At 74.7% G+C, this 57,671-nt stretch carries 41 protein-coding genes and 2 pseudogenes (2 of these 43 running past the window's edge); 23 read left to right on the forward strand and 20 right to left on the reverse strand.

Going from position 1 to position 57,671, the window contains the following annotated elements:
• The 6 genes from AB0910_RS18280 to AB0910_RS18305 form a co-directional block, all read left to right on the forward strand.
• Nucleotides 1-75 carry the final stretch of an amino acid synthesis family protein gene (locus AB0910_RS18280; protein ID WP_366745624.1) on the forward strand. Its footprint begins 477 nt before the window's first position, so only the last 75 of its 552 coding nucleotides appear in the window; its start codon lies beyond the left edge, outside the window; its stop codon occupies nucleotides 73-75.
• A 6-nt stretch (nucleotides 76-81) separates the two neighbouring features.
• Nucleotides 82-813, forward strand: a complete 732-nt coding sequence (locus AB0910_RS18285) for an alpha/beta fold hydrolase (protein ID WP_366745625.1) — start codon at nucleotides 82-84, stop codon at nucleotides 811-813.
• Nucleotides 806-2,302, forward strand: coding sequence for an aldehyde dehydrogenase (locus AB0910_RS18290; RefSeq protein WP_366745626.1), 1,497 nt, complete (start codon nucleotides 806-808; stop codon nucleotides 2,300-2,302). Before AB0910_RS18285 ends, AB0910_RS18290 begins: the two co-directional genes overlap by 8 nt.
• A 1-nt stretch (nucleotide 2,303) precedes the next feature.
• Complete coding sequence (locus AB0910_RS18295; RefSeq protein WP_366745627.1) at nucleotides 2,304-2,579, forward strand: tautomerase family protein; 276 nt, start codon at nucleotides 2,304-2,306, stop codon at nucleotides 2,577-2,579.
• Entirely contained in the window at nucleotides 2,576-3,619 is a 1,044-nt protein-coding gene (locus AB0910_RS18300) for an LLM class flavin-dependent oxidoreductase (protein ID WP_366745628.1), read from the forward strand. The genes AB0910_RS18295 and AB0910_RS18300 overlap by 4 nt, the downstream gene beginning before the upstream one ends.
• A 159-nt stretch (nucleotides 3,620-3,778) precedes the next feature.
• On the forward strand, nucleotides 3,779-4,453 hold the full coding sequence (locus AB0910_RS18305) for a GntR family transcriptional regulator (protein WP_366745629.1): 675 nt from the start codon (nucleotides 3,779-3,781) through the stop codon (nucleotides 4,451-4,453).
• Nucleotides 4,454-4,511: 58 nt separating this feature from the next.
• Here AB0910_RS18305 and AB0910_RS18310 read toward each other — a convergent pair whose 3' ends face one another.
• From AB0910_RS18310 to AB0910_RS18355, 10 genes are all read right to left on the reverse strand, one after another.
• On the reverse strand, nucleotides 4,512-6,137 hold the full coding sequence (locus AB0910_RS18310; RefSeq protein WP_366745630.1) for an AMP-binding protein: 1,626 nt from the start codon (nucleotides 6,135-6,137) through the stop codon (nucleotides 4,512-4,514).
• Between the two features lie 2 nt (nucleotides 6,138-6,139).
• On the reverse strand, nucleotides 6,140-7,429 hold the full coding sequence (locus tag AB0910_RS18315) for a salicylate synthase (protein WP_366745631.1): 1,290 nt from the start codon (nucleotides 7,427-7,429) through the stop codon (nucleotides 6,140-6,142).
• A gap of 14 nt (nucleotides 7,430-7,443) precedes the next feature.
• The gene (locus tag AB0910_RS18320) at nucleotides 7,444-12,885 is read right to left on the reverse strand and encodes an amino acid adenylation domain-containing protein (RefSeq protein ID WP_366745632.1); all 5,442 of its coding nucleotides are present in this window, start codon (nucleotides 12,883-12,885) and stop codon (nucleotides 7,444-7,446) included.
• Complete coding sequence (locus AB0910_RS18325) at nucleotides 12,882-14,261, reverse strand: FAD-binding oxidoreductase (RefSeq protein WP_366745633.1); 1,380 nt, start codon at nucleotides 14,259-14,261, stop codon at nucleotides 12,882-12,884. The genes AB0910_RS18320 and AB0910_RS18325 overlap by 4 nt, the downstream gene beginning before the upstream one ends.
• A complete protein-coding gene (locus AB0910_RS18330; RefSeq protein WP_366745634.1) occupies nucleotides 14,258-14,971 on the reverse strand; it encodes a VOC family protein in 714 nt (237 codons plus the stop codon). Before AB0910_RS18330 ends, AB0910_RS18325 begins: the two co-directional genes overlap by 4 nt.
• 27 nt (nucleotides 14,972-14,998) lie before the next feature.
• On the reverse strand, nucleotides 14,999-17,191 hold the full coding sequence (locus AB0910_RS18335) for a Gfo/Idh/MocA family oxidoreductase (RefSeq protein WP_366745635.1): 2,193 nt from the start codon (nucleotides 17,189-17,191) through the stop codon (nucleotides 14,999-15,001).
• Complete coding sequence (locus AB0910_RS18340; protein WP_366745636.1) at nucleotides 17,188-18,288, reverse strand: saccharopine dehydrogenase NADP-binding domain-containing protein; 1,101 nt, start codon at nucleotides 18,286-18,288, stop codon at nucleotides 17,188-17,190. Before AB0910_RS18340 ends, AB0910_RS18335 begins: the two co-directional genes overlap by 4 nt.
• Complete coding sequence (locus tag AB0910_RS18345) at nucleotides 18,285-25,847, reverse strand: amino acid adenylation domain-containing protein (protein WP_366745637.1); 7,563 nt, start codon at nucleotides 25,845-25,847, stop codon at nucleotides 18,285-18,287. Before AB0910_RS18345 ends, AB0910_RS18340 begins: the two co-directional genes overlap by 4 nt.
• 45 nt (nucleotides 25,848-25,892) lie before the next feature.
• Complete coding sequence (locus tag AB0910_RS18350; RefSeq protein ID WP_366745638.1) at nucleotides 25,893-27,152, reverse strand: hypothetical protein; 1,260 nt, start codon at nucleotides 27,150-27,152, stop codon at nucleotides 25,893-25,895.
• Between the two features lie 73 nt (nucleotides 27,153-27,225).
• On the reverse strand, nucleotides 27,226-28,590 hold the full coding sequence (locus tag AB0910_RS18355) for a cytochrome P450 (RefSeq protein WP_366745639.1): 1,365 nt from the start codon (nucleotides 28,588-28,590) through the stop codon (nucleotides 27,226-27,228).
• Between the two features lie 245 nt (nucleotides 28,591-28,835).
• On the opposite strand from AB0910_RS18355, the gene AB0910_RS18360 reads away from it, so the two are divergent.
• From AB0910_RS18360 to AB0910_RS18395, 8 genes are all read left to right on the forward strand, one after another.
• Complete coding sequence (locus AB0910_RS18360; RefSeq protein ID WP_366745640.1) at nucleotides 28,836-30,614, forward strand: ABC transporter ATP-binding protein; 1,779 nt, start codon at nucleotides 28,836-28,838, stop codon at nucleotides 30,612-30,614.
• Nucleotides 30,611-32,350 carry an ABC transporter ATP-binding protein gene (locus AB0910_RS18365; RefSeq protein ID WP_366745641.1) on the forward strand — a complete coding sequence of 580 codons (1,740 nt, stop codon included), beginning with the start codon at nucleotides 30,611-30,613 and terminating at the stop codon, nucleotides 32,348-32,350. The genes AB0910_RS18360 and AB0910_RS18365 overlap by 4 nt, the downstream gene beginning before the upstream one ends.
• Entirely contained in the window at nucleotides 32,347-33,114 is a 768-nt protein-coding gene (locus AB0910_RS18370) for an alpha/beta fold hydrolase (protein ID WP_366745642.1), read from the forward strand. The genes AB0910_RS18365 and AB0910_RS18370 overlap by 4 nt, the downstream gene beginning before the upstream one ends.
• A 121-nt stretch (nucleotides 33,115-33,235) precedes the next feature.
• Nucleotides 33,236-34,444 (forward strand): cytochrome P450, encoded by a 1,209-nt coding sequence (locus AB0910_RS18375; protein WP_366745643.1) that lies wholly within the window; start codon nucleotides 33,236-33,238, stop codon nucleotides 34,442-34,444.
• A gap of 55 nt (nucleotides 34,445-34,499) precedes the next feature.
• Nucleotides 34,500-36,341: an asparagine synthase (glutamine-hydrolyzing) gene (gene asnB, locus AB0910_RS18380; protein ID WP_366745644.1), complete on the forward strand. Its 1,842-nt coding sequence runs from the start codon at nucleotides 34,500-34,502 to the stop codon at nucleotides 36,339-36,341.
• Between the two features lie 59 nt (nucleotides 36,342-36,400).
• A complete protein-coding gene (locus AB0910_RS18385; protein ID WP_366745645.1) occupies nucleotides 36,401-37,981 on the forward strand; it encodes an ABC transporter substrate-binding protein in 1,581 nt (526 codons plus the stop codon).
• Nucleotides 37,978-39,009 carry an ABC transporter permease gene (locus AB0910_RS18390; protein ID WP_366745646.1) on the forward strand — a complete coding sequence of 344 codons (1,032 nt, stop codon included), beginning with the start codon at nucleotides 37,978-37,980 and terminating at the stop codon, nucleotides 39,007-39,009. The genes AB0910_RS18385 and AB0910_RS18390 overlap by 4 nt, the downstream gene beginning before the upstream one ends.
• Complete coding sequence (locus tag AB0910_RS18395; protein WP_366745647.1) at nucleotides 39,006-41,531, forward strand: ATP-binding cassette domain-containing protein; 2,526 nt, start codon at nucleotides 39,006-39,008, stop codon at nucleotides 41,529-41,531. Before AB0910_RS18390 ends, AB0910_RS18395 begins: the two co-directional genes overlap by 4 nt.
• Nucleotides 41,532-41,588: 57 nt before the next feature.
• On the opposite strand, the gene AB0910_RS18400 is transcribed toward AB0910_RS18395, so the two are convergent.
• Nucleotides 41,589-42,263 (reverse strand): class I SAM-dependent methyltransferase, encoded by a 675-nt coding sequence (locus tag AB0910_RS18400; protein ID WP_366745648.1) that lies wholly within the window; start codon nucleotides 42,261-42,263, stop codon nucleotides 41,589-41,591.
• Between the two features lie 137 nt (nucleotides 42,264-42,400).
• Nucleotides 42,401-43,117 carry a GntR family transcriptional regulator gene (locus AB0910_RS18405; protein WP_366745649.1) on the reverse strand — a complete coding sequence of 239 codons (717 nt, stop codon included), beginning with the start codon at nucleotides 43,115-43,117 and terminating at the stop codon, nucleotides 42,401-42,403.
• Nucleotides 43,118-43,213: 96 nt separating this feature from the next.
• Here AB0910_RS18405 and AB0910_RS18410 point away from each other — a divergent pair, with 96 nt between their 5' ends.
• Together AB0910_RS18410 and AB0910_RS18415 are read left to right on the forward strand one after the other, a co-directional pair.
• A complete protein-coding gene (locus tag AB0910_RS18410) occupies nucleotides 43,214-44,380 on the forward strand; it encodes an enolase C-terminal domain-like protein (RefSeq protein WP_366745650.1) in 1,167 nt (388 codons plus the stop codon).
• Nucleotides 44,381-44,472: 92 nt separating this feature from the next.
• Complete coding sequence (locus tag AB0910_RS18415) at nucleotides 44,473-45,789, forward strand: cation:dicarboxylase symporter family transporter (protein WP_366745651.1); 1,317 nt, start codon at nucleotides 44,473-44,475, stop codon at nucleotides 45,787-45,789.
• A gap of 206 nt (nucleotides 45,790-45,995) precedes the next feature.
• Here AB0910_RS18415 and AB0910_RS18420 read toward each other — a convergent pair whose 3' ends face one another.
• On the reverse strand, nucleotides 45,996-47,468 hold the full coding sequence (locus AB0910_RS18420; RefSeq protein WP_366745652.1) for a nucleobase:cation symporter-2 family protein: 1,473 nt from the start codon (nucleotides 47,466-47,468) through the stop codon (nucleotides 45,996-45,998).
• Between the two features lie 333 nt (nucleotides 47,469-47,801).
• On the opposite strand from AB0910_RS18420, the gene AB0910_RS18425 reads away from it, so the two are divergent.
• Nucleotides 47,802-48,272 (forward strand): Rieske (2Fe-2S) protein, encoded by a 471-nt coding sequence (locus tag AB0910_RS18425; protein WP_366745653.1) that lies wholly within the window; start codon nucleotides 47,802-47,804, stop codon nucleotides 48,270-48,272.
• A gap of 93 nt (nucleotides 48,273-48,365) precedes the next feature.
• On the opposite strand, the gene AB0910_RS18430 is transcribed toward AB0910_RS18425, so the two are convergent.
• Nucleotides 48,366-49,700, reverse strand: a complete 1,335-nt coding sequence (locus AB0910_RS18430; RefSeq protein ID WP_366745654.1) for an aminotransferase class I/II-fold pyridoxal phosphate-dependent enzyme — start codon at nucleotides 49,698-49,700, stop codon at nucleotides 48,366-48,368.
• A gap of 34 nt (nucleotides 49,701-49,734) precedes the next feature.
• Here AB0910_RS18430 and AB0910_RS18435 point away from each other — a divergent pair, with 34 nt between their 5' ends.
• Together AB0910_RS18435 and AB0910_RS18440 are read left to right on the forward strand one after the other, a co-directional pair.
• Nucleotides 49,735-50,442 carry a pyridoxamine 5'-phosphate oxidase family protein gene (locus AB0910_RS18435; RefSeq protein WP_366745655.1) on the forward strand — a complete coding sequence of 236 codons (708 nt, stop codon included), beginning with the start codon at nucleotides 49,735-49,737 and terminating at the stop codon, nucleotides 50,440-50,442.
• On the forward strand, nucleotides 50,442-51,086 hold the full coding sequence (locus AB0910_RS18440; RefSeq protein WP_366745656.1) for an FMN-binding negative transcriptional regulator: 645 nt from the start codon (nucleotides 50,442-50,444) through the stop codon (nucleotides 51,084-51,086). The genes AB0910_RS18435 and AB0910_RS18440 overlap by 1 nt, the downstream gene beginning before the upstream one ends.
• Nucleotides 51,087-51,150: 64 nt before the next feature.
• On the opposite strand, the gene AB0910_RS18445 is transcribed toward AB0910_RS18440, so the two are convergent.
• The 6 genes and pseudogenes from AB0910_RS18445 to AB0910_RS18470 all read right to left on the reverse strand — a co-directional run.
• Nucleotides 51,151-52,146 carry an EamA family transporter gene (locus tag AB0910_RS18445; protein WP_366745657.1) on the reverse strand — a complete coding sequence of 332 codons (996 nt, stop codon included), beginning with the start codon at nucleotides 52,144-52,146 and terminating at the stop codon, nucleotides 51,151-51,153.
• Between the two features lie 362 nt (nucleotides 52,147-52,508).
• Nucleotides 52,509-53,552 carry a DMT family transporter gene (locus tag AB0910_RS18450; protein WP_366745658.1) on the reverse strand — a complete coding sequence of 348 codons (1,044 nt, stop codon included), beginning with the start codon at nucleotides 53,550-53,552 and terminating at the stop codon, nucleotides 52,509-52,511.
• Between the two features lie 140 nt (nucleotides 53,553-53,692).
• Nucleotides 53,693-54,211 carry a Clp protease N-terminal domain-containing protein gene (locus tag AB0910_RS18455; protein WP_366745659.1) on the reverse strand — a complete coding sequence of 173 codons (519 nt, stop codon included), beginning with the start codon at nucleotides 54,209-54,211 and terminating at the stop codon, nucleotides 53,693-53,695.
• 292 nt (nucleotides 54,212-54,503) lie between these two features.
• Entirely contained in the window at nucleotides 54,504-55,169 is a 666-nt protein-coding gene (locus AB0910_RS18460; RefSeq protein WP_366745660.1) for an O-methyltransferase, read from the reverse strand.
• Nucleotides 55,170-55,395: 226 nt separating this feature from the next.
• Nucleotides 55,396-56,046, reverse strand: a complete 651-nt coding sequence (locus AB0910_RS18465; protein WP_366745661.1) for a PadR family transcriptional regulator — start codon at nucleotides 56,044-56,046, stop codon at nucleotides 55,396-55,398.
• Nucleotides 56,047-56,136: 90 nt separating this feature from the next.
• A pseudogene (locus AB0910_RS18470) lies at nucleotides 56,137-56,313 on the reverse strand (DUF3291 domain-containing protein); the annotation flags it as partial.
• A gap of 2 nt (nucleotides 56,314-56,315) precedes the next feature.
• Between AB0910_RS18470 and AB0910_RS18475 the strand changes: the two are divergent.
• The 4 genes and pseudogenes from AB0910_RS18475 to AB0910_RS18490 form a co-directional block, all read left to right on the forward strand.
• Nucleotides 56,316-56,423 (forward strand): annotated as a pseudogene (locus tag AB0910_RS18475) (VOC family protein); the annotation flags it as partial.
• Nucleotides 56,424-56,513: 90 nt separating this feature from the next.
• Complete coding sequence (locus tag AB0910_RS18480) at nucleotides 56,514-56,933, forward strand: helix-turn-helix transcriptional regulator (RefSeq protein WP_366745662.1); 420 nt, start codon at nucleotides 56,514-56,516, stop codon at nucleotides 56,931-56,933.
• Nucleotides 56,934-56,943: 10 nt separating this feature from the next.
• Nucleotides 56,944-57,360 (forward strand): VOC family protein, encoded by a 417-nt coding sequence (locus tag AB0910_RS18485; protein ID WP_366745663.1) that lies wholly within the window; start codon nucleotides 56,944-56,946, stop codon nucleotides 57,358-57,360.
• 55 nt (nucleotides 57,361-57,415) lie between these two features.
• Nucleotides 57,416-57,671 carry the start of an excinuclease ABC subunit UvrA gene (locus AB0910_RS18490; RefSeq protein WP_366745664.1) on the forward strand. The gene runs 2,147 nt beyond the window's last position, so only the first 256 of its 2,403 coding nucleotides appear in the window; its start codon is at nucleotides 57,416-57,418; its stop codon lies beyond the right edge, outside the window.

A 57,671-nucleotide genomic window follows, 5' to 3' on the forward strand; every position in this document is an offset into this window, starting at 1 on the left:
ATCGTGATCGGCCTGGCCGCGGCGTCGCAGGGGCGCCCGCAGGCCCGGCTCGCGCCGCTGGCGAGCGAGCGGTAGCCGGCCGTGGGGAAGCCGACCCTGGTCCTGCTGCACGGCGTCGGACTCGACCGCACCATGTGGGAGCCCGTCGCGGCGCTGCTCGCCGACCGCTTCACCGTACGCGCCCTCGACCTGCCGGGGCATGGCGCGCGGCCCCCGGTGGGCGCCCGGGCCACCCTCGCCGAGCTGGCCGAAGGGGTGGCCGCCGGAGTGCCGGCCGGCGCCCACCTGGTCGGGTTCTCGCTCGGTGCGCTGGTGGCCCAGCACCTCGCCCTGCACCGCCCGGAATTGGCCGCGACCCTGACCTCCGTCAGCTCGGTCTGCAAGCGGACCGAGGACGAACGCGCGGCCGTGCGGACGCGGTTGCACCTCGCCGAGACCGACTTCGCCGCGAGCACGGCCGCCTCGCTCGAACGGTGGTACGCGGGTACGGACGTCCCGCCCGGCACCGTCAGGCGGACGGAGGCGACGCTGCGCGCCAACGACCCCGGCTCCTTCCTCGCCTGCTACCGGGTGTTCGCCACCGCGGACGCCGAACTCGGCCCCCGCCTGGGCGAGATCGCTTCCCCGGCCCTCGCGGTGACAGGGGCGGACGACCCCGGGTCGACGCCCGCGATGGCCCGCAGGCTGGCCGCGGCGCTGCCCTCGTGCCGCGCCGTCGTCGTCCCCGGAGCCCGCCACATGCTGCCCGTCGAGCGCCCGGCTGCGCTCGTCGAGGCCCTCACCTCGTTCATCGGAGAGAGCGCACATGCCTGACCCCACAGGAACCACCACCTGGCAGCACTTCATCGGCGGCGCGTGGGTGGAACCCGCGGACGGGGCGTACTTCGACAGCACGGACCCGGCCACCCGCCGCACGCTCTACCGTGCGGCGCGCGGCACCGCACCGGACGTCGCCCGCGCCGTGGCTGCCGCGCAGGACGCCTTCGAGCGCCCCGGCTGGCGCGATCTGAGCCAGACCCGGCGCGGCCATCTCCTGCGCCGCCTCGGTGAGTTGATCGGGGAGCACGCGGAGGAACTCGCGGTGGCCGAGTCGCGGGACAACGGCAAGCTGCTGCGCGAGATGCGCGGCCAGCTGGCCGCGCTGCCCGAGTACTACCACTACTACGCGGGGCTCGCGGACAAGATCCACGGCTCCACCGTCCCCGCCTCGGACCGCCGGGTGCTCAACTACACGGCCCGCGAACCGCTCGGCGTGGTGGGCGCGATCACCCCCTGGAACTCCCCCCTCACGCTGACCACCAGCAAGCTCGCCCCCGCCCTGTGCGCGGGCAACACCGTCGTGGTCAAGCCGTCCGAGCACACCTCGGCCTCCGGCCTCCGCCTCGCCGAGCTGGCGCTCGAAGCCGGCTTCCCGCCCGGTGCGGTGAACGTGGTCACCGGCTTCGGGCCTGAGGCCGGGCAGGCCCTGGTCGACCACCCGGGCCTCGCCAAGATCTCCTTCACCGGCTCGACCGCCACCGGGTCCCGCATCGCCGCCGCGGCCGCACGCCGCTTCGTCGGCTCGACGCTCGAACTCGGCGGCAAGTCACCGCAGATCGTCTTCGAGGACGCGGACGTCGCCAACGCCGCCATGGGGGTGGTCGCAGGCATCTTCGCGGCGGCGGGGCAGACCTGCATCGCGGGCAGCCGGGTCCTCGTCCACCGCTCGGTCCACGACGAGCTGGTCGAGCGGGTCTGCGAGCGCGCGCGCACCATCCGCATCGGCGACCCGCTGGCCGAGGAGACCGAACTCGGCCCGCTGGCCTTCGAGGCGCAGCGCGAGAAGGTGGCCTCCTACGTCGATCTCGGGCGGAGCGAGGGCGCCCGCGTGCTGACCGGGGGCGCCGCGACCGACGGCGGCCTCGGCGGCTTCTTCTACGAGCCCACCGTCCTGGTGGACGTCGACAACACCATGCGCGTCATGCGCGAGGAGATCTTCGGCCCGGTGGTCGCGGTGCTGCCCTTCGACACCGAGGAGGAGGCCGTACGCCTCGCCAACGACAGCGACTACGGGCTGGCTGCGGGCGTCTGGACCACCCGGCTGGCGCGCGCCCACCGGGTCGCGGCGCGCCTCGACGCGGGCACCGTCTGGGTCAACACCTACCGCGCGATGTCGCCGATGTCGCCGCGCCAAGGCTTCAAGAGCAGTGGCGTCGGTGTCGAACACGGCACCGAGGCGGTCAAGGAGTACACCCGGCTCAAGAGCGTCTGGATCAACACGAGCGAGGAGCCGCTCGCCGACCCGTTCACGATGCGGAGCTGACATGCCACAGGTCACCATCACGCTCGGCCGGGGCCGCACACCGCGGCAGCTGCGCACCCTGCTGCACGAGGTGCACGCGGCGGTGCTGCGCTCCGTGGACACCAGGCCGGAGCACATACGCGTCGTCGTCCACGAGGTGCCCGCCACGCACTGGGCCACCGGCGACGCGACCCTCGCCGAGCTGCGCGCCGCCGCAGCGCCCCCCGCAGGGGCGGGCACCGGGCCCGCCCTCGGGTCCCCCGCAGGACCCGCCACCGAGGAGAAGGAGCCGTCATGAGGTTTTCACTGTTCGCGCACATGGAGCGCTGGGACGAGTCGACCAGCCACAGGCAGCTGTTCGAGAACCTCACAGAACTGGCCCTGATGGCCGAGGCCGGCGGATTCAGCACGGTGTGGGTGGGCGAGCACCATGCCATGGAGTACACGATCTCCCCCAGCCCCCTGCCGATCCTGGCGCACCTCGCGGCGCGTACGTCGACCGTCCGCCTGGGCGCGGGCACGATCATCGCCCCCTTCTGGCACCCGGTCAGGGCCGCGGGCGAGACGGCCCTGCTGGACGTCATCAGCAACGGGCGGATGGAGGTGGGCATCGCCCGCGGTGCCTACCAGATCGAGTTCGACCGCCTCGCCGACGGCCTCAAGGCCACGGACGGCGGCCGCCATCTGCGTGAACTCGTTCCCGCCGTGAGGGCGTTGTGGCAGGGGGACTATGCACACGACGGCGAGATCTGGCAGTTCCCGACGGCCACCAGTGTGCCCAAGCCGGTGCAGCGGCCCGCCCCGCCGATGTGGATCGCCGCCCGGGACCCCGCCTCCCACGACTTCGCCGTCTCCCAGGGCTGCAACGTGATGGTGACCCCGCTGATGAAGGGCGACGAGGAAGTCGCCGACCTCAAGGCCAAGTTCGACACCGCCGTCGCCGACCACCCCGAAGTGCCCCGCCCTGACCTGATGGTGCTGCGGCACACCCATGTCCACCCGGCCGACGACCCGGACGGCTGGCGTCCCGCCGCCGAGGGCATCAACCGCTTCTACCGCACCTTCGACGCGTGGTTCGGCAACAGGACGGCGCCCGTCAACGGCTTCCTCGAACCGAGCCCGCCCGAGAAGTTCGAGGGCCGCCCCGAGTTCACCCCCGAGTCGCTGCACAGGACGGCCGTGATCGGCACCCCCGCCGAGGTCGTGGAGCGCCTGCGGGGCTACGAGGAACTCGGCGTCGACGAGTACAGCTTCTGGATCGACAACAGCCTCTCGCACGAGGAGAAGCGGGCCTCGCTCGAACTGTTCGTCAAGGAGGTCGTCCCCGCGTTCCAGTAGCGCCACCGCCCCGCACGGCAATACGGTACTTGTATGGCACAAGGCTCCACCGTACCCACGGATTGACCTGCGACTTCCGGGTCACTACCGTCTTGTGCCATGCAAGACTCCACGGGGCGACCGAGCAGGCGGCTGCCGAAGGCCAGTATGCAGTCACAGGTGGCCGACGAACTCCGCCAGATGATCATCAGCGGTGAGCTGCCGCCCCGCTCCAGCCTCTCCGAGATGGCCCTCTCGGAGACCTTCGGGGTCAGCCGCACCCCGATCCGCGAGGCCCTCAAACAGCTCCAGACCGAGGGCCTGGTCGAGATCAGGCCCCGGGTGGGCACCTTCGTCGCGGTCCCCTCGCACCGGGACGTCGCCGAGCTCTTCCAGATGAAGGAACTGCTCGAAGGGGCCGCGGCCCGCCTGCTCGCGCTGCGCGGCCGGGTTCCGGAGACGGAGCGGCTCCAGAGCATGATGGCCGAGGCCGACGAGGCGACCAGGGCGGGCGAGGTCGAGCGGTACGGCCGGCTCGTGCACGAGTTCCACGACCTGATCGTGGTGGGCGCGGACAACGGCAAGCTGGAGGCCCACTACCGCACGCTGATGAACCAGCTCGCCTACGCCCGCCTGGTCCGCACCTCGCTCGCCCAGCCGGGCCGGCTCGACGAGTCGGACTACGAGCACCACCAGGTGCTCGACCTCATCCTGGCCAAGGACGGCAACGGCGCGGAACGCACGATGCGCGAACACGTGCGCCGCAGCCACCAGGCGCTCCTCGCCGGCTGGGACGCGGCGGAGGACGCCGGGGCCGGGGCCGGACGGGAGAGGCCGGGCCCGGGGCGCCGCTGAGCGGCCCGCCCCGGCGTGCCGCGCCCGGCCCCTCCCGAAGCGGGGCCCGCCCCGGTGCTCACCCGCCCGCGCCCGGCGGCGGGGGCGCGGGTGCCGAGGCAAGCCTCGCCAGCTCCGCCCTGTCGGTCTTGCCGAGCGCAGTGCGGGGCAGGGCCGCCAGGACGCGGACCTCGTCGGGGAGCTTGTACGGCGCGAGGCCGTGGGCCGTGAGGTGCGCAGCGAGGTCGGAGCGGGTGGGCGGGGCGCCGCGGGCGACGACACAGGCGCAGACACGCTCGCCGAGCCGGTCGTCGGGCAGGCCGACCAGCGCGGCGTCCTGGACGGCGGGATGGGCCACGAGATGGTTCTCCACCTCCTCGACGGGGACCTTCTCGCCCGCCCGGTTGATGACTTCTTTGACGCGGCCCTCGACGACGAGGTGCCCTGAGGACAGGCGGCGCACCAGGTCCCCGGAGCGGAAGAAGCCGTCCGCGGTGAACGCGGCGCGGTTGTGCCCGGGCGCCCGGTAGTAGCCACGGAGGGTGTACGGGCCGCGGACCAGGAGTTCGCCTGTCCCGCCCGCGGGCACCTGGAGGCCGTCGGGGCCGACCACCCGGATCTCGTCGTCCGCGCTCAGGGGCCGGCCCTGGGAGCCCCACACCAGCTCGTCCGGGTCGTCGAGGCGGGTGAGGCACAGCAGGCCCTCCCCCATGCCGAACACCTGCTGGAGCGCGCAGCCGAGCTCCGCGCGGACCCTGCGGGCCGTCTCGTCCTTGAGCCGGGACCCGCCGACCTGGAGGAGCCGCAGGCTCGACAGGTCGTCGCCCGACCAGCCCGCGGCTTCGAGCCACAGCAGGACGAGGGAGGGCACGAGCGCGGTGTGCGTGACCCGCTCCGTCGCGATCAGCGGGAAGGCGGTGTCCGGGCTGGGGTCGGGGCAGAGCACGGCGGTGCCGCCCGCATGGAGTGTTCCGAGGAGGCCGGGGCAGGCGAGGGGGAAGTTGTGGGCTGCAGGCAGCGCGACGAGGTAGCGGGTGGTCCGGGTGAGGCCGGCCACCTCGGCGGACGCAACGGCGTTGTAGACGTAGTCGTCGTGGGTGCGCGGGATCAGCTTGGGCGCGCCGGTGGTGCCGCCCGAGCACAGCAGGAGCGCCACCTCGCCGGGGTCGCGCGCCGGCAGCGCGCGGGGCGGCGCGGGCAGGGATGCGTACGGGGTGAACTCGGCGGCGTCGCCGACGACCACAACGTGCCGCAGCCGCGGCGCCCGGGCCCCTACCGCCCGCGCCAGGGGGCGGTAATCGAAGCCGAGATGGGTGTCGGGGACGACGTACGCCACCGCCTGCGAGAGGTTGAGCAGGTGCACGATCTCCGCCTCGCGGTGGGCGGGCAGCGCCATCACCGGGATGGCGCCGAGCCGGAACAGGGCGAAGGCGAGCTCCACGAACTCGGCGGTGTTCGGCAGGTGCACAAGCACCCGGTCGCCGGAGGCGATGCCGAGGCCGTACAGTCCCGCCGCCAACCCGTCGGCGCGCGCGTCCAGTTCGCGGTAGGTCAGGCGGCGGGCCCCGGCCACCACTGCGATGTCGTCGGGCGCGGCCGCCGCGCGCCCGCGGAGCAGCGACCCGAGCGCACGGCCCCGCCAGTGGCCGCGGGCGCGATAGCGGTCGGCGAACTCCCGCGGCCAGCCGGTGCATCCGTCCAGCACGGTCAGTCCTCCCTCGGTACGACGTGGGGGGCGACGCTGCGGAGCTTCTCGCAGGTCTCCTCGTACTCGCGCTCCGGCCGGGACGCCCCGACGATGCCGGCGCCCGCCCTCAGCCAGGCGCGGCCGTCTCGCTGGTAGACGGCGCGCAGAACGAGTGCGGCGTCGAGCGAGCCGTCCGCGCCCGCGCGCAGGACCGCGCCCGCGTACAGTCCGCGCGGCTCGTCCTCCAGCTCCCCGATCAGCCGGTACGCGGCCCGCTTGGGGATGCCGGACGCGGTGACGGGCGGGAAGACCGCGCCGAGCGCGTCCCAGGCGGTGCGGTCCGCGGCCAGGTCGGTGGTGACCCGGGAGGCGAGGTGCTGCACGCTGCCACGGCGCTTGACGGTGAGGAACTCCCCCACGCGGGTGGTGTGGAGTGCGCCGACCGAGGTGAGTTCCTCGACGGCAAGTCTGACCGAAGTGGCGTGCTCGTAGACCTCCTTGGGGTCGCGGTGGAGTTCGGCGCACAGGGCAGCGTCGGTGTCCTCGTCGCCTGTGAGGGCGCGGGTGCCGGCCAGGGGCTGGGTGGTCGCGGTGCCGTCGCCCGGCGCCTCGACGACGGTCTCCGGACTGAACCCGGCGGCCTGGGTGCCGCCGAGGTCGAGCAGGAAGGAGCGCGCGGGGGTGTTGGCGAGGCGCCCCGCCGCGTAGGTGGCGGGCATGTCGACGGGGTACGGCACGTCGACGGTGCGCGACAGGATGACCTTGTCGAGCGCGCCCTTGCGGATCTCGGCGACCGCGTGGGCCACTCGGGTGCGGTAGGTGTCGTCGGGCGCCTCCACGTCGACGGGTTTCGGCGCCGGCGCGGCCGGGGCGGGCCCGGCGAGCGCCGCACGCAGGCGGCCGGGCAGGGCGGGATCGGTGGTGCGGATGCCGATGCCCCGCCGGGTGATGGTCAACTCGGTCGCGGGGACGATGAGGTGGGCCAGGACGGTGTCGTCGTCAGGCGCCGCGCCGCCCGCCAGTTCGAAGGACAGCCAGCCGTACGCGTGCGCGTCGGCGACCGGACTCACCCGCACTGCGGCGCTCAGTGCCGCCCAGGGCGCGCCCCGCCACGGCACGGGCCCGGTCGCGGTGTGCACGGCGCGGGCGTCGACCCGCAGATGGGCCAGCGGGTCGCCCGCGACGTGACAGCACCCTTCGCGCTCGTAGACGACGTACTGGGCGAAGAGGCCGGAGGCGGCGAGGCGCGCGGCGGTGGCCGGCGGATCGAAGAGACCCGCCACGGTGTCCTGCCGGTACTGCTCTGGCATGGTTCTCCTCCTGGTCAGCGGCGGTGGGCCGGGCGCAGCGGTGCGGCCACCAGGTCGGCCACATGGGCGACGTGGGGCTCCTCGATGCAGCTGAAGTGGTTGCCGTCGATCTCGGTGACCGGCAGGTCGCCGAGGCACACCTCGCGCCAGAAGGCGAGGGTGGTGTCGTCCATGCCGGGGGCGAACCCGGAGGCGGCGCGGGGCAGCAGGAAGCGGATGTCTCCTGCGTACGGTTCGGGGCTGAGGCGGGCGGAGAGGAAGCTCTGCCGGAAGACCCGGAACATGCCGGCGACCATCTCGGGCGGGACGTCGGCACCGCCCGCCTCCGTCGCGGTGCGCGCGTACACCGCGAACCGCTCCTCGCGGGTGAAGGAGGCGAGGTGGCGGAAGAAGGCGCCCGCGCGGTCGAGTTCGGGGTCCCCGCCCACGCCGCCGAGCGAGCCGGGCGGCACCTTGCCGCCGTTCTCCTCGATGACCTGCATGAAGCCGCGGACGAGCGTGTCGGCGTCGAGGTCCCCGAGGCCCGTCCGGGCGAGGGAGATGTGCAGGTTGGGGACGAACAGCACCTCGATCATGAGGTCGTCCTCGACGTCGAAGACGACCGGGTGGCTGCTGATGAGGACCAGGTCCTCGACGGTGATGCCGCGCTCGTCGAGGCGGCGGGCCACCTCGGTGGCGTAGAGGCCGCCCAGGCAGTAGCCGATGAGCTGGACGCGGTCGTGGCCCTCGGCGGCCAGCCGGTCGGCGTAGTCGTCGGCGGCGCGTTCGACGACGCTCGCGGGGTCCTGGGCGAGGTAGCGGTCGGTGTCGTCGATGACGACGCCGAGTACCGGGCCGAGGTCCTGTGCGACGAGGCGGGCGGCGAGGGGCCGGTAGCAGTCCATGGTGCCGAGACCGGCGTGGAACATCACGCGCAGCGGCCCCTCGCCCGTGCTGGAGAACGGCATCAGGGCGGCGTTGCCCGTGGCGGCCCTGCGCAGGGCGGGGGTGGCGTCCTGGCTCTCGCACACGGTGAGGAACGCGGCGAGTTCCGCGAGCGTGGGGTGGTTGAGCAGGTGCCGCAGCAGGGTGTCGAAGGGGACGGGGGACGCCTCGGGGACCTCCTCGCGCAGCCGCCCTGCGAGCCTGGCCATGATCAGGGAGTCGGCGCCGTGGTCGTAGAAGCTGTCGGTACGGCCGGGGAGGCCGCCGGGGAGTGCCTCGGCGACGAGTGCGGCGAGCCTGGCCTCGAAGGGGTCGGCGGGCTGTTCGCCGCCCCGCCGCGGCTCGGCGCCGGTGGCCGCCGGGCGCCAGGTGGCCAGGGTGCGGCGGTCGACCTTTCCGTTGGTGGTCAGCGGCAGCGCGTCGGCGATCTGTACGTGGGTCGGGACCATCGGGGCGGGCAGCCGCTCCCGCAGGAAGGCGGTCAGCTCGGCCTCGGTGACGCGGGCCCTGCCGGTCTTGAACCTGGCCGTGAGGAGGTGGATGTGCTGCGGCGCCAGGGCGTGGCCGGCCTCGGGCAGGCTGAGCACGTCGTCGGCGCCGGCCTCGGCGAGCAGCCGGGACCACTGGTCGAGGCCGAGATAAGAGGTGCCGTGGGCGCGCTCGTCCTCGGGCTCGGTCATCATGAACGCCTGCGACACCAGGATCCAGGGGTGTTCGCGGGTGGGCTCGGTGAGGATCAACCGCCCGCCGGGGGCGACGAGTTCGGTGAGCCGGTGCAGCGAGGACCGGATGTCGCGGGCGTTTTCGAGCACGCCCGCGGCGAGCACCACGTCGTAGCTGTTGGGCGTGAGGCCCTGGGCCCGGTGCCCGGCGTCGACGTCGAAGACGCCGAAGCTCATACGTGGGTTCTCCCGGTCGCCGAAGCGGCGGCGGGCCTCGGGCAGGAAGAACGCGGCGACGTCGGTGACGTGGTAGGTGGCGTCGCGGCCCGCGAGCGCCGCGACGGCGTCCTCGGTGGTGCCACCGGTGCCCGCGCCGACTTCGAGGACCCGCAGCGGCCGGTCGGCGGGGTGGGCGGCGGCGGTGTGCGCCAGCAGTTCGGCGACGGCACTGTTGTGGTAGCGGGCGGTGGCGTTGCGGCGGTAGAGGGCGTGCGCGGTCTCGAAGCCGCCGTCGGGGAAGAGCAGGTCGACGGGGTCCTGCTCGCCGGAGAGCAGGGCGGGCAGCCGGTCGGTGTGCGCCCTGACGTAGGCGAGGAAGTCGCGCGACGCGACCCGGTCGTCCCAGGCCGCGGCCGCTTCCCGCCACAGCCGGGCGGCGTCCCGCCCGTCCGGCTCCACGGCGGCGCCGTGCCCGTCGAGCACGGCGAGCCAGCGGCGCGCCAGCCAGTGGTGGCGCGGGGCGATGCCCGCCCGCGTGAGGGCGTCGGCCGAGGGGGGTTCGCCGGTGCCGGGGAGGAGGCCGAGCCGGTGCAGAGCGGCGGCCATGGAGGCCAGGACGGCGGCGTCGAGGGCGTCGGTGTGCGCAGCCACCGCCGCGTGCCCGAGGCCGGCCGCGGTGGCGTCCGCCGCGGCGCTCACCGCCGCGGCGAGGCCCTTGTCTGCGGGGGCCCCGGGCACGGGGGCAGGCTCGACGGCGGCGAGGAGCGCCCGGTCGTCGCCGCTGCCGTCGACGACCGCCGCGGCCGCCGCGACGGCGGGGTGCTCCTGGAGGGCGGCCTCGATCTCCCCCAGTTCGATGCGGTGGCCGCGGATCTTGACCTGGGTGTCGGCGCGGCCGAGGAACTCCAGCTCGCCGCCGGGGAGGTAGCGGCCGAGGTCGCCCGTGCGGTAGAGACGCTCGCCGTCCTCGGGGTGGACGACGAAGCGCTGCGCGGTGGTCTCCGGGTCCCCCAGGTAGCCGGTCGCCAGTCCGTGCCCGCCGATGTACAGCTCGCCCGGCACCCGTACGGGGCGGTCGCGGAGGTCGGCGTCGAGCACCCGGAAGGTCTGGTTCGCCAGCGGCCGACCGTAGGGGATGCTGCGTCGCTGCGCGTAACTTCCCTGGCAACGGTGGTAGTTGGACCAGATGGATGCCTCGGTCGCGCCGCCGAGCGCCACCAGTTCGAGTGCGGGGAGCAGGTCGGCGAGCGTGTCGGGCAGGGTCACGGGTATCCAGTCGCCCGACAGCAGCGCGAGGCGCAGTGTGGGCAGCGCGCGGCCTGGCTCGTTCTCCAGGTAGGTGGCGAGCATCTGGAGGAGCGCGGGGACGGAGTTCCAGAGGGTGACGCCGTGCCGTGCGATCAGTTCGGCCCAGTGGGAGGGGTCGGTGGAGCGGTCGGGGTCGGGCAGGACGAGGGCGCCGCCGGCCGCGAGCGGACCGAAGAGGTCGTAGACGGAGAGGTCGAAGCCGAGCGACGCGAGGGCGAGCACCCGGTCGTCGGCGGTGACGCCGAAGCGCCGGTTGACGTCCTCGACGGTGTTGAGGGCGGCGCGGTGGCTGATGACCACACCCTTGGGGCGGCCGGTGGAGCCGGAGGTGTGGATGACGTAGGCCGGGGCGTCGGGGTCCGCGCCGCCGGTGGCGGCGGTGGCGGTTCCCTCGGCGGGCGCCAGGGTGTCGACCGCCACCGCGCGGACGCCTTCGTACTCCTCCGCGGGCAGCCAGGACTGGGTCAGCACGTGCCGTACGCCGGCGTCGCGCAGGATCGCCGCGCGGCGCAGCGGCGGCTGCGCGGCGTCGACCGGCAGGTAGACGCCGCCCGCGAGGAGGGTGCCGAGAACGGCGACGGACTGTTCGGGGCCCTTCTCCGTCACGACCGCCACGAGGTCGCCCCCGGCGCAGCCGCCCGCGCGCAGCTCCGCGGCGACCGCGGCGGCGCGGCGGGCGAGTTCGCCGTAGCTCAGGGTGCCGCCCGACCAGATCACTGCGGTACGTTCCGGGTCCTGTTCGGCCCGCGCGAGGACGGCGCGGTGCAGGGGTGCGTCGGGGAGCGGGGCCGCGGTGTCGTTGGCCCGCCGGCGCTCCTCGGCCTGCCGGGCGGGCAGCGCCACCGGGTGGGCGCTGTCCCACGGCCCGTCGTCGTCGGCGAGGTCCCGCAGCAGTGCCTCGAAGGCGCCGAACATGTCGTCGGCGAGGCCCTCGGGGAAGACGCCCTCGCGTATGTCCCAGTTGACCTGGAGTCCTTCGGCGTCGTCCATGGCCTGGCAGTCGATGAACACCTGCGGGGTCTGGGTGATCCCGGACCCGTCGAGCCGGCCCTCGGCCCTGCCGCCCGTGCCGTCGTCGCCGAGGCCGATGGCGCTGGTGAAGACCACCGGCATCAGGGCGGCCTCACGGCCGCGGCGGCGGGCGAGTTCGCGCAGCACCTCGACGCCCGAGCAGAGCCGGTGGTCGAGGTCGTCGAAGAGCCGGTCGGAGAGGACGCGCACCTGTTCCGTGAAGGGCGCGCCTGCCTCAGGCTCGACAGCCAGGAGGCTGACGCTGGTGAAGTCGCCGACGACCCGGCCGATCTCCGCGTGCAGCGGCAACCGGTTGAGCACGGTCAGGTTGAGGGTGAACCGGGGGGTGGCGCTCCAGCGGCCGAGCACGGTCGCGTAGGCGCCCATGACCACGGCGGACGGGGTGAGGCCGCGGCTCTGCGCCCGCTTCTTGAGACGGGCCCAGGCCGCCTCGTCCAGCCGCAGGAAGCGGCGCGCGAAGCGCGGTGCGCCGTGGTCCGCCTCGGCGAGCGGCAGGTCGGGGGCGGGCGGCAGGGTGTCGAGCCGGGCGTGCCAGTAGTCACGGTCCCGCTGGTAGGCGGGCGACTCGCGCAGGGCCCGCTCGGCGAGCAGGTAGTCGCGGAACTCCACGCCGACGGGCCGCAGTTCTGCGTTTGGTTCGCTGTGCAGCGCCTCGAACTCCCCCAGCAGCAGCCAGATGCTCGCCCAGTCGGCGATGAGGAAGTCCATCGACAGGTGCAGGACCGCGCGTTCGGGGGTGCGGGTGACGCGCAGGTCGAACAGGGGCCAGGAGGCGGTGTCGTGGACCCGGTGGCCCATCTCCTCGCGGGCGCGCTCCAGGGTCTCCTGGGCGGCCTCGCCCGCCGCGGTGGTGGCGGGCACGCACAGCCGCGGCACCTCGGGCAGGATCCGCTGGTGGCCCGCGGGGTCGATGACGGCACGCAGCATGGCGTGCCGCTGCACGAGCCGGTTCCAGGCGTCCTCGGTGCGGGCCGGGTCGAGGTCGGGGTAGCCGACCTCCAGATAGACATGGCAGGCGACACCGCCGTAGCCGAAGGCGTCGTTGCGGCCGAGCAGGTAGGCCGACTGGACGTCGGTGAGCGGGAAGGGCTCGTGGCGGGCCGCGGGGTCGGGGACGAGGGCGGTCGATCTCGCCTCGTCGCGCAGGTGGTCGAGCACGCGGGCCTTGTGGCGGCCCAGGCGCGCCAACTGCCCTTCGCGCAGTGCTCCCTTGGGGGCACGGTAGCGGAGCGTGCCGTCCTCCTCCCACAGGTGGACGCCCGCCTGCCGGAGTTCCGCGATCAGCTCTGCCGGGGTGGTCTCGGGGGTCATCGGTGGATCTCCTTGGCCGTGGACGGCGCGATGTTGGCGTTGTGGCGGAAGAGGTTGCCGGGGTCCCAGTCGTCCTTGGTCCGGGCGAGGCGCGCGTAGGCCGCGTCCCCGTAGGCGGCCCGTACCCAGTGGGGTTCGGGGTCGGGCAGCAGGTTGACGTACGGGCCGCGTGTGACGTCCCCGAGCGCCTGCCGGGCGGCGCGTGCGGGCCGCATGTGCTCGGGGCTGTCGGGGTCGCCGTACCACTGGGCGCACAGCTCGACGAACCAGCGGGCGTCGCGGTGCGTGAAGGCGGTGGGTCCCGCGGGGGCCCGTGCGATGGCTCCGCCGAGCGCGCCGATGACGACGGAGAACGCGGGGCCGCCGGTCTCCCAGTGGGCGAGGAGGAGGTCGAGGGTGTCGTCGGTGAGGTCGGTGAGGAGTTCGCCGCGGTTGTAGACCTGCTGTCGCGTGGCGTCCGGCGGGGAGGGCAGCAGCCGCTGATAGGCGGCGTACGGGCGGCGGGTGACGCCGTCGTGCACCGGCCGCACGGGGCCGCGGCGCAGCGGGGCGAGGACGGCGTCGGCGTCCTCGGGCGCCCCGAACCAGCTGGGGATGAGCACGGCGCAGCGCTCGTAGTGCAGGTGCCCGGGGACGAACGGCAGCGGCGGCGCGGTCCAGACGACGGCGACGAGGGAGGCGGCGTCGGGGGCGCCCGCCAGCCAGTCGCGGGCCGCACGCAGGGCGTCCCTGGCCTGGCCCGCGGGGTGGACGAGGGGACCCGCGACGACACCGTCGACGGGGTGCAGCCGGTAGCCGAAGCGGGTGACGACGCCGAAGTTGCCGCCGCCTCCGCGCAGGGCCCAGAAGAGGTCCTCGTGGGTGTCGGCGTCGGCGCGCAGGTGCCGGCCGTCGGCGGTGACGACGTCGAAGAACGTGACGTTGTCGCTGGTGAGCCCGTACTGGCGGGAGAGGTCTCCGACGCCGCCGCCCAGGGTGTGTCCTGCGATGCCCACGTCGGGGTTGCGGGGGCCCGGCACGGCGAGGCCGTGCTCCTGGGTGGCCGCGTCGAACTCGCCCCAGGTCAGGCCGGGCCCGGCCACGGCGGTACGGCCCAGCGGGTCGATCTGCAGGTTTTTCATGCCGCCGAGGTCGAGGACGACGCCGCCGTCGCAGGTGCCCCAGCCCGCCACATGGGCGCCGCCGCCGCGCACCGCGACAGCGAGCCCCCGGGTGCGGGCGTGGGCGAGGACGGCGATCACGTCGTCCGCGTCGGTGCAGCGGGCGATCAGCGCGGGGCGGCTGTCGGCCCGCGCGTTGCGTACGCGCCGGGCGCGCTCGTATCCGGGGTCGCCGGGGGCGAGGAGGCGGCCGCGGAACCCGGGCAGTGCGGTCATCGCGCGGCCGCCCTGCCGCCGGGGCCCGCGAGGGCGGCGCCGTGCAGCCTGCCGGGCGCCAACGGCGCGTTGAGCCCGTCGAGTTCGACGCCGAGCACCCCGGTGGCCGCTGCGGGCTCCACGGTCAGCGGGCCGCCGGGGCCGAGGTGGGCGGCGAGGCTGTCGAAGGCTGCGCGGTCGGCGTCGGCGACGCCCAGGCGCACCCGGCCGACACGCCGGGCGCCGTTGGCATGGCGCACGTCGGTGGGCCGCTGCGGGGGGCTGTACGCGGAGACGACGAAGGGCAGCGCGGCGGGGCGGGTGGCGAGGAACTGGTAGCGCACGGCGGCCCCGTCGGGGCGGGTCCTGCGGCCGTCCATGACGCGCGAGACGCGCACACCGGACGTCCGCAGGGTGGTGTGGACCCGGCCGAGGGCGGTGTCGTCGGTCTCCAGGGCCAGATCGCGCCAGCCCTCGTCCGGGCGGGCCCAGCGCGCGAGGCGCTCACCGGCGGCGACACCGTTGCGTGCGGCCATGGGCCACTTCAGCAGGCGGAAGACGGACGGCAGTTGGAAGAACTCGATGAACGGTCCCTCGGGGAACCAGAGCAGCGCGTTGTGGGCGCGCTCGGGGGCGCTGCCGTACTCCAGGGTGAAGCCGAGTTCTCGGTAGTCGTCGACGACGGAGCGTATGTCGTCGACCTTGCACAGGACGTGGCTGCAACGCAACACGGTGGTGTTCTCTCCCGGAGGTGGTGGTCAGGTCAGGCGGGCGGCGAACAGCCGCTGGCCCAGGGGCGCCAGCGGGTGGTCCTCGCCGGGGGCCGCGGTGACGTCGGCGAGTCCCGCGCGGGTGAGCGCGGCGAGCCACTGGCCGCGGGAGAGGAACGTGCTGTCGCTCTCCCGACGCGCGTCCTCGGGGGGCGTCATCATGAACGCCTGCGAGGCGAGGATCTCCAGGTGCTCCCTGGTCGGCTCGGTGACGAGCAGTCGCCCGCCGGGCGCGAGCAGCCGCACGAGGTGGCGCAGGGTGGCGTCGGTGTCGCGGGCGTTGTTGAGGACTCCGGCGGCGATCACCACGTCAGCGGTGCCGGTCGGGACGCCCTGCGCGTCGGGTGCGCGGTCGATGTCGTACCGCGCGTGCCGTATCCATGGCCGCGCGGCGTGGCGCTGCTCCGCCGTGGTGACGAAGAACGGCGACACGTCGGTGAACAGGTAGTCCACGGGCGGCCGTTCGCATCCGTCCGCGGTGAGTGCGGCGGTCACGGCTGCCGTGGTCGCGCCGGTGCCCGCGCCGACCTCGGTGACGCGCAGCGGTCTTCGGGGGTCGCGGTCGGCGGCGAGTGAGTGTACGGCCGTGGCGACGGCGGTGTTGAGCCAGCGGGCGGTGACGGTCTCGCGGTACACGGCGTCCGCCAGGTCCGTGCGCCCCTCGGGGAACAGCAGCAGGGTGGCCTGCTGCTCGTCGCGCAGCAGGCGGGTGAGACAGTCCGCGTTGCGGCGCAGGTAGGCGATGAACCCAGGGCTGCCGAGGCCCTGTTGCCAGAGCCGCGCGGCAGCGTCCCAGGCGCGGTCGACGGCGGCCTGCTCGACGGGGGCGGCCCCGCGCAGCGCCTCGCCCTCCCTCTCCAGCACCCCGCGTTCGGCGAGGACGCGCAGCCAGCGGCGGGCCACGGCGTGGTGGCGCGGCGCGACGCCCGCGGTGGTGAGGACGGCGTCGGGCGTGACGGAGCGGCCCGGCTCGCGGAGGGCGCCGAGGCGCTGGAGGGCCCCGAGCATGGAGCCGGTGACCGCCTCGTCGAGCTGCCGCACGAAGGCGTCGGTGTGGGCGCGTTCGACGGGCCCCACGGCGCGGTCGGCCGCGGCGGCGGCATGCCCGATCAGGTCGGCGGGGCCCGCGAGGTCGGCCACGGTGAGCGGCTGGTGGGACTGGCCCGGGCGCAGGGCGGGGTAGCCGGCCGCCTTGGTCAGGTCCTGCCACATGCGGGCGAGTGTCAGGTGGTACTGGTCGGGGCCGCGCGCCCCGCCGGGCAGTGCCGACTCGCGGGCGGCGAGCAGGTCGGCGCCGATGGCGGCGGGCCACTGGTCGCGCAGCAGCGTGCGCAGCTCCGGCACGAGTGTGGGGCCGAGCGCGGTGGTGGCAGGTTCGCCGAGGTGTGCGGTGCCGTCCGCCTCGAAGTCGAAGCGGTTCCTGACGGACGCGGGGATGTGCAGGCGCGGACTCCACAGCACTGGCCCGTGCGGGTCGGTGAGGGTGAGGCTGCCGCCGGCGGTGCCGAGGGTGACGCGGTGCAGCAGCGGCAGGTGGTTGTCGGGGTCGTCGGGGTCGACCTCGTTGTGCACGCGCAGGGTGAGCGGGACGCCGCCGATGGTGCCGGTGAGCACGGCGAACGGCGCGTCCGGCGCGTGGGAGGCGGGGTCGAGGGCCCAGGGCCGGGTGGTCCCGAGGGCGTCGCCGAGTATGTGCAGCAGCGGGAAGGCGACCTGGGAGGCACAGGCCGCGTCGACGTACGTCACGGGCTGCCGCCGCGCGGCCACGCGTGCGGCCTCGGTGAAGCGCCGTACCTCAGGCAGCCGCGCGTACAGGTCGCCGATCCGGTAGCGCACGCCGTGCGCGCGTGCCTCGCGCAGGCAGGCGGCCATGTCCTCGTGGTGCACGGGCTGTTCCTGGACGACGTGGATGCCGCGCCGCAGCAGCCTCAGGGCGAGGTCCGTGCCGGGGCCGCCGAGGACGCCCGACCTGACCACCACGCAGGCGAGGTCGATGTCCTCGGGAAGCTCGTCCGTGTCCCGGTAGAGCGGCACGCCGTGACGGGCGGCGCACTCCGCCGAACGCGCGCTGCCCGCGGCGAGCACCCCGGCGATCTCGAACTCCTCGGGCATCCCGGCGAGCGCGGCCAGGTAGAACTGTCCGAAGGTGGTGCCGCACACCACGGTCCTCAGGGTCTTCACAGGGCTCCTTCCTCGACGGCGGCCGGTTCGTCGGCCGCGGCCTCGTGCACGTCGAGCCGGCACACGGCGGGGTCGGCGGTCAGCCGGGCGAGCACGGCCGCGGGATCGAGCGCGGCGGCCGCGGGGTGCGCGCCGGGGGGCGTCTCGCCGCGCAGCACCGCGAGCGCGGCGACCGCCGCGACGGCACCGGTGAGCGCGGAGACGCCGGGGGCGCGCAGCACGGCCGTACGGGTGCGGGGCGTGCCCCGCGCGGCGCCGTCCAACTGCACCAGCAGGGTGGCGTGGGGGGCGCGTCCCGCGGTGTCGAGCGCGGCGGCGGCGCACACGGCGCGCACCGCCTCTGCTCGGTCCCGGGTGCGGGCGGCGGCGAGCGCGGCCGCCAGGTGGTCGCCGTCGAACGCGGTGTACCAGGTGCCCTCGGTGAGGGACAGGTCGCGGGCGAGGCGTTCTGCTTCCCCGTCCAGATAGGGGTGGAGGGCCACGGGGCGCGGGAAGGCGGGCAGGTCCTGGCCGGTGCGGGAGCGCGCCGCGCCGCTCCTGCGGGCGCCGCCGCGCCACGCGGCGAGCGGCTCGCTCAGGGGTCCGAGCACGCCGTCGAGGTAGTCGTCCGCGCCGGTCGCGGTGAAGCGGTCGAGCACACCGGCGTACGCGGTGAGGCGGTGCACCGTGTCGAAGTGTGCGGCGGCGAGCGCGCGCGGCAGCAGCCCAGAGAGCCCCGGCAGGGCGCCCGCGTCCCAGAGCACGGTGCGCTCGCCCACGTCTCCCACGGTGCCGGCGGCGCGCTCGCCGCCGCCCGCGTCCACGACCGAGGCCCCGGCCCGCAGCGCGGCGAGCGCCGTCGTCCCGGAGGTGCGGCGGGACGGCCCGGCGCAGTGCACGACGAGCTCACAGCCGTCGACGAACGCGGCGAGTGACACCGGGTCCTCGATGTCGGCGCGCACCGGCTGCGCGTCGGCGCCGGGTAGCGACGCGTCGGTGAAGCGGCGCACCCGGTCGAGGTCGCGGCCGCCGATCCGCAGGGGGCCGGCGCCCTGGCGGGCGAGCAACCGGGCGGCGTGGGCGCCGACGGAGCCGTGCCCGCCGAGTACGCCGATCACAGGGCGCCCTCCTCGGTGTCGCCCTCGGTGGGGAGGCGGTCGGCCAGGGCCAGGGCGAGCTGCGCGAGGGTGGGGCCCGCGAACAGCTGCCGCAGGGGCAATTCGGTACCGAATCGGGTCGCCATTCGGGCGAGCAGCCGGGTGGCGAGCAGGCTGTCGCCGCCGAGCGAGAAGAAGCTCTGGTGCCGGCCCACGGCCGACACACCGAGCAACTCGACCCACAGGGAGGCGAGTTCGCTTTCGAGTCCGTCGTGCGGCGGCTCCTCGGCCGCGGTGTCTTCCGCGGTCGCGAGCAGCGCGGCGAGCCGGGGCCTGTCGAGCTTGCCGTTGGCGCCGAGCGGCAGCCGCGGCAGGACCGCGACGCGTTCCGGCACCATGTGCGCGGGCAGGTCGCGTGCGGCGCGTGCGCGCAGTTCGGCGGGGTCGGGCGCGGGCGCGTCCGCGGGGCGGTGGGCCACGAGGAGTTCGAGGAAGGAGCCGGGGACGGGGGTGTGGTCGAGGGAGGCGAACCCCGCGGCGCCCAGCACCTCCGCCCAGCGCTCGGGTGCGAGGACGGGGCTGCCGGCCGCCCTGCGCTCCCGGTCGAAGTCCGCGTAGCCGCCGTCGAGGAGGGCCGCGGTGAGCAGGGCCACGGGGGTGAGCTCGCTGCGCTCCACGGCGATCAGGTCGCCGCCGCCCCGCAGCAGCAGGCCCGCGAGGGCCGGCCCCTGGGCGGGGTCGGGGCCGCGGTGCAGCGTCTGGTCGGCGAGCACGAGGTCGAACCGGTGCTGGAGTTCGTCGGGGACGAGGAGGTCGGCCACGCGACGGCACGCGACGTGGTGCGGAAGGCCGTCGAGACGCTGTGCCGCGGCCGCGACGAGCGCGGGATCGGTGTCGGTGAGGGTGTGACGGACCTGGTCCGGGGTGAGGCGGGACAGCAGTCCGGCCGCGCGTACGCCGTCGCCGCCACCGAGTTCCACCAGGTCGACGGGGCGGCCGAGCCGGTCGGCCAGCGCGCGTACCCGGGCGGCGACCGCCTCGGTGGCACTGTCGGCGCCGGGATCGGCGGCGGCGAGCCTGGCGGGCGCGAGGACCGGGTCGTCGAGCAGCAGGGCGGCGTCCCGGCTTCCCGCGAGGATGTCGCGGTAGTCGCCGAGCCGCTCGGCCAGCCGGCCGCGCGCCCGCTCGACGAGGGCGTCGTAGGGGTCGGCCCGCTGCCCGCGCGCGGTGGGCGGGGCGGGCGGCACGGCCCGTGTGAGCGTGTAGGCGGCGCCGTCCCGCGCCAGGACGCCGCGTCCTGCCAGCCAGCCGAGCCACAGGCGCAGGACGGGCAGGTGGCGCTCGGCGAGGCCGAGCCCGGCCGCCCACCGCGCGGGGGTGAGGGGGGTGCCTGCGCCGGGCGGGTCGAGGAGCGCGAGCAGGAAGGACTCCGCGACCTGTGCCTCGTGTTCGCGGGCGCGGTCCCTGAAGCGCAGGGTGGTGGCGTCGGGTTGCGCAGTGTGCAGCCGCGCGGGGCCGGAGCCGCCGGCGGGGACGACCGCGGCGACCAGGCGGCGCGCGGCCGACTCGCCCGCCACGGCGGCGACGGCGCGGCCCACGCCGGGGGCGGTGCGCAGCGCGGCCTCGATCTCGCCGAGTTCGACGCGGTGGCCGCGCACCTTCACCTGGTGGTCGGCGCGGCCGAGGAACTCCAGGGTCCCGTCGGGCTGGTAGCGTCCCAGGTCGCCGGTGCGGTACCAGCGCACGCCCGCGGCCCGGCAGAACCGGTCGGCGGTACGGGCGGCGTCGCCGCGGTAGCCGCGGGCCACGCCTGCGCCGCCGATCCACAGTTCGCCCTGCACCCAGTCGGGGCAGTCACGACCCAGGGCGTCCACGACGCGGAACACCTGTCCGCGCAGGGGGCGGCCGTAGGGGATCGACCGCCAGGCGGGATCGACGGCGGTGACCTCGTGGGCGTTGGACCAGATCGCCGCCTCGGTGGCGCCGCCGAGTGCGACGAAGCGGCACCACGGGTTCTGCTCCGCGAGCCGGACCGGCAGGTCGAGCCCGATCCAGTCGCCCGAGACGAGGGCGAGGCGCAGCGGGTCGGGCGGCCGGGTGCTCTCCGCCGCGGTCAGCAGCATGTCGAGCAGGGTGGGCACGGTGTTCCACACGGTGACGCGGTGGCGGCGCACCAGGTCGAGCCAGTCGCGTGCGTCGCGGCGGGCGTCCTCGTCGATCAGGACGGCGGCGCCGCCCGCGGACAGGGGCCCGAAGATGTCGTAGACGGAGAGGTCGAAGTCGAGCGCGGACACGGCCAGCGTCCGGTCCGAAGGCCCCACGCCGAAGCGGTCGTTGACGTCCGTAATGGTGTTGGAGGCGCTGGCGTGGGTGATCTCGACGCCCTTCGGCTCACCGGTGGAGCCCGAGGTGAAGATGACGTACGCGAGTGCGGCGGGCGGCGTGTCGAGGGGCGCCGCGGGTACGTCGAGGGCCGGGGCGGCGTCCACGGGCAGCACCGGCACTCCCGCCACGGCGGGCGCCTCGGGCGCGGTGACGGCGAGCCGGACGCCGGCGGTCCTGAGGATCCGCTCGCGGCGGGCGGCCGGCTGGTCGGGGCCCACGGGCACGTAGGCGGCGCCGGCGGCGAGCACGGCGAGGACGGCGACGACCTGGTCGGGGCCCTTGGGCAGGCTGACGGCCACGGTCTCGCCGCGCCGCACGCCGTGCTCGGCGAGGGCGCCCGCGAGCCGCAGGGCGCGGTCGGCGAGTTCGCCGTAGGTCATGCGGCCCTCGTCGCCCCAGAGCAGGGCGGTGCGCTGCGGCTGTTGCGCCGCGTGGCGGAAGAAGGCGGCGTGCAGGGGTGCGGTGACGGCCGGGCCGGTGGCGTTGGCGGCGGTCCTGGTGGCGCGCTGGGCGGCGGGGAGCAGGTCGGGGGCCGGCCGGGTCCAGTCGGCGTCCGCGAGCCGGTCGACCAGGTCGAGGTAGGCGTCGAACATCGCGTCGAGAAGGCCGTCGGGGAAGAGTTCGGCCACGGCGTCCCAGGTGAGGCGCACCCCGTCGCCGTCCTCGGTGACCTGGTGGTCGAGCCAGACCTGCGGGGTCTGGGAGACGCCCCAGACGTGCCGGTCGAAGGGCGCGGCCGGGGGTGTCCCGCCGACCCCGAGGGCGCTGGTGAAGACGACGGGCATGGTGGTCTCCGGGTCGCCGGTGTGCCGCGCGAGGTCCCGCAGCACCTCGACGGCCGACACCTCCCGGTGGTCGAGACAGCGCCACAGCTCCCGCTGGACGCGCCGGGCCCGCGCGAGCCAGCTCTCCCCCGCCTCGGGGCGGAAGGGGACGAGCATCAGGGAGGTGAAGTCGCCCAGGACGCGCCCGATGTGGGGGTGGACGTCGCGCCGGTCGAAGAGGGTGAGGTTGAGCGTGAGGTCGGGGCGCGCGCTCCACCGGCTCAGGGTCTCGGCGAAGGCGCTCAGCAGCAGCCCCGAGGGGGTGATGCCGTGGTCGCGGGCGCGCTCGGTGAGCGCCTTCCAGCGGTGCGGTTCGATACGGGCCTCCCGCCGGGTGAAGCGGGGACGGCCGACGGCGGCGGGGTCCTTGGCGAGCGGCAGGGCGGGCGCGGGCGGCAGGTCGGGCAGGAGGGAGGCCCAGTGCTCGCGGGCGGCCGCCACGGCGTCGGGGTCGGGGGTCACGGAGGTGAGGTAGTCACGGAACGACACGTCGACCGGGGGGAGTTGCACCTCGGGGTCCGTGTAGAGGGTGGCGAGCTCGGAGTAGAAGAGGAGGATGCTGAGGGCGTCGAGGGCGATGTTGTCGATGCCGACGGCGAGCCGGGTGCGGCGGCCGGCCCGCACCCCGCGCACCGCGAACAGGGGCCAGGTGCCGGGGTCGAAGACCTGGTGGGAGGCGCTCTCCCGCAGCGCGGCGAAGGCGGCCTCCGGGTCGGGCCCCGCGTCGGCCACGTCGACCCGGAGCGGGGGCACGTCGGGCAGGACGCGCTGCTCCCCGGTGGCGTCGACGACGGCGCGCAGCATCGGGTGGCGCCGCACGAGCCGGTCGAGCGCGGCTTCGAGCCTGGCGGTGTCCAGGTCCTCGATGTCGTACTCGCGGTAGAAGTGGCAGCCGGTGCCGCCGAGGGTGAAGTCGTCGCCGCGGCCGAGCCAGTAGGCGCGCTGGACGTCGGTGAGGGGGAAGGGGTCGTGGCGGTGGTCCGGGTCGGCGGTGACGCCCCTGGTGTGCGGGGCCCGGCCGCCGCCGGTCAGGCGCTCCGCCAGGTCGGCGAGCACGGGGTGGGCGAAGAGGTCGGAGAGCCGCAGGTCGCCGCAGCCCTCGGCGCGCAGCCGCGCGACGAGGCGGGTGGCGAGGAGCGAGTCGCCGCCGCGGAGGAAGAAGTCGTCCTCGCGGCCGATGCCGGTGGTCGCGAGGATGTCCTCCCAGGCGCGGGCGAGTTGGCCTTCGCGCGGGGTGCGGGGCGGGGTGGTGCTCCGCGTGCCCGGCGCCGTGGTGCGCGCGACCAGGGCGGCGACGGCGCGCCGGTCCGTCTTCCCGTTGGGGGTCAGCGGCAGGGCGTCGAGGACGGCGACGCGTTCGGGGACCATCGCGGCGGGCAGCCGCTCGGCGGCGTGGGCGCGTACGGCCGCCGGGTTGCACGCGCCGAGGACGGCGGCCGCCGGCTGCCCGTCGGTGCCGAGGACGGCGACGGCCGCCCGTACGCCCGGGACAGAGGCCAACGCGGCTTCGATCTCGCCGAGTTCGACGCGCTGCCCGCGTACCTTGACCTGGTGGTCGGCGCGGCCGAGGAACTCCAGGGTTCCGTCGGGCCAGTAGCGCGCCCTGTCCCCCGTCCGGTACCACCGCACGCCGTGGGCGTGCGGGAAGCGCTCTGCGGTGCGCGCGGGGTCGCCCCGGTAGCCGCGGGCCACACCGGCGCCGCCGATCCACAGTTCGCCCGGCACCCGGTCGGGCCGGTCGCGGCCGAGTGGGTCGACGACCCGGCAGCGCACACCGCGCAGCGGCGTCCCGTACGGCACCGAGGGCCAGGTGTCCGGGACGTCGGCGACCTCCTGGAGGGTGGAGTGGATGGCGGTCTCGGTGGTGCCGCCGAGCGCGGCGACGCGGCAGCCGGGTGCGAGGGCGCGGAGCCTGCCGGGCAGGTCGAGCGGTATCCGGTCACCGCCGAGCAGCACAAGCCGCAGTGTGGCGAGGTCTTCGGGGCCTGTGGCCGTGACGAGCATGTCGAGCAGCGCGGGCGCGCAGTTGACGAGGGTGACGCCGTGGTCCCTGACCAGCTGGGCCCAGGCTGCGGCGTCCCTGCGCTCGTCCTCTTCGACGCAGACCAGGGCGCCGCCCGCGGCGAGGGTGCCGAAGACGTCGTAGACGGAGAGGTCGAAGTCGAGCGCGGACACGGCCAGGGCCCGGTCCGAAGGCCCCACGCCGAAGCGGTCGTTGAGGTCGGCGATCGTGTTGAGGGCGGCCGCGTGGGTGATCTCGACGCCCTTCGGCTCGCCGGTGGAGCCCGAGGTGTGGATGACGTAGGCGAGCGCGGCCGGGTCGCCGTGGACGGGTGCGGCCAGCGGACTGGTGCCCTCGGGTACGGCGAGGTCGTCGAGGACGAGGCGCACACCGGCCGAGCGGTGGATGCGCTCGCGCCTTGCGGGCGGCTGGTCGGTGCCGACGGGGGCGTAGGCCGCGCCCGCGGCGAGCACGGCGAGGGCGGCCACGACCTGGCCCGGCCCCTTGGGCAGGGTGACGGCGACCAGGTCGCCGGGGCCGACGCCCCGTCTGCGCAGGTCGGCGGCGAGCGTCAGGGCGCGGTCGGCGAGGCGGCCGTACGAGAGGGCGGTGTTGCGGCCGAGCAGCGCGGGCGCGTCGGGCGTGGCGGCGGCGCGGGCGAAGAAGCCGTCGTGCAGGCACGCGGAGGCCGGCCGCCAGTCGGGCTCCTCGGTGGCGGCGCGTACCGCGAGCCGGTCGGCGGGCAGCAGCGGCGGTACGGGGCGCTGCCAGGCACCGGTGTCGGCGAGCAGTTGCTCAAGCAGTCCGCGGTAGGCGGCGAACATGGCGTCGAGCACGCCGGGTTCGAATGCGTCCTCGCGGGCGTCCCAGTTGACCAGCAGTCCGCCCGCGACCTCGGTGACCTGTGCGTCGAGCCACACCTGGGGGCCCTGGGAGATGATCCAGGAGGGCTCGCCGAACTGCTCGGTGACGGCGTCGGCGAAGAGTTCACCGAGGCCGAGGGCGCTGGTGTGGACGACGGGCGCGAGGACGCGTTCGCCGTGCAGTCTGGAGGCGTCGCGCAGGACCTCGACGCCGGAGTACCCGGCGTGGGCCGCGTCCTCGTGGAAGCGGCGCTGGAGGCGGGCGGCCCGCTCGGCGAAGGTCCCGGCCTCGGCGCCGTGCCAGGCGAGCAGGACGGAGGAGGTGAAGTCGCCGACGAGGGCGCCGACGTCGTCGTGGAGGGGCTCCCGGTCGAAGAGCGGAAGGTTGAGGAGGAAGTCGGGCTCCTCGCAGAACGCCTGGAGGGTTTCGGCGAACACCGCGGTCATGGCCATGGCGGTGGTGAGCCCGTGGCAGCGCGCGTGGTCGCCGAGACGCCGCGCATCGGCGGCGTCGAGGTGCAGGTGGCGGCGGACGACGGTGGCCGCGTCCGCGCCGTGTGCGCGGGCGGGCAGCCCGGGCGCGCCCGGCAGGCCGGGGAGGCGGCGCCGCCAGTGGTCGCGGTCGGCTTCGAGCCGGGCCCTGCGCTCGGGGGTGTCACGGGCCGCGGCGCGGTCGGCCAGGTAGCGGGGGAAGCTGTAGCCGAGGACGGGCAGCGGCGCGCCGGGGTCCGCATAGGCACGGGCCAGGTCGGCGAGCAGGACACGCAGGCTCAGCGCGTCGGCCGCCACCATGTCGAGGTTGACGTGGACGCGGGTCGCTCCGTCCGCGAGCAGGGAGAGCTGGAGGTCGAGGACTTCACCCGAGGCGATGTCCATGCGGCGGTGCGAGAGGCCGGCGCGCAGTTCCGCGAGCCGGTCCCCGACCGCGGCCCCGGAGAGGTCCCGCAGGTCGTGGACGCGCAGACCTGGCCAGGGGCTTTCCGGCAGGATGCGCTGCCTGCCGTCGTCCAGCACGGCGACGCGCAGCATGCCGTGGCGGGCGAGTACGGCCCGTACGGCGTTCTCCAAGCGGCCCGGGTCCACGTCCCTGCCGTCGAACTCGTGGTAGAAGTGCGCGGCGACGCCGCCGAGTTCCTGGCCCTCCGAGCGGCCCACCCAGTAGGCGTGCTGCATCAGGGCGAGGTCGAAGGGCGCCGACTCGTCGACCGGGGCGGGCGCGGCGGCCGGTGCCGCGGCACCCGCGGTGCACCGTTCGTGCAGCAGCCGCCGCCAGGCGCCCAGGGTCGGCTCCGCGATGAGGTCGGCGAATCTGATGTCCGCGCCCGCGCGGCGACATCGGCCGGCCAGCCGCATCATCGCCAGTGAGTCGAGGCCGAGGCCGATGAGGTGGGCCTCCTCGTCGATCTCCTCGGGCGCCAGGCCGAGCAGTTCGCCGACGGCCGCCGACAAGTCCGGCCATGCGTCCGCGTGTTCCTTGGCCACCTGCGTCCATCCCCTCGAAGACATGCGTTCCCCCTTGTCACGACAAACTAATAGAAATGATTATCGTTTTCAATAGGTGTTCTCGCCTCGCGGCACCGGGACGCTCCGCAGCTCGGCGTGCAGCCGGTCGAGCAGCGCCTGCGCCGCGCCGTCCGGCAGGGCGAGGCGCCAGAGCACCAGCTCCACGCTCAGGCGCCCCGCGTAGGTGTGCGCGACGAAGACCGGGACGGGCAGCGGCTGCGGGACATAGCCCCGCAGGTCCGTCACGTCGGTGCCCTCCGGCATCGGAAGGTCCGGCGTACGGCCCCAGTTGGTGAGCAGGAAGCGCGGCGGATCCTCAGCGGTGAACGCCGCGCCCACCACCTCGCCGAGCCGCAGGGCGAGCCGCTGGGGGACGCGGGCCGCGAGGTCGGCGTCGAGCTGGGCCTTCACCGCACGGGCGACGCGCAGCACGTCGGCATCCGGGCCCACCCGGACCGAACACCGGGCTCCGCTAGTGAAGTTGGTGGCACCGAGTGCATCCACGGGAGGGGCGACGCGCGGGCGCAGGTCGACCACCGACCAGCCCGTCATCGGCACGGAACGGCCCGCCGCGTCCTGCGACCGGGTGCCGTGGCTCGCCCTCAGGAGGGCGGCGCACAGCACCGCGTGCACGGACGTGCCCGCGGCCCTGGCGCTCTCCGCGATCCGCCGGGTGGCCCCCCTGTCCAGCAGCAGCCGCCGCACTGCGATGCCACCCGGCTCCCCCGGCTCCCCCGGCTCCCGCGGCGGGCCCGCGGGGAACCCCCTCTCCCTCCCCCGGTAGGAGCGGACCGCCTCGTCGATCTCGTCGGGGTTGAACGCCCCGGCCAGCAGCGACTCGGCGGCAGGACGCAGGCCGGCGGAGGCGGGCGCGGGCGGCTCGGCTCCGGTCACGGCGGCCGTGTAGTGGGCCCACAGCAGGTGGAAGAGGGCGGCGGCCGCCCGCCCGTCCGCGACCGCGTGGTGCACGACGAACCCCACCAAGGCGGTGTCGCCCTCGCGCCCGACGACCAGGCGGACCAGCGCGGCGGCGGGGTCGAGCGGGGCCATGAGGGCCTGCTCGTACTCCGCGGGGTTGGGCGCGAAGCGGATGGCGGGCCGCCGCGCGCCGTCCGCCGTGAGCAGGAAGCCCCGCGCGTCGCGCCGGACGACCCCGCGCAGCGCGGCGTCCCCCGCCAGCAACGCCTCGTAGGCCCTCCCAAGAGCCCGCATGTCCAACGGCCCGCGCAGCGAGGCCCGTTGGACGACTCCTCGCGCGGACCGCATCAGCACGGCCTCACTGGGTTCGAGATAGCGCTCGCTCGTCATGCGCCGCCGACCGCCTCTCCCGCACCGTGGCGGCACGCCGCCGCCCTGCCCTGCCGTCTCCCGCGCGTACCGGTCATGAGACCGCCTCCCCGTGCGGGTCCCCGGTCCTCGGCAGCGCCCTGACGACGGCTCCGTGCCCTGGGACGAGCACCACATGGCGGGCCCGCTCCTCCTCGCGCCCGGCCCTGCCCGGTTCGAGGCGGAAGCGGGTGAGCACCTCGCGCAGCACGACGGCGGACTCCATCAGCGCGAAGCCCGCACCGAGGCAGTAGCGCGCGCCGCCGCCGAACGGCAGCCAGGTCTCGCGCGGCGGCGGTCCTTCGAGGAACCTGCCGGGGTCGAAGACGCGCGGAGCCTGGTGGTAGCGGGCGTCCAGGTGCACCTGGCCGATCATGGGCATCACGGTCGTCCCGGCCGGTATCCGGTACTCCCCCAGCTCGACGTCCTCGGTGACCCGCCTGGCGATCTCCGCGATCACCGGGTGCAGCCGCAGGGACTCCTTCACGACCGCTTCGAGGAACGCGTCGTCGCCCGTCGCGGCGGCCCGCGCCGCCCGCGCCTGCAGCGGGGCGCTCCAGGCGAGTTCGTGCAGCGACCAGGCGAGCGCGGTGGCGGTCGTCTCGTGTCCCGCGAGCAGCAGGCTGACGAGCTGGTCGCGGAGCTCGGCGTCGCTCAGCCCGCCGTCCTCGTCGGACGAGCCGAGCAGCCGGGACAGGACGTCGGTGCCGCCGGCGCCCGCCTCCCCCGCGTCCCTGCGCTCGCGGATCACCTCGTGGATGAGCGCGTCGAGTTCCCGCTGCTGTGCCAGCTTCCGGCGCCATCTGCCGACGCGCTGGAGCGCGGGCAGATGCCAGCCGAGGAAGTCGACGGGCCGTACGTCCACGAACGCGCGCAGGAGAGTGCGCAGCCGGTCGAGTCGTGCGCCTCGGGTGACCCCGAAGACCACCCGCAGGACGACTTCGAGGGTCAGGCGGTTCATCCGGTCGTGCGCGCGGAAGGGGACGCCTGCGGGCCATCGGTCCAGTTCCTCTGCGGTGAGCCGGGCCACCATCCCGCGGTAGCCGTCGAGGGCGGCGGCGCGGAACGCGGGCGTGAGGAGCCTGCGCGCGCGGCGGTGGTCGAGTTCGTCGGCGAGCATCACGGACCGCGCACCGAGGACGGGTTCGACGATCGCGTTGCCCTCGCCGCCGTGGTAGACGGTGTCGGGCCCGTTCAGCACGGCGCGGATGTGTTCGGCGTCGGTGAGCTGCACCACCGCCCCCTCGGGGAACAGGCGCAGGCGGACCATGTCGCCGTAGCGTCCGCGCAGTCTCGGCGTGAGCCGGTGTCCGACGGTGCGGAAGAGGAGGGTCTGCGCGGCGCGGGGCAGGCGGGGCCCCGGTGGCAGTCCGCCCTTTCCCGCGCGGGCCGTTCGGTACGTGGCTGGTCCAGGTCCCACAGATGCCTCCTCGGCCGTCGCCTTCACTCACGGCGCCGCGAACCCGGGCCCCCGGGTCGCGGATGCGCCCCCGGGGCCCGCGTTGACTTGCGCCGACGCCCTCCGTAGCCTACGTCCTGAAATGAAAATCATTTCCATGATGTGAACCACAATCCCTGTTCGCCGGAGTTTTGGACGATGCACACCTGGCGCCGAGGCCGTGTGCCCGGGGCCGACCACGACCGTCACGTAATGAGGGCAGACCGATGACCCAAGAACCGCCTCCTGCCGGGCAATTGCCGCTGGTGGAGGCCGGCGCGCTGAAAACACTGGTCCGGCCGGTACGGGGGACCCTCGTCCTCGGTGTCGTCCTCGCCGGGCTCTCCGCCGCCTGCGCGCTGGTGCCGTACGTGGCCGTCGCGCAGGCGGGCCGGGTGCTGCTCGCACACGGCACGAGCGCGCCGGGGACGGTGTGGGCGTGGGTGCTCGCCGGGGTCGCGGGTGCCGTACTGCGCAGCCTGCTGTACGTGGGCGCCACCCAGCTGTGCCACTACGCGGACGCCGAGTTCCGCTACCTGGCCAGGTCACGGCTGGCGCGCCACCTCGGCACGGTGCCCCTCGGGTGGTTCGCGGCCAGCGGCTCGGGCGAGGTGAAGAAGGCGGTCTCCGACGATGTGCGGCAGGTGCACACCCTGGTCGCCCACGGCGCCGCCGACCTGACGTCCGGTCTCGTCATGCCGCTCGCCGGCATGGTGTACCTCTTCGTCGCCGACTGGCGGATCGCCCTGCTCGTGGTGGCGTACGCGGCGGTGATCCTCGCGGTCCTCGCGCCCCGCATCCAGCTCGGCTACCGGCGCAACATGGACGACTTCAACACCGCCCAGAGCGAGTTGACCAAGGCCACCGTCGAACTCGCGGACGGCATCGAGGTCATCAAGACGTACGGGGCCACCGAGCGCACCCACCGCCGCTTCGACACCGCTGCCGACCGGCTCACGGCGGTGTGCCTGCGGTGGATGGGCGGCATCGGACGGCCGACCAACCTCATCAACACACTGCTCTCACCGGCGTCCATGCTGGTGTGGATCACCGCGGTGGGCACCCTGTTCGTGGCCCGGGACTGGGCAGGGCCCGCAGCCCTGCTGCCGTTCCTCGCGGTGGGCGTCGGGCTCCCCAGCACGGTGCTGCACGTCGCACAGCTGGGCTACGCGATCCGCGACGCGCAGCTGGGCGCCACCCACATCCGGCGCGTCATGGCCGAACCGCCGCTCGCCGAACCGGCCGTTCCGGTACGGCCTGACGGCAGCCGGGTGGCGTTCGAGGACGTCGCCTTCGCGTACGGCGAGGGGGCCCCCGCGCTCCAGGGCGTCACCGCCGCCCTCGAACCGGGCACGGTCACCGCGCTCGTCGGCCCCTCCGGGTCGGGCAAGACCACGTTCGCGCGCCTGATCCCCCGCTTCTGGGACGTGACCGCGGGCCGCATCACTCTCGGGGGCGCGGACATCCGGGAGATCCCCACCAAGGAGCTGCTCGGCAGGGTGGCCTTCGTCTTCCAGGACGTAGTGCTGCTGCGCACCACGGTCCGGGAGAACATCCGCCTCGGGCGGCCCGGCGCGGGCGACGACGAGGTGGAGGCCGCGGCCCGCGCGGCCCAGATCCACGACGTGATCACGACGCTCCCCCACGGGTACGACACGGTGCTCCAGGACGGCGAGGGCGAACTGTCCGGCGGGGAGCGGCAGCGCGTCACCATCGCGCGGGCCATCCTCCAGGACGCGCCCGTGGTGATCCTCGACGAGGCCACCGCCCACGCCGACCCGCACAGCGAGGCGCGCATCCAGCAGGCGCTGAGCGAGTTGGGCAGGGAGCGGACCGTCCTCGTCATCGCACACCGGCTGCACACCGTCGCGGGCGCCGACCAGATCCTGGTGCTCGACCGGGGGCGGGTGGCCGAGCGCGGCACACATCCCGAACTGCTCGCGGCGAACGGGCTCTACACCCGGCTCTGGCACTCCCAGCAGAGCCTCCAGGAGGTCGGACAGTGATCATCCGCAAGGCCGAGGAACTCATCGGCCGGCCGACCGGCATGCGCGGCCAGGTGGCGGGGTACGTCACCGCGGGCGTCTGCCAGGGCGTGGCCTTCGCCGCGCTCGTCCCCCTGCTGCGCGCGCTGTTCTCCGCCGACGCGGCCCGCGCCGTGCCGTGGCTCGTCGTCGCGGCGCTCGGCGCGGCGGCGTCCGGCGTCGCGATGTGGGTGACGTCCGACAAGGGCTACGCGGTCGGCATCGAGCGCAGCAGCATGACCCTGGCGAGGAAGCTCGCCCACCGCGTGACCCGGCTCCCCCTGGGCTGGTTCACCAACGCCGCGTCCGGCCGGCTGCTCACCGCGATGGGCGGCGCCCAGAGCTTCGGAAACTTCCCCGGCATGGTGCTCCAGCAGATCACCGTCACCGTCACGGCGCCCGCCACCGTCGTCGTCATCACCGCGTTCGTGGACTGGCGCCTCACCCTCGCCTTCCTGGTCCTGTGCCCGCCCGCGTTCCTCCTCTACCGGCGGGTGCAGCGCACCGCCGCGGTCTCCCAGGCCGAGGAGGCCGCCTCGCTCGCCGAGGTGTCCAGCCGCGTGCTGGAGTTCGCGCGGGCGCAGGCCGTCCTGCGGGCCGCGGGACGGACCGCGGCCGGCTGGGGGGCACTTGAGGAGTCGCTGCGCGCCGATCGCTCGGCGACCGTACGCAGCCTCAACCGCGCCAACGCGCCGATGGCCTGGTACATGGTGGTGGTCGAGGCGGCGTTCGCCCTGGTGTCGGTGACGGCGGCCTGGCTCGTCCTCGGTGGCCGCACCGAGGTGCCGGACATGGTCGCCGTGCTGGTGCTCGCGGTGCGCTTCACCGAGCCCGTGTCGCTGCTGGCCCCGTACGGGACCGGGGTGCAGCTGGCCGCGACCGCGCTGGACTCCATCGCCGAGATCGTCCGCACACCGGCCCTGCCCGAGCCGGCCACGCCCCGGCGGCCGGGGCACTCCGGGGTCGAGTTCGACGGGGTCGGGTTCGGCTACGGCGACCGCGAAGGCAGGCCCGTCCTTACGGACTTCACCCTGACGTGCCCGCCAGGCAGCATGACGGCCCTGGTGGGCGCGTCAGGCGCAGGGAAGACCACCGTGACCCGGCTGGTCGCCCGGTTCTGGGACGTCGGCTCGGGCGCGGTGCGCATCGGAGGGGTGGACGTGCGCGAGATGGACAACGACACCCTGATGCGGCAGGTCGCCATCGTCTCCCAGGACGTCTACCTCTTCGACACCACCATCGAGGAGAACGTCCGCGTCGGGCGCCCCGACGCCACCGAGGCCGAGGTACGGGCCGCGGCGGACGCCGCCAGGCTCACCGAGGTGGTGACCCGGCTGCCGCTCGGCTGGGCGACCCCGGTCGGCGAAGGGGGCTCCAACCTCTCGGGCGGCGAGCGCCAGCGGGTGTCCATCGCCCGCGCGCTGCTCAAGGACGCGCCCGTCGTCCTGCTCGACGAGGCGACCGCCGCGCTCGACGCGGAGAACGAGGCCGCGGTCAGCGCCGCCCTCACCGACCTGGCGCGGGAGCGCACCGTGCTGGTCGTCGCCCACCGGCTGTCCACGATCGCCTCGGCGGACCAGATCGCGGTGCTCGCCGACGGCCGGGTGGACGAACTGGGCGGCCACCGCGAGCTGGTGGCAGCCGGCGGCCGCTACCACGCCCTGTGGGCCGAGCGCAGCAGGGCCGCTGCCTGGCAGCTGCGCAAGGACGCCCCGTGACCGGCCTGCCCGCGCGCCATGCCCTCGACTCCCCCTGGCTGCGCCGTCCCCGGCGGGACACGGACGCCCCCGTGCGACTGCTGTGCCTGCCCCACGCCGGAGGCACCGCGTCCCTCTACCGCGCCTGGACCGCCCTGCTGCCCCGGTGGATCGAGCCCGTGCTGGTGTGCCCGCCGGGCCGCGAGGAGCGGCTGCACGAGCCCGTGCCCCGCGACATACCCGCACTGGTCGGCGAACTGGCCGACGCCGTCGCCCCCTTGTGCGACCGACCATGGGCGCTGTTCGGGCACAGCATGGGGGCGGTGGTCGCCCACGAACTCGCCCTGCGGCTGGTCGCGGAAGGACGCAGGCCGCCGGTCCGCGTCTTCGCGTCCGCCCGCGAGGCACCGCAGTTCCACCAGCCGGGCACGGTGCACCTGCTGGACGACGACGGCCTCGCCGACGAGCTGGTACGGCTCGGCGGCACCCCGCGGGAACTGCTCGCCATGCCCGAGGTGCGGCAGGTCGTGCTGCCCGCCGTACGCGGCGACTACCGGCTCGTGGAGACCTACGCAGCCGACCCGGCCGGCACGCTGCCGTGCCCGGTGACCGCCCTGACCGGCACCGAGGACACCGAGGTGTCCGAGGAGCAGGCCCTCGGCTGGGCCCGCTGGACGAACGGCCCCTTCGAGCTGCTGCGCTTCCCCGGCGGCCACTTCTACCTCACTGCCGACCCCGGCCCCGTCGTCGCGGCCGTACGCCACCGCCTCGCCGGCCACGCCTGACCTCCACCCGCCCGCGCACGAGGACGTGCCCAGGGCCCACCACCTCCGGTGTGCGCGGGCCACGGCCGCGCGCCCCACCCCGCCGCCCGCACCGCGGCACGCCCGACGACGAGGAAGACCGATGAACCCAGCGCCCGAACGCCTCCTTCTGACCGACGATTTCATGCACGATCCGCACACCACCGCCGAAGCCCTGCGCGCCAAGGGGCCCGTACTCCCGGTCGTGCTGCCCACCGGCCTGCCGGCCTGGCTCGTCACCGGATACGCGGAGGCACGCGACCTGCTGACGGACGACCGGCTGAGCAGCGCCGGGGTGTACGACCGCCTCGAACGGCTGCGGGAGGCTGCGGACGGCAAGCCGAGCTCCTTCTCCGCGGACCTGGCCCGCCATCTGCTCAACACCGACCCGCCCGACCACACCCGGCTGCGCACCCTGGTCAACAAGGCGTTCACCCCTCGTACGGTGGAGAGACTGCGGCCCAGCATCGAGGAGATAGCACACGAGCTGACCGGCGCCCTGGACACCAGCGGCCCGGTGGACCTGCTCCCCGCCTACGCCTATCCCCTGCCGATGATCGTCATCTGCGAGCTGCTCGGCATCCCCAAGGACGACCGGGAGTCGTTCGGCGCCTGGTCGAATGTCCTGGTCTCCACCGCGCCCCCGGAGGAGATCGGCGCGGCGTCCGCCGCCATGGGCGGCTACCTCGCGGGCCTGCTGGAGCAGAAGCGCAAGGACCCCGCGGACGACCTGCTGTCGGCGCTGGTCGCGGTGAGCGAGGCAGGCGACCGGCTCAGCGTGCCCGAGCTGATCGCGATGACCTTCGTCCTGCTCATCGGCGGCTACGAGACCACCGTCAACCTGATCGCCGGCGGCCTGCTGGCACTGCTGCGCCACCCGGATCAGCTCGCCGCGCTACGTGCCGACCCGGCACTGCTGCCCGCGGCCGTCGAGGAGTTCCTGCGCTTCGAAACCCCCAACAACCTCTCCTCGCCCCGCTACACGAAGGAATCCGTCACCGTCGGCGGCACCGAGATCCCCGCCGGCGAGTTCGTGGTCATCTCGCTGCTCTCCGCCAACCGCGACGGCACGCGCTTCGGGGCCCCCGGCCGCCTGGACATCACCAGACCCGCTGGCGGCCACCTCGGCTTCGGGCACGGCATCCACTTCTGCGTGGGCGCGCCGCTCGGCCGGATCGAGGGGGAGATCGCGGTCGGGCACCTGCTGAAGACCTTCCCCAGGATCGAACTGGCCGTCCCCGAGCAGGACCTGCGGTGGCGGACCAGTACCGCGATGCACGGACTCGAAGCGCTCCCGCTCCTGCTCGCCTGAGCCGCGCCCGGCCCCAGAACACTGCACAACCACACTCCCGACACGAGGACACCGCATGTGCGGCATCACCGGATGGGTCGCGTACGACAGCGACCTGACGCAGCATCAGCAGACCATCGACGCGATGACGGCCACCATGGCCGAGCGGGGCCCTGACGACGGAGGCACCTGGGTGCGCCGGCACGCGGCCCTCGGCCACCGGCGCCTCGCCGTGATCGACCCGCCCGGGGGCGCGCAGCCCATGACGGCAGCAGAACCGGGCGGGGACGTCGCCCTCGTCTACAGCGGTGAGACCTACAACTTCACCGAACTGCGGAACGAACTGCGCGGCCGCGGCCATCGCTTCCGCACCGCGAGCGACACCGAGGTGGTGCTGCGGGCCTACCTCGAATGGGGCGAGGGCGTGGCCGAACACCTCAACGGCATGTACGCGTTCGCGGTGTGGGACGGGCGCGAGGACAAGCTCGTCCTGGTGCGCGACCGCATGGGCGTCAAGCCGCTCTACGTCCACCCCACCCCCGACGGCGTGCTGTTCGGCTCCGAGCCCAAGGCGATCCTGGCCAACCCCCTGGCCCGGCGCGTGGTCGATCTGGAGTGCCTGCACGAGCTCATCGGCTTCACCAAGGCCCCCGGCTGGTCGCTGTGGAAGGGCATGACGGAGGTCGAGCCCGGCACGGTGGCCACGGTGACCCGCGGCGGCATCAAGCACCGCACGTACTGGTCGCTGCCCACCTGGGAGCACACCGACGACGCGCCGACCACCGTCGCGAGAGTGCGGGAGCTGCTCGACGACACGCTGCGACGGCAGTCGGTGTCCGACGTTCCGCTGTGCGCCCTGCTCTCCGGCGGCCTCGACTCCAGCACGGTCACCGCCCTGAGCGCACCGCACGCCCGGGAGCGCGGCGAGCGGCTGCGCACGTTCTCCGTGGACTTCGCGGGGCTGGAAGAGAACTTCCGGCCGGACGAGATGCGCGACACACCGGACTCGCCGTTCATCCGGGAGGTCGCGGCGCACGTGGGCACCGACCACCGCGACGTGGTGCTCGACTCGGCCAGGCTCGTCGACCCCGCCGTGCGCCGGGCGGTGCTGCTGTCCCGGGACATGCCCATCGGCCTCGGGGACATCGACTCCTCCATGTACCTGCTGTTCCGGGCGATCAGGGAGCGGTCCACCGTGACTCTGTCGGGCGAGTTCGCCGACGAGCTCTTCGGCGGCTACATCTGGTTCCACCACCCCGCGGCCCGGGACGCGGACACCTTCCCCTGGCTGGCGTTCCAGAACGCGCACACCACGGACCGCACCGCGCTGCTCCACCCCGAGGTGCGCAGGCGGCTCGACATCCCGGGCTACATCGCCGACCAGTACGCCGACGCGGTCGCCGGTGTGGAGCACCTCGACGGCGCCTCGGCGCAGGAGCGGCGCATGCGCACCGTCTGCAACCTGCACCTGACGCGTCTGGTGCGCGCCCTGCTCGACCGCAAGGACCGGCTCTCGATGGCGGCCGGCCTTGAGGTCCGGGTGCCGTTCGCGGACCACCGGCTCGTCGAGTACGTGTACAACGTGCCCTGGAGGCTGAAGAGTTCGGACGGCCGGGAGAAGAGCCTGCTGCGCGAGGCGGTCCGCAGCGCGCTGCCGTCCTCCGTGGTGGACCGCGCCAAGAGCCCGTACCCGACCACGCAGGACCCGCTGTACGCCAAGGCACTCCAGGCCCAGGCGCGCGAGGTGCTCGCCGACACCGGCGACCCCGTCTTCGAACTGGTCGACCGGGCCTGGCTGAGCGACGTCCTGGAACAGGACCCGGCGGCGCTCCCGAGCGACCGGCGGCTCGGCATCGAGCGCGTCCTCGACCTCCACCACTGGTTCGACATCTACCGGCCGGAACTCCAGCTCGGCTGACCCGGCGCCACCGCCGCCGGCCCCTCGGCGCGGGCGGCCATCCACCGAAGGACAGTGCAGTGAACAGACCAGAACCCTCCCGCCGCACCCTGCTCGCGCGCGCGGCGGGCGGCAGCGCCGTGCTCGCCCTCGGCGGCCTGGCGAGCGCCTGCGGCGGCGGCTCGGACAGGCCGGCGGCGGCCGCCTCGTACACCGGCAAGCCGCGCCGCGGCGGGCGGCTGCGGGCCGCCTTCGCCGGCGGCAGCGCCGAGTCGACGAGCGTCGTGCAGGCGACGGCCACCGTGGTGGACTACGTGCGGGCCCGCCTGGTGTGGGACGCGCTCGGCGACCTGGACGGCGGGCGCCCGGTGTGGCGCGTCGCCGAGTCCGTCGAGCACAACGCGGACGCGTCCGCATGGACGGTCCGCGTCCGCGACGGCATACGGTTCAGCGACGGCACCCCGCTCACCGGGAAGGACGTGCTGTTCAGCCTCCGCACCATCGCCGCCCACCCGGGCGGCCAGGCCGCGCTGCTGACGCACGCCGACTTCGACGGCGCGCGCACCCCCGACAGCCGCACACTGACGCTGCCCCTCAAGCGCCCCGACGGGTTCTTCGACCTCGCGCTCGCCCAGTCCATGTTCGTGATCCCCGAGGGCACCAAGGATCTGGGCGCGGCGCCCGGCAGCGGCCCGTACCGGCTGGCGCGGTGGGCCGCGGGCAAGAGCAGCCTTCTCAAGGCCCGTTCCGACTACTGGGACGCGGACCACGGCGGCCCCTACCTCGACGAGATCGAGATCTTCTCCGTCTCGGACGCCGCCGCGCGCCTCGGCGGCCTGAAGGCTGGACAGTTCGACTACGTCGGCAGCGTGCCGCTCACCTCGGCGCGGGCCGAGCGCGGCAACGACGGGGTCCGCGTGCTGCTGCCGCCCAAGGACCTCTGGAGCGAGCTCTCCTTCGCGATGAACCTCGACCTGCGGCCCTTCACCTCACCCGAGATGGTCGAGGCCGTGAAGTACGCCGTCGACCGCGAGGCCATGGTCAGGCTCGTCACGCTGGGCTACGGGGAGGTCGCCGACGACGCGCGCGGCCTGCACCAGCCCTGGTACGCCACGGACCTCCCGCGCCGCCACCACGACCCGGAGCGCGCCAAGTCCCTGCTGCGCAAGGCGGGGCTGCTCGGCGCCGCCGTCACCCTGCGCACCTCCGACTTCGCCTACGGACTCGTGGAGAGCGCCTCCGCGTTCGTCCAGCAGGCGCGGCAGGCCGGGTTCACGGTGCGGCTCGACAAGGTCCCCGCGGCCGACTACTACAGCGACATGGGCAAGCTGCTGCACACGCCCGTGCAGACCTCCGCCTACTCCCCCATGCCACTGCCACTCGACCTCACCAACTACTACGGAAGCCAGGCGAGTTACCCCTTCACCGGCAAGGCACCCAAGGCGCTCGACGGCCTGCTCGCCGCCATGCAGCGCGCCACCACGGACGAGGCACGCAAGCGGACCGTGGCGGACGTGCAGCACTACCTCTTCGACCACGGCGGCGACGCGGTCTTCGCGCGCCTGCCCTCCGCGGCCGCCTCGATCCCCCGGGTGCAGGGGGTCAAGGCGCTCGGATGGGCCGAATACCCCTCGCTGCGCGATGCGTTCCTGACCGCGTGAGCACGGCGGCCATCCCGCACGCCCCGGCAGGCCCCGGGGAGGAGCCCGCGGGCCCTGCGCGACCCCACCGCGCCCTCGCCGCGCTGGTGCTGCGCAGGGCCGTGGCCGCCGTCGCCGTCGTCCTCGTCGTCTCGGCGCTGGTCTTCCTCGCCACGGCGCTGGCGCCGGGCGACGCGGCCACGGCACGGCTCTCCAGGACGGGCGGCGGCTCCCCCGCCCAACTCGCGGCGCTGCGGCACAGCCTGGGTCTTGACGTCCCGCCGGCGGAGCAGTACCTGCGGTGGCTCGGGCACGCGCTCCGCGGCGACCTGGGGGTCTCGTACGCGCAGGGCAGGAGCGTGACCTCCGTCATCGGCGACCGCGCGGTGAACTCGCTGGTCCTCGGCGCGGTCTCGGTCGCCGTCCTGGTGCCGTCCGCGCTCGCCCTCGGGCTGTGGTCGGGCAGGCGCGCGGGGCGGCGCGCCGACCGTGCCGTGTCGGCCGCGGTGCTGACGCTCGTCAGCGTCCCCGAGTTCGTGACCGGCACCGTACTGGTGCTCTGCTTCGCGACGGGGCTCGGCTGGTTCCCCGCGGTGTCCGCGCTCTCCGCCGGGCAGGGCCCTCTCGACCGGCCGTCGCTGCTGGTGCTGCCGGTGGTGACGCTGGTCGCCTCCTGCCTGGCCCAGAACGTGCGGATCGTGCGCGCCGCCACGGTGCGGGCCGAGCGCGGTGAGGCGGTCGAGGCGGCGCGCCTCGGCGGGGTCCCCGAATGGCGCGTCGTCCTTCGCTGGATCGTGCCGGCGGCGGTCGTGCCGGCGGTGCCCGTGCTGGCCCGGTATGTCTCCTACCTGCTGGGCGGCACGCTGATCGCGGAAACGCTGTTCGGCTACCCGGGGCTCGGCGCGTGCCTGGTCGACGCGGCGGCCGCGCGGGACGCCCCGCTGGTCCTGGCGGTCGCCGTGCTCCTCACCTGCGTCACGGTCGCCCTGAACCTGGTGGCGGACGTCCTGTCCCTACTCCTCAACCCGGTCCGGGGGCAAGGAACATGAACGAATCGCAGCACGATGTCCGCACGGTGGGCGCCGAGGAGCCCGACGCGCGGGCGCGCCGTGGGCGCGGGCCGGGCGTGTGGGTGGTCGCCGCCGTGCTCGGCGCGAGCCTGCTGCTGGCGCTGGTGGGTCCCGAGCTGGCGCCGCACGACCCCGAGGCGGCCGTCGGCATCCCGTACGCCCCGGTGGGCGGGCAGGCGCCGCTCGGGACCGACCACCTCGGCGCCGACGTGCTGAGCCGCGTCCTCAGCGGCGGCCGCGCGCTGGTGGTCACCTCGGTGTGCGCGCTGGCCGTGGCCTACGCGGTCGGCGCGACCGCGGGGGCGGTCGCTGCCCTGCGCGGGCGGTGGGCCGAGTCGCTCGTGATGCGGGCCGTGGACGTGCTGATGAGCATGCCCGCGTTCATCCTGCTCAGTGTGCTGGTCACCGCGACGGGACGCGGTGTGACGGGGGTGGCGGTGGCGACCGTGGTAGTGCTGGTGCCCGACATCACACGCGTGGTGCACGCGCTGACCCGCCAGGCGCTCGAACACGACTACGTAGAGGCCGCGCAGGCCCGCGGCGAGTCCCTGGGGTACCTGGTGCGCCGGGAGCTCCTGCCCAACCTGCGCCCGCTGCTCGCGGCCGACGCGGGCGTGCGGTTCGTCGGCGCGGTCTTCACCCTCGCGACCGCCGCCTTCCTCGGGTACGGGGCCCAGCCCCCGGCGTCGGACTGGGCGCTGATGCTGATGGAGAACCAGTCGGGGCTCTCACTGCAACCGCTGGCGGTCCTGGCCCCCACTGCCGCGCTGCTGTTGATCCTCGTCTCGGCCAACACTCTGGTGGACCGGCTCGCGCCGGACGCCCGCACGGCCGCCGCCGCGCCGGTGCCGTGCCCATCACGGGCCGCCTCGGTGCCGGTCGCCCCGAACGGCGGCGGCGCCGTGCTCTCCTGTCGGGGGCTGCGGATGGACTCGGCGCGTGGCCCGGTGCTGCGCGGTGTCGACCTGGACCTGCCGCCCCGTCGCGTCCTCGCGCTGGTGGGCGAGTCGGGCAGCGGCAAGACGACACTGGCCCTCGCGCTGCTGGGCGGTGCGCGCCCCGGCGTCCACCGCGCCGCGGGCACGGTGCGCCTCGACGGCACGGACCTGTGGGGGCTCGACGCGCGGCGGCTGCGCGCGCTGCGCGCGGGCCGCATGGCCTATGTGCCGCAGGACCCGCGTACCTCGCTCGCGCCGACCCTGCGGGTGCGCGCGCACGTGGCGGAGCTGCTGCGGGCGGCCGGCGTGCCCGCGGCCGAGCGCGACCGGCGCACCCGGGAGGCGCTGACCCTGGTCGGACTGCCGGACGACGACGCGTTCCTGGCGCGCCGACCGCACCAGCTCTCGGGCGGCCAGCGCCAACGTGTCGCGCTGGCAGGCGCGTTGGCTACACGGCCCGCGGTGCTCGTGCTGGACGAGCCGACCAGCGCCCTCGATCCCGTGACGGCCGCGGCCCTGCTGCGGGATCTGCGGCGGCTCGCGGAGGAGACCCGGGTCGCCGTGCTGCTCGTCACCCACGACCTGGCGGCCGCCGCCGAGGTCGCGGACACGGTCGCGGTGATGGCGGGCGGCCGCGTCGTCGAGACGGCGGACCCTGCCGGGCTGCTGGGGTCGCCCGCGACGCCGGTCGGCCGGTCCCTGGTGGCGGCGGCCCGGGCGACCGTCACCGCCCTGTCGCGGACTCCCGCCATGGACCTCCCGCGCGCTTCGGGCGGCGGCCCTGCCCTGGCGGTACGCGGCCTGAACGCCCGTCATAGCCGCGGGGGCGGCCCCGTGCTCGCCGACGTCACCCTCGCGGTCGACGCCGGGAGCTGCCTGAGTGTCGTGGGCGCGTCCGGGAGCGGCAAGACGACCCTGCTGCGCTGCATGGCCGGGCTCCACCCCTGGTGGGACGGGCAGGTCGAGCTGTCGGGCACGCCGCTCGGCCGGAGGGTGCGCGACCGGGGCCGTGAGGCGCTGCGCACGGTCCAGCTGGTGCCGCAGAATCCGTACGACTCCCTCAACCCGGCGCATTCGGTCGCCGCGATCGTGGGCAGGCCGCTGCGGCTGTACGAGGGCGCGGACGCGGCGTCGGCCGCCCGCCGGGTCGCCGAACTCCTCGAAGAGGTGGGGCTCGACGCCTCGCTCGCCGGGCGCCGTCCCTCGGCTCTCTCCGGCGGGCAACGCCAGCGCGTGGCCCTGGCGCGGGCGCTGGCCGCCCGTCCCGGCGTCCTCCTGTGCGACGAGCCGACCAGCGCGCTCGACCCGACGTCGGCTGCTGCGGTGGTGCGGCTGCTCGACTCGCTGCGCAGGCAGCGGGGCATGGCGCTGGTGATGGTGACGCACGACCTCACCGTGGCGCCGCGGCTCGGCGGCCGGGTGGCGGTGCTCGACCGGGGCCGAGTGGTCGAGCAGGGGAGCGTGGCGGCCACCCTCCTCGGCACGCCGCGCCATCCGGTGACCCTGGCCCTGCTCGACAGTGTGCCCCGGCTGGACGGCGCGGTGGACCGACCCGCGCGGTGAGCCCGGGCGGCACGGTGCCCCCGCGCCGCCCGGGCGCCGGCGCCGCCCGGTGTCCGCTCAGTCCTCCGCCCTGCGGACCAGCAGGACGTGGTCGGTGACGGTGGCGGTCTGCCCGCCGGGCCCGGTCGCCTGGCGGGCCCGGCGCTCGGCGCGCTCCACGCGCCAGCCGTCCGCGGGCAGTCCGAGGTCCGCGTACACCTGTTCGGGCGTCTGGGCCTGGATCTCGGGGTCCAGCTTCCAGGACCACGGCGCGCGGGAGCCGTGGTCGACGACGAGGAGCCGCCCGCCCGGCAGCAGGGCCCGGGCCGCGGTGCGCAGGACGGCGGCGCGCGGCAGGGCGTACGGCGTGTGGAAGTACTGCGCGGAGACGAGGTCGAATGTGCCCGCGGGGAAGGAGTGTGCGAGGTCGTGGCACTCGGCCGTCACCAGGTCGCCGAGCCCTTCCGCACGGGCGGTGCGCAGCAGTTGCCCGACCGCGGTGGGCGAGATGTCGGCCGCGGTGACCCGCCAGCCGCGGCGCGCCAGCCACACGGTGTCGCCCCCTGCGCCGCACGCGAGGTCGAGGGCGGTGCCCGCCTCAAGCCCCTGCGCCACCTCGGCCAGTACGGGGTTGACCCGGGCGCCCCAGGCCCCGCCGCCCTCCCGGTACGTGGCGTAGAGGCTCTCCCAGAACTCCTCGGGCCGCTGCGCTTCGAGCTGCTCCCGTGTGGGCCCTTCCGGCTGCTGTGCCATGCGCCACCCCTCCGTGTCCCGTCGCCGGGCGGCGGCGCCGCCCGCTGCCACGGGTGACCATGGTGGACACGCATGGTCCGGGACGGCACGGTTTCTTGCCATTCCGGCAAACCGCCGCGGGCGCCCGGCCGGTGCGCTCAGCCCTGGCCGCCCGCGACGGCGGGCCCCGCGCCGGCCTCCTCGTGCTCCTCCCGGTCCTCCAGGGCGCTGATGGCCGTCGCCGTGAGGCTGTGGGCGACATGGGTGCGCATCAGGTCGGCCGCTTCCGCGGAGCGCCGGGCGGCGACCAGGTCGACGAGGCGGTGGTGGTCGTCGAGGTCGCGGGTGCGGGGGCCGTCGCCCGGGGGGAGTTCGAGGCCCAGGCGGCGGTAGCGGTCCGACTTGTCCCACAGGTCGTCGAGCAGCCGGATCAGGACGTCGTTGCGCGAGGCCGCGTAGAGCGCACGGTGGAAGGCGCGGTGGGCGCTGAGCGCCTCCTCGCCCCACCGCCGGGTGACCGGGAGCAGCCGCCCGACGGCGGCGCGCATCGCGTCGAGGTCGGCGTCGGTGCGGCGCTCGGCGGCGAGCCCTGCGGCCGTCGGGTCGAGGGAGAGCCGCACCTCGAACAGCTGGCGCGCCTCGGTGGAACTCATCGTGGAGACGCGTACGTCGCGGTGGGTCTCGACCTCGACGAGGCCCTCGCTGCTGAGGCGTCTGATGGCCTCGCGCAGCGGGGTGATGCTCATGCCGAGGGAGGCGGCGAGCTCGTACTGGGCAAGACGAGAGCCGGCGGACAGGCTGCCGGAGAGGATCCGCCCGCGCAGTTCCGCGTAGGCGAGGTCGCTCTTGCTGAGGAAGAGGTTCGCCTCCGCCATGCCCCGCCCTCTCGCGTACGTCCCGGCTCTTGACAGCAACCGGTGGATCATCACACCCTAACAGCGCCCGCATCTTATAAGATATTAGGAAGCACCGTGAAGATCACTGCCGTACACGAGGGCACCGTCCCGATCAGCTCCTCCATCCGCAACGCCTGGATCGACTTCAGCGCGATGGACTGCTCCGTCGTCGCGGTCGTCAGCGACGTGGTGCGGGACGGAAAGCCCCTCGTCGGCTACGGGTTCAACTCCAACGGCCGCTACAGCGCGGGTGAGATCCTGCGCCGCCGGGTGCTGCCGAGGCTGCTGGACGCGCCGCCCGACACGCTGCTCGACGAGCGCGGCGAGCTCGACCCCGCCAGGGCGTGGGACGTGATGATGCGCAACGAGAAGCCGGGCGGCCACGGCGAGCGCTCCGTCGCGGTCGGCGTGGTGGACATGGCGCTGTTCGACCTCGCGGCGAAGATCGCGGACAAGCCCCTCTACCGCTGGCTCTCCGACCGCTACGGGGACGGCGAGCCCGACGAGTCCGTCTTCGTCTACGCCGCGGGCGGCTACTACGCGCCGGACAAGACGCTCGGCGACCTCAAGGACGAGATGCGGGGCTTCCTCGACCAGGGGTACGACGTGGTCAAGATGAAGATCGGCGGCGCCCCGCTCGCCGAGGACCTGCGGCGCATCGAGGCCGTGCTCGACGTGCTCGGCGGCGACGGCTCCCGGCTCGCCGTGGACGTCAACGGCCGCTTCGACCTCGCCACCGCGCTGGAGTACGGGCGGGCCATCGAGCCGTACGGGCTGTTCTGGTACGAGGAGATCGGCGACCCCCTGGACTACCGGCTCAACGCGGTCGTGGCCGAGCAGTACCAGGGCCGCATCGCGACCGGCGAGAACCTCTTCTCCCTCCAGGACGCCCGCAATCTGATCCGCTACGGCGGACTGCGCCCCGACCGCGACGTCATCCAGGTCGACCCCGCGCTCAGCTACGGGCTGGTGGAGTACCTGCGCATCCAGGAGATGCTGCGCCGGCACGGCTGGTCGTCGCGGCGCTGCGTCCCGCACGGCGGCCACCAGTTCTCGCTGCACATCGCCGCCGCCCTGAAGCTCGGCGGCAACGAGTCGTACCCGGGCGAGTTCCAGCCCACCGGCGGCTTCGCCGACGACGCGCGGGTCAGCGGCAGCCGCGTCGGCCTCACCGAGACCCCCGGCATCGGCTTCGAGGGCAAGGCCGCCTTCTACCGGGTGCTGCGGGAGCTGCACGCCTGAGCCGCACCGGGGCGCCCGGCGCACACCCCGCCGCCGGGCGCCCGTCCCGCACACCCCACCACCGACGATCGTCGTGCAAAGGAGCACCAACGATGACAGCCACCACGGCGCCCGCGCGCCCGCCCCGGCCGCTGGCGGGCCGCCTGATACGCGAGTTGTGGTTCCAGGTGGTGCTCGCCGCGGTCCTCGGTATCGTGGTCGGCCTGCTGTTCCCGGGCGTGGGCAAGCAGTTGAAGCCGCTCAACGACTGGTTCGTCGGGCTGGTCGAGATGATCGTGGTCCCGGTGGTCTTCTGCGTGGTGACCACCGGCATCGCCGCCATGGACAACCTCCGCAAGGCGGGCCGCATCGGCGTGAAGGCCATCGGCTACTTCGTGGTGCTCTCGCTGGTGTCCATGCTGATCGGCCTGGTCGTCGCCAATGTCTTCCAGCCGGGATCGGGTCTCCATGTCGATCCGTCGACACTGCACGCGGGCGACGTCCCCGCAGAGGCCAAGGAGCACGCCACCTTCACAGGTTTCGTCTCCTCGCTGATCCCCGGCTCCCTGTTCGGCGCCGTGACCGGGGACAACATCCTGGCGGCGCTCGTGGTCTCGATCGTCTTCGGCGTGGCGCTGAACCTGACGGGCGAGCAGGCCGCGCCCCTGACCCGCGGCGTCAGGGCGCTCTCCGAGGTGGTGTTCCGGATCGTCGGCTGGGTGATGCGGCTCGCCCCGTACGGCACGTTCGGCGCGCTGGCCACCGTGGTCGCCACCTACGGCGCGGAGAGCCTGCGCCAACTGGGCTATCTCATCGCGTTGTTCACCGGCACGTGCGTGGTGTACATCGTGGTGGTGCTCGGCGCTGTCATGCGGGCCTGCGGGCTCGGCCTGTTCGCGCTGATGCGCTTCCTCAAGGCGGAGCTGCTGGTGGCCCTGAGCACCTGTTCGAGCGAGGCGGTGCTGCCCCAACTGGTGCGCAGGCTGGAGACGATGGGCGTGGGCCGCCCCGTGGTCGGCATCGTGGTGCCCTCCGGCTTCTCGTTCAACCTGGACGGCTCGGCGATCTATCTGACGATGGCGTCGCTGTTCCTCGCGCAGGCCGTGGGCGTGGACCTGTCGTGGCAGCAGCAGCTGGCCATGGTCGGCATCATGATGCTCACCAGCAAGGGCACCGCCGGCATCGCGGGCGGCGCGTTCATCGTGCTGGCCAGCACGATCACCGCCGTGGGGCACGTGCCGCTCGCGGCGCTCTCGCTGATCGTCGGCATCGACCGCATCCTCAACGAGGGCCGCGTCTTCATCAACGTCCTCGGCAACGCCGTCGCCACCATCGTGATCGGCAAGTGGGAGGACGACTTCGACCCGGCCAGGGCCCGCGCAGCGCTGTACCCGCAGCGGCACGAGCCCGCGGAGAAGGCGACCGCCTGAGGATCTGCCCGGGCGCGGGCGGTCCCGGCGCCCGCGCCCGGCCCTGCAGTCCCCTCGTCACGGCGGCGGCTCGACAGCGATGGCGGTCGGCGGCGCGCTCGTCGACCGCACGTCGGACGCGACCGGAGAGCGCGCCGCGGGCGACACGGTGCAGGTGCTGCCGCGCGGCACTCGCTGACCGTGCGGGGGCGCGGCCCCCGCCGCCCTCACGAGGCCCGCGCCCCCGGCGCCCCGACGTCGGGCCCGGCGGAGGCGGCGATGCGCACCGCGGGCTCCATCGGCTCCGCTGTCTCCTCCTCCTGGGCCGCGCGCCCGCGTCCCGTGTGGTGGAAGAGGAGGTTGAGCGCGGCGGCCGTGATGCAGCCCGTCGAGATGCCCGAGCCCAGGACGATCTTCGCCTGCGCGGGGAAGGCGTGGTAGAAGTCCGGCGCGGCGATGGGGATCAGTCCCACGGCCAGCGAGACGGCGACGATGAGGACGTTGTTGTCCTTGTCGAGCCCGGCGCGTACGAGGGTCTGCACGCCGCTCGCGGCCACCGAGCCGAACAGCACGACGCCGGCCCCGCCGAGCACCGGCCGCGGCACGACGGCGATCAGCGAGGCGGCGGCCGGGCACAGCCCGAGCAGCACCAGGAAACCGCCGCCCACCGCGACGACGAACCTGCTGCGGATCCTTGTCATCGCGACCAGCCCGATGTTCTGCGCGAACGCGCTGCACATGAAGCCGTTGAACACGGGGCTCAGCGCCGATCCGAGGGTGTCGGCGCGCAGCCCGGCCGCGATGGTGCGCTCGTCCGCGGGGCGGCCGACGATCTCGCCGAGCGCGAGCATGTCGGCGGTCGACTCCGTCATGGAGACGACCATGACCACGCACATCGACACGATCGCGGCGCCGCCGAACTGCGGTGCGCCGAAGTGGAACGGCGTGGGGAAGCCGAGCAGGCCGGCGTGGCGGACGGGACCGAGGTCGACCCCGCCGAGCGGGACGGCGACGAGCGTGCCCGCCACCATGCCGAGGAGTACGGCGATCTGTTTGACGAACCCCTTGGTGAAGCGGCGCAGCAGCAGCACGATGACGAGGGTCGCGGCCGCGAGGGCCAGGTTCCTCAGGGAGCCGTAGTCGGGTGCGGCCGCGTCGGGCCCCTGCATCCAGTCGAAGGCGACGGGCATGAGGGAGACACCGATGAGGGTGATCACCGTGCCGGTGACGACCGGCGGGAAGAAGCGGACCATGCGGGAGAAGAACGGTGCGGCGAGGAACCCGAGGAGCCCGGCGACGATCACCGCGCCGAAGATCAGCGGGAGCGCGTCCTGCCGGTCCCGCACGGAGCGGGCGACCGCGAGCATGGGGGCGACGCCCGCGAAGGTGACGCCGTTGACGAACGGCAGGCGGGAGCCGACCGGGCCGATGCCGAGCGTCTGGAGGAAGGTGGCGAGGCCCGCGGTGAACAGGCAGGCGCCGGTGAGGAAGGTGAGGTCGGCGGGCGGGAGTCCGACAGCCGCGCCGACGATCAGCGGCGGCGCCACGACCCCGGCGTACATCGCGGCGACGTGCTGGAGGCCGGTCATCGCCATCCGCAGTGGCGGCAGTCTCTCGTCGACGGGGTGGGGCGCGTGGGCGGCGCGGCCCCCTGTCGCGGTGCCGGCTGCCTTGCCCTGCCTGGTGAACCTGGGCTTCATCGCCACTGCGGCTCCTTAGTCCGTCGCAGGCGCGCGGCCCGGGCCGCGCGCCTGCACTCTGGAACGTGGTACGAGAACGAGCGCTCCGATTCCACATTGCGGAATAATGATTCTGAAATGTGGAATGAATGTAGGGTCCATCCTGCGGGCCGTCAAGAGATCACACAGTCCCCGCTGCCGCGGTCCACGGGGAATTTTGGGCACGGCCGGGGGAATCCGCGGCACGGCTGAACGCACCAGGCGCACCGTCCGTACCCCCGGGTGACCAGGTTGCGCGGCAGCCCGCCGCAAGCGGAACGACCGCATCACCGAGAAACGCAAGGGGAGCAAGCCATGACGGGTACGCAGGGAGCCGCGCGCATCGTGACGCGCAGGACCGTGGTCGCCGCAGCCGGAGCCGCCGGCCTGGGGGCAGCCCTCGTCGCCTGCGGCGGCGGCTCGGACACCGCCTCGGGCTCCGACACCTCGTCCGCCCCTGCGGACGGCGGCAAGAGCGCCGGCTCGGGGTCGGCGGGCGGCGACGCCCTCGCCAAGACGACCGACATCCCGGAGGGCGGCGGCAAGATCTTCGGCGACCAGAAGGTAGTGGTGACCCAGCCGAAGGCGAACGAGTTCAAGGCGTTCTCCGCCGTCTGCACCCACCAGGGCTGCACGGTGGCCTCGATCAGCGACGGCATCATCCACTGCCCGTGCCACGGCAGCGAGTTCAGCATCGAGGACGGCAGCGTGAAGGGCGGGCCCGCACCGAAGCCGCTGCCCGCGCAGCAGATCAAGGTCGCGGGCGGCTCCATCTCGCTGGCCTGACGCCGCGGACCCGGCCCCGGCGGCCCGGCCGGGCAAAGCCCCGGCCCCGTCCTCTCGTGGGGAGAGGACGGGGCCGGCCGCGCCCCGGGCGCCTCACCCGTAGCTGCGCGCGGGCGCAGGGCCCGCCGCGGCGGCGACGGCGTCGGCGAGCGGCGCGATGTCACCGGCCGCGAGCGACGACACGGTGATCCGCACCCCCTGCGCCGAGCCGGTGCGGAACCGCGCGCCAGGCGCCACCGCGTACCCGGCGCGCAGCAGCCGCGCCACCGCGCCCGTCTCGTCCCGCACGGGCACCCATACGTTCATCCCGCTGCGCCCGTACGCCATGACGCCGCGCTCCGCGAGCGCCCGCACCAGGGCGTCGCGGCGCGCCCCGTACGCGGCGGCCACCGCGGGCACGTCCACCGCACCCGCCTCCCACAGCGCCACGACGGCGCGCTGGAGCAGGGTGCTGATCCAGCCGGGCCCGAGCCGCTGGCGCCCCATCACCCGGTCCACGGTGAGCGCGTCCCCGGTGAAGACCGCGAGCCGCAGGTCGGGGCCGTACGCCTTGGCGACCGAGCGGACGAGGACCCAGTGGTCCGTCGTACCGGCGAGCGGATACAGCGGCACGTCGACGATCGCGTGCCCGTGGTCGTCCTCGACGAGCAGCACCTCGCGGTGGGAGGCGAGCAGGGCGCGCAGCTCGGCGGCGCGGGCCGCGCCGATCGCCGCGCCCGTGGGGTTCTGCGCCCGGTCGGTGACGACGACGGCGCGGACACCCGAGTCCAGGGCGCGCGCCAGGTCGCCTGCGAGGGGGCCTTCGTCGTCCACGCCGAGCGGCACGGGCCGCAGACCGAGCGCGGGCACCAGGTCGAGCAGGCTGCCCCAGCCCGGGTCCTCCACGGCCACGCCGTCGCCGGGCCTGAGGTGGGCGGCGAGCACCCGCTCGATGACGTCGAGCGAGCCGGACGCGACCCCGATGGGCCCCGGCGGGACGCCGTCGGCGTCGAAACCCGCGCGGGCGAGGCGGTCGAGGCCGGGGTCGACCGCCGCCCTGTGCCCGTAGAGGGTGGGGTGCTCCGCGCTGCGGCGGGCCGCGGCGGCCAGCGCGCCCTCCAACGGGGGCAGCAGGGCGGTGTCCGGGTTGCCGTCGGAGAGGTCGCGCACGCCGGGGGCGGTCTCCACGCCGAGCGAGCCGCGGGGGGTGCTGGCGGGTCGGTGCCGTACGCGGCTGCCCCTGCGGCCCGCCGTCTCGATCACGCCCCGCTCCCGCAGGATGCGGTACGCGGCCGCGACGGTGTTCGGATTGACCCCCAGATCGCCCGCCAACTCCCGCAGGGGCGGCAGCGGTCCACCCGGCGCCAGGGCGCCGGACGCGACCCCGTGCTCCACGCTCGCCGCGATCTCGGCTGCGCGGCGGCCCTCGATTCGATATTCTCCTAGCACAAAGAACAGTATGCACTAGTGCAATGGAGTCGTCATGTCGGAAGCGGACACCGGGGCGCCCTCCCCCGAAGCGAGCGAGTACCGCGCGAGCGGCCGCACCGTGCCCACCCGCGCCCGGGACCGCGCGCGGTACGACAGGGAGCTCGTGCACCGGGTGCTCGACGCGTCGTACCTCTGCCACCTGGGGTTCGTGCGGGACGGCGCGCCGGTGGTGCTCCCCACCCTGTACGGCAGGATCGGCGAGCGGCTGTACGTGCACGGCTCCACCGGCTCGCGCCCGCTGCGCGCGGCGGGCGGGCCGAGCCGCGGCGCGGTCCCGGGACTGCCGGTGTGCCTGACGGTCACCCAGGTCGACGGCCTCGTGCTGGCTCGGTCGGCGTTCCACCACTCCGTCAACTACCACTCGGTGGTGGTGCACGGGGTGGCCCGCCAGGTCACCGACGAGGCGGAGCGGCGCACCGCGCTCGACGCCATCGTCGACCACATCGTGCCGGGCCGTGCCGCCGACTCCCGCAGGGCGAACGCGAGGGAGCTGGCCGCCACCGCGGTCGTGCGGCTCGATCTGGACGAGGTGTCCGCCAAGGTCCGCACGGGCGGCCCGAGCGACGAGCCCGAGGACCTCGCCCTGCCCCACTGGAGCGGCGTGGTCCCCGTCGCGCGGACGCACGGGACACCGGTCCCCGCCGAGGACCTCGCCCCGGGGATCGGGCTGCCCGGCTATCTGGCGGGGGCGGTGTCCTGATGCTGGTCCACCCCTGGGACGCGCCGCGTGACGAGCGGAGCTGGCGCCTGTGGCTCGCGGAGCACGACTTCGGGCAGCTCGCCGTCAACGGCCTGCCGGGCGAGCCGCCGTTCGTCCAGCCGCTGCACTTCGCGTACGACCCGGGCGCGGGGCAGCTGGGCGAGGCCGTCACCCACCTCGCGCGGCCCAACCCGCTGTGGGCCGCGCTCGACGCGTCACCGCACGTGCTGCTGAGCGTGGTCGACGACTACGCGTACATACCGGGGCCTTGGCAGGCGGCGGACGGCGCCCCGCCCGAGCACGGGACGCCGACGAGCTTCTACGCTGCGGTCCAACTGGCTTGCCGAGCACAGGTGGTGGACGACCCCGCGGAGAAGGCGAGGCTGCTGAACCGGCAGGTCGGGCACTTCCAGGAGGAGGGCGTCACGGCCCGGGTGGCCCCGGGCGAGCGGCCGTTCGGCCGGATGCTGCCGGGCATCAGGGCGCTGCGCCTCGAAGTGACGGGCGTACGGGCCAAGTTCAAGTACGGCGCGCACAAGCCGGAGGACGTGAAGGAGCGCACGGCCGAAGGCCTGCGCACCCGGGGCGCGCCGCGGGACGCGGCGGCGCTCACCCACCACGCCCGGGCACGCTCGGGGGACTGACGGGCCCGCTGGGGGACTGAGGGGCCGCGCCCCGCGCCCGGAGACCGGGCGCGGGGCGCCCGCTTCACCCGGCGGCGAGCGGGGCGCGCCTGCGGCGGCGTGCCGCACGCGCCTCTGCCGCGGTCAGGCAGACCACCGCGGCGAGCAGCAGCAGCGTGCCGGCCACCGTGGCAGCGGTGAGCCGCTCGCCCAGCAGCGCGACGGCGATGACCGCGGCGCTCACCGGTTCGAGCAGCATGACCACCGAGACGGTCGCGGCCCGCACCACGGCGGCGCCCGCGAAGTAGAGCGCGTAGGCGAGCGCGGTCGGCACGGCCGCCACGTACACCAGCAGCCACACCACCTCGGAAGGACGCGTGGTGTGCGGCAGCACGCCCCCACCGGACACCAGGGCGAACGGCAGCAGTGTCACCACCCCGATCGCGCAGGCCCAGGCCGTGGTGGCGGTGGCGTCCGACCGCGATCCCGCGCGGCCGAGCCACCGGGTGAGCAGGGTCATCGCGGCGTACCCGGCGGCGGACAGCACCGCGAGCCCCACCCCCGCGGGCCGTACGGCGGCGGAGCCGGCGCCGTTCCCGCCCAGCGTCAGCACGCCGAGCCCGGCGAGCGCCCCCGCTACGGCGAGCAGTCCGCCGGCGCCCAGCCGCTCCCCCATCAGCACCCGCGCGCCCAGCGCGATGAAGACGGGGCCCGCGCCCAGCGTGACGACGGTACCCACGGCGAGCCCCGTGGAGTGGACGGAGGCGAAGTAGGCGGTCTGGAAGACCGTGAACGCGAGCCCCGAGCCGGCGATCCGCAGCATCCGGCGGCGTACCGGCTCGGCCGGGCCGCGCCGCGCGGCGCCCGGGGCCCCGCGCCGCCGCCCGCGCAGCGCGAGCACCCCGAGCAGCAGGGCGAGGCCGCCTGCACAGCGCCAGAACGAGAGGGCGAACGGGCTCAGGTCGCTGACGCGGTACACCAGCGTGCCCGCGGCCCCCGCCGTCCCCCAGGCGAGCCCGGCGACGGTCAGGAACAGCAGCCCGCGCCCGACGGAGAGCGCGCCCGCGCCCCGCTGCGGCACGGGCGCGGCGGCCGGAGTGACGACGGGCGACGGCGGTACGGCCGCGGCGGAAGCGGCCGACGCAGCGAAGGCGGCGGAAACGGCGGCCGAGGAGGCCGGAGAAGCCGAAGAAGGAGGGGATGGCGGAGAGGCCGGAGAAGCCGGAGACGAAGGGGAGGCCGAGGCAGAAGAGGCCGATGGGCGGGACGAACTCGACACGTGGGTGCTCCGTGGACGAAACGCGCGGACTGGTCGCTTGCTCCCGGGTACGCGGGCAGCGACGAACCGGCCCGGGGACTGCCCGGGACCCTCGCGTCGTCGGTGGTGTCCGCCCGCGTCAGGCGGCGGGCGGCGGCAGCACGGTCGAATGCATGATCCGCAGCCTACGTGCCGTGGCCGCCGCCGGACAACCGCTCGTCCACCACGGCGGGTTCGCCTGCGGCCCCCGGCCCCTGCCCCGCTTCCGACGGCGCACCGCCCGTCGCCACGACGCTCTCCACGGGCCTGCCTGGCGTGCCGCGCTGTGCGACGAACGCGCCGACGAGCACCACGGCACCGCCCGCGAGCTGTGGCCCTGACAGGTGCTCGCCGAGCAGCACCCAGGCGAGCACTGTCGCGACCACCGCCTCAAGGCACGCCACCACGCCCGCGACCTGCGGCGACAGCCGCCGCACCGAGACCACACCGGTCATGTACGCGACGACAGTGGCGATCAGCACGATCCAGCACAGCAGCAGCCAGGCGGCGACCGGGGTGCCGTCCATCCGGGCGCTGCCGCCCAGCACGCCCCACTCCGTCTCCCAGGGCCGGGCCACCGCCGTCAGGACGACCGCGCCGAACAGCAGCCCGTACGCGATGACCCCCAGCGGGTCGGCGCCGTCGGAGCCGCCGCTGCCGTGGTCCGAGAGGACGAAGTACGCGACCTGGCAGCACGCGGCGGCCAGCGCGAGCAGCAGCCCGAGCGCGTCCAGGCTCAGCCCCGACCACACCTCGACCACGCACGCGAGCCCGGCCACCGCGAGCACGACGCCGACGGCGGCCGACCGGGACACCGGCCTGCGCTGGACGAAGCGCACCCAGAGCAGCACGAGTGCGGGCGCCAGGTACTCGATGAGCAGCGCGACGCCCACGGGGATGCGGGAGATCGCGGCGAAGTAGGACGCCTGGACGCCCGCCACCGCGAACAGCCCGAATCCGGCGAGCAGCGCGGGCCTGCGCCGCAACAGCGCCCGGTGGCGGACGGCCACCGGCAGCATCACCAGGGCGGCGCCCGTCACCCGGAGCCAGACGACATGCAGCGGGTCGAGGCCCGCCTCGATCAGCGGTTTGGCGGCGACACCGGAGCCGCCGAAGGCCACGGCGGACGCGAGTGCGAGGCCGAGGCTGCCGCCCCGGCCGCCGGGCGGATCGCCCTGGGTGAGAGGCATGACGCCATCATGACAGCCCGCGTCAGGACCGTAACCACCATGACCCCTGTACGACGGCCCGGTGCGCGGCGGTCTCGCCCAGGACGATCCGTGTACGGCGGGCCGGTGTACGGCGCCCCGGCTCGCGGCGCCGGGGCGCGTCACACCTCGGCGAGCCGGCCGGCCAGCTCCTCCGCGTCGACGCCCGCCCTGGCCAGGACCTCGACGGCCCGGCACTCCGGGTCGGCGGCGAGCCCCGCCAGCAGGTCGACGCCGTGGGCCGGGCGGGCGCCGTCACCGGACGCGCGGGCCTGGGCGTGCTCCAGCGCGGCGGCAGCCGCGGGCGACCAGCCGCCGCGGCCCGTCGGCGTCACGCGCGGCACAGCGCCCGAGTCCTCGACGGTGCCGTGCCAGCGCAGGCCATAGCCGATGCTGCGCTGGACCAGGTAGCCGAGCACCCGGGCCGCCTGCCCGCCGTCGCCGAACACGGCGCGCACCTCGGGGTCGGACTCCAGGAGCGAATGCAGCAGATGGGCGGTGTCGAGCTGCCCGTCGCCGTCCCGGTGGGCGCGCCTGCGGGCGCCCGCGACCACCGAGGAGAGCTCCACGGTGATCCGGGTGTCGAGGTCGACGGGGACGGCGCCGGGGCTTCCGCTCCCCCGCGGGACAGGGCATCGCACGCTTCCACCCCATCAGTTTCACGCCACCGGGGCATCCCCGGCGGGAAGCATCCGCCCGTCCGTCACTGGTTGGGCGGGGCCGCGCGGCTTGTCATCCTTGCGGAGGAGATCGGGGAGTACGGACCCCCGTATCGGCGGAAACCCTCGCGCCGCCTTGCGCCCGGAGCCGGCGCGGGCCCGGCGCCGCGGCGCCCGGCCCGCGGACCGCGGCCGGCAGCTCCCAGCCCGCAGCCCCAGCCGACGCCCCGCGGCCGACGCCCCGCGGCCGACAGCCCGCGACCCGCGGCCCGGCTCAGGCGATGACGCGCGCCAGCGAGAACCCGTCGTACCCCTTCGCGCCGACGGTCTGCACCGCGGTGGCGGACAGGCGCGGGTTGCGTCCTGTCAGTTCCAGGAACTCCCTGATGCCGCGCACCCCCGGGTCGGCCGTCCGCGCGTCGGCCACGGCGCCGCCCCGTACGACGTTGTCCCCGACGATCACGCTGCCGCGCCGGGTCAGCCTGAGCGCCCACTCCAGATAGCGCGGGTTGTTGGGCTTGTCCGCGTCGATGAAGACCAGGTCGAAGGGGTCGACGGCCTCCTCGACGAGCGCGGCCAGGGTGTCGAGCGCGGGCCCGAGCCGCACCTCGGTCCGGCCGGCGAGCCCCGCGTGGGCGAGGTTCCTGCGCGCGACGTCGGCGTGGACGGGGTCGGCCTCCAGGGTCACGAGGTGGCCGTCGTCGGGCAGCGCGCGCCCGAGCCAGATGGTGCTGTAGCCGCCGAGCGTGCCGATCTCCAGGATCCGGCGCGCGCCCTGGATCTGCGCGATCAGGTGCAGCAGCTTCCCCTGGTGGGGTGTGACGCTGATGGGCGGCAGACCCGCCGCCTCGCCGGCGCGCAGCGCGGCGTCGAGCGCCTCGTCCCGCGGCACGAGGCAGTCGCCCAGATATGCGTCCACCGCGGTCCATGTCTCGCTCATACGACTCCTCGTCCGTCTCGCGCGCCCCGTGCGGCGCGGCTCTGGCACGGGCAGTGCACCTGCCCCGGCGCATGCACCGTAAGCACTCCCCCGCCCGCAGACCGGCAGGGCCCCACGGCGCACGGCCGCGGAGCCCTGCCGCCTCCCGTTCCTTCCCCCGTCGCGATCCCCTCGCCCGTCTCCCCCGGCGTCGCCGGCGGACCGTCACGCGGGCGATCGAGGAGGGTCAGTCCTCGTCGCCCGCCGCGTCCTCGTCGTCGTCCGCGAGGATCAGGTACAGCTTCTTGCGGGTCTCGTTGATGACCCCGAGCGCCTTCTTGCGCTGGTCGGCGCTGCCGGTCTTCCAGACCTGCCCGAACGCCTCCATCAGGCCGAACCCGGCCTGGCGGATCTCGTTCATGGTCTCCCAGTCGATCCCCCTGCCCGCGTCTTCCCAGGGCGCGTCGGGGACCGAATCGGCCTCGGCGCGTCCGGCGTCGGTCAGTGTGAAGAGGTTCTTGCCGCCTTCGCTGCGGCTCGCGATGAGCCCCTCGTCCTCCAGCAGCTGGAGGGTCGGGTAGACCGAGCCGGGGCTGGGCCGCCAGGCCCCGCCGCTGCGCTCGCCGATCTCCTGGATCATCTCGTAGCCGTGCATCGGCCGCTCCTTGAGCAGCGCGATGATCGAGGCGCGTACGTCGCCCCTGCGGGCGCGCCCCCGGCCGCCGCCACGTCCGCGACCGCCGCCGAACGGCCCGCCGGGCCCGCCGAACCCCGGCCCGAACGGCCCGAAGGCGGCACGCCACCCCTCGAACCCCCCGCGCCCCCAGGGCCCCCCGAACCCGGGCCCGCGCTCATGCCCGTGACCCCGTCCGTGCTCGTATCCGTGTGCTCCCTGCATGTCGGTACTCCTTCTCCCTTGGCTGTCGCACAACCTTCCGCGTTCGATCGAAGACCGATCGCGATGGCTCAACGATATATCGGAAACCCCTCAACGACAATCCTTGTCCGACCTGCCGGAACTCGTCGCCGCCGCGGTGCCGTCCGGGGCGAACGCGTGGCGGAAGGTGGAGGCGTGCGGCGCGGAGCCGTGGTGGTGGAGGTGCTCGGGCCTAACGACGCCGTCGCGCCAGGTGGGTGTCACGCCGTCGGGGGCCCACCAGAGGACGCGCCCGCCTGGTCCCGCTCGGCGCGGTGCACGTGCAGACGCTCCACGACGGCGACGACGCGTGCATTTCGATGCTGGACATCGAGGACAACGAGTTCTGCATCGACTGACGCGCCGAGCCGTCCGCCGGCAGCGCACGGCGGGGGCGGGCCGCGCGGGCAGCGAGCGTCGTTGTCGGTGGCCCGTGCGAGGGTGGAGGCATGGATCTGGAGGACCTCGTCCGGCTGCGCCGGGCCCGTGACCGGATGGACCGGGAGTACGCGCGGCCGCTCGACGTGCCCGCGCTCGCGCGCGGCGCGTTCATGTCGGCCGGGCACTTCTCCCGCAGCTTCCGTGCCGCCTTCGGCGAGACGCCGTACAGCTATCTGATGACGCGCAGGATCGAGCGGGCGAAGGCGCTGCTGCGCCGCGGGGACCTGTCGGTGACGGAGGTCTGCTGGGCGGTCGGCTGTACGTCGCTCGGGTCCTTCAGCTCACGCTTCACCGAGCTCGTCGGCGCGAGCCCGAGCGCCTACCGGGCCCGCCGCCACGACGAGGGCGCCGCGATCCCGGCCTGCGTCGCGCGGCTCCACACGCGACCGGTCAGGAACGGAGAAGCAGAAGCGGCATCCCGCCCGTAGCTTGATGCGCATGGACATCACACTCTCCCAGTGCTTCATCGCTGTCGACGACCACGACAAGGCGCTCGGCTTCTACCGGGACGTCCTGGGCCTTGAGGTGCGCAACGACGTCGGCTTCGAGGGGATGCGGTGGGTGACGGTGGGCTCACCGTCACAGCCCGGCGTGGCCATCGTCCTCGAACCCCCGCTCGCGCACCCGAACGCCTCGGAGGCCGACCGCAGAGCCATGGCCGAGCTGCTGGCCAAGGGCCTGCTGCGGGGTGTCATCTTCGGCACCGAGGACTGCGACGCCACCTTCGAGCACATCCGCGCCGCGGGCGGCGAGGTCCTCCAGGAGCCGATCGACCAGCCGTACGGCGTCCGCGACTGCGCCTTCCGCGACCCCGCGGGCAACATGCTGCGCTTCACCCAGCCGCGTACGGGCTGACGGCGCGGCCCGCCCGGCACACCGCACGTACGCCAGGAACGGAGAACAGGACCCCATGGCCGCCGACAGGAACGCCCGCACGCCTGAGCCCCGCAGACCGGAGCCCCGCCGAGCCGACACCCACGACCTGATCCGCGTGCACGGCGCGCGGGTGAACAACCTCAGGGACGTGAGCGTCGAGATCCCCAAACGCCGCCTCACGGTGTTCACCGGAGTCTCGGGCTCCGGCAAGAGCTCGCTGGTGTTCGGCACGGTGGCCGCCGAGTCCCAGCGGCTGACCAACGAGACCTACCCGGCCTTCGTGCAGGGCT

Origin of the sequence: Streptomyces sp. NPDC047002, from assembly GCF_040704505.1 — a bacterium.
Lineage (GTDB): Bacteria > Actinomycetota > Actinomycetes > Streptomycetales > Streptomycetaceae > Streptomyces.

What these genes read in the sequence shown, in the direction of transcription:
- AB0910_RS18290 (WP_366745626.1), top strand. Translation starts at nt 806, where the DNA reads ATGCCTGACCCCACAGGAACCACCACCTGGCAGCACTTCATCGGCGGC.
- AB0910_RS18295 (WP_366745627.1), top strand. Translation starts at nt 2,304, where the DNA reads ATGCCACAGGTCACCATCACGCTCGGCCGGGGCCGCACACCGCGGCAG.
- AB0910_RS18300 (WP_366745628.1), top strand. Translation starts at nt 2,576, where the DNA reads ATGAGGTTTTCACTGTTCGCGCACATGGAGCGCTGGGACGAGTCGACC.
- AB0910_RS18315 (WP_366745631.1), bottom strand. Translation starts at nt 7,429, where the DNA reads ATGCCAGAGCAGTACCGGCAGGACACCGTGGCGGGTCTCTTCGATCCG.
- AB0910_RS18320 (WP_366745632.1), bottom strand. Translation starts at nt 12,885, where the DNA reads ATGACCCCCGAGACCACCCCGGCAGAGCTGATCGCGGAACTCCGGCAG.
- AB0910_RS18325 (WP_366745633.1), bottom strand. Translation starts at nt 14,261, where the DNA reads ATGACCGCACTGCCCGGGTTCCGCGGCCGCCTCCTCGCCCCCGGCGAC.
- AB0910_RS18345 (WP_366745637.1), bottom strand. Translation starts at nt 25,847, where the DNA reads ATGTCTTCGAGGGGATGGACGCAGGTGGCCAAGGAACACGCGGACGCA.
- AB0910_RS18350 (WP_366745638.1), bottom strand. Translation starts at nt 27,152, where the DNA reads ATGACGAGCGAGCGCTATCTCGAACCCAGTGAGGCCGTGCTGATGCGG.
- AB0910_RS18360 (WP_366745640.1), top strand. Translation starts at nt 28,836, where the DNA reads ATGACCCAAGAACCGCCTCCTGCCGGGCAATTGCCGCTGGTGGAGGCC.
- AB0910_RS18375 (WP_366745643.1), top strand. Translation starts at nt 33,236, where the DNA reads ATGAACCCAGCGCCCGAACGCCTCCTTCTGACCGACGATTTCATGCAC.
- asnB (WP_366745644.1), top strand. Translation starts at nt 34,500, where the DNA reads ATGTGCGGCATCACCGGATGGGTCGCGTACGACAGCGACCTGACGCAG.
- AB0910_RS18395 (WP_366745647.1), top strand. Translation starts at nt 39,006, where the DNA reads ATGAACGAATCGCAGCACGATGTCCGCACGGTGGGCGCCGAGGAGCCC.
- AB0910_RS18400 (WP_366745648.1), bottom strand. Translation starts at nt 42,263, where the DNA reads ATGGCACAGCAGCCGGAAGGGCCCACACGGGAGCAGCTCGAAGCGCAG.
- AB0910_RS18405 (WP_366745649.1), bottom strand. Translation starts at nt 43,117, where the DNA reads ATGGCGGAGGCGAACCTCTTCCTCAGCAAGAGCGACCTCGCCTACGCG.
- AB0910_RS18415 (WP_366745651.1), top strand. Translation starts at nt 44,473, where the DNA reads ATGACAGCCACCACGGCGCCCGCGCGCCCGCCCCGGCCGCTGGCGGGC.
- AB0910_RS18420 (WP_366745652.1), bottom strand. Translation starts at nt 47,468, where the DNA reads ATGAAGCCCAGGTTCACCAGGCAGGGCAAGGCAGCCGGCACCGCGACA.
- AB0910_RS18425 (WP_366745653.1), top strand. Translation starts at nt 47,802, where the DNA reads ATGACGGGTACGCAGGGAGCCGCGCGCATCGTGACGCGCAGGACCGTG.
- AB0910_RS18435 (WP_366745655.1), top strand. Translation starts at nt 49,735, where the DNA reads ATGTCGGAAGCGGACACCGGGGCGCCCTCCCCCGAAGCGAGCGAGTAC.
- AB0910_RS18440 (WP_366745656.1), top strand. Translation starts at nt 50,442, where the DNA reads ATGCTGGTCCACCCCTGGGACGCGCCGCGTGACGAGCGGAGCTGGCGC.
- AB0910_RS18450 (WP_366745658.1), bottom strand. Translation starts at nt 53,552, where the DNA reads ATGCCTCTCACCCAGGGCGATCCGCCCGGCGGCCGGGGCGGCAGCCTC.
- AB0910_RS18460 (WP_366745660.1), bottom strand. Translation starts at nt 55,169, where the DNA reads ATGAGCGAGACATGGACCGCGGTGGACGCATATCTGGGCGACTGCCTC.
- AB0910_RS18465 (WP_366745661.1), bottom strand. Translation starts at nt 56,046, where the DNA reads ATGCAGGGAGCACACGGATACGAGCACGGACGGGGTCACGGGCATGAG.
- AB0910_RS18480 (WP_366745662.1), top strand. Translation starts at nt 56,514, where the DNA reads ATGGATCTGGAGGACCTCGTCCGGCTGCGCCGGGCCCGTGACCGGATG.
- AB0910_RS18485 (WP_366745663.1), top strand. Translation starts at nt 56,944, where the DNA reads ATGGACATCACACTCTCCCAGTGCTTCATCGCTGTCGACGACCACGAC.